The following is a 42,176-nucleotide window of genomic DNA, read 5'->3' on the forward strand; positions in this document are numbered from 1 at the left end:
TTCAAAGATTTTCGCGGATAAATCCGCGCCCACAACAGCGCGGCGCCTCCTGCAACACAGAGCCATGAAAAAGCCCCGCGGGCACAACCGGCGGGGCTTTTTTGCGACGCGGAATCAGGGCCGAGCTTCCGCCACGGCCTTGAGTTGCGCCAACCCCCGCTCGAAATCGCCGCCGCATAACGTGTCCATGTCCATCACCAGGTGCACGGCCTTGCTGATGAAGGTGTTGCGCCCGCTCATGCTCCAGCTCACCCGCGTATCGGCGCCTTCGGCGATAAAACGAAACAGCACGTCGTTGTTGGCCTTGAAGGGTCTGAGGAACGTCAACTGAAAGCGGATCTGCTCATGCGCCTGGCTGTCGACGATGCTCAGGCTGCCCTCGCCGACCTCTTTGTTGCCGGCCCACCGATAGAGCGCACCGACGCCCGCGGGCGGCCCCTCGTAAACCTTGAGCATCTGCGGATCACGCTTGGCCCAAGGCGACCATTGCTCCCAGTTGTGCAGGTCGTTGACCTGGGCGAATAGCACATCGACCGGCGCCGCCACCTGGAGCGAGCGCTCGACGCGAAAGCTGTCCGGCTGCCGAGCGATCAGCAGCACGGCGACGACGATCAGCACCAGGCCGATCAAGATCAAACTGAGCATGCGGCGCACTCCTGTTGAGTGGTTGCGTTAACCGGTCGGATCAGGGTTTGAGGTCGAACAGCGCCTTGCCGCTGTCCATCTCGAACGGCGCGGAGAAGTGCTCGTGGACGATCAGCCACTGCCCGCCGAGCTTCTGCAAGCACTGGGTCACGCGCATCCACGAGCTTTGCAGCTCGCCTTGCTCATTGCTGCCGCCGCAGTGAAACAGGTAATGCACCACGCCCAGCTCGCCACTGAGCAGGAAGGTCGGCTGGTGGATCTCGAACAAACTTGGCCCCGCGCACATCGACATGCAGAACTGCCAGTGCGCCTTGTAGGCTTCGCGACCCTGGAAACGCAGCGGGCCAATCGCGTCGTAGGCGACGATATCTTCGGCGTAGTGGCTGACGATGCGCTCGACGTCCTTGTCCCGCGAGGCTTGCACCCAGCTGTCCAGCACGCGCTGCAACGGTGCCTGTTGTGCTGCCGTGGCAATGGTGGTGTTCATGGCGTTCTCCTGTTTGTCGTTGGGTTCCAACTGGCTGTCGGGTATCAGGCGCTCGGCACGTCCAGCTCGCGCACCGGCCGCACTTCGATGGAGCCCACCCGCGCCGGCGGAATTTTCCCGGCGATCTGGATGGCTTCGTTGAGGTCGCGGGCATCGATCAGGTAGAAGCCGGCGAGCTGTTCCTTGGTTTCGGCGAACGGGCCGTCGGTGATCGACAGCTGACCGCCGCGCAGGCGCACGGTGGTGGCGGTGCGTATCGGTTGCAGGGCTTCCCCGGCGACCATTCGGCCGCTGGCGGCCAGCGACGCGGCATAGGCGTGGCACTCCTCGTCACGCGGGCTGTCCGGCGAGTGGTGCAGGGCATGCTCGTCGCTGTAGACCAGGCATAGGTATTTCATAGCGTCCTCCAAAAACAGCAGTCGTCACCGTGGGTACTGAGTAGTCGCGCGGCCAACGCCGAATTCGACAAGCCCGCGAAAAAATTTTCGATTGAGTTATAGACCGCTGCGGGCGACCGCGTAGCAATGGCAGGTGAACTACGGGTACGTAGGGTGGACATGGCGCCGCCTTGTCCACCATTTGTGGTCTAGGCGCCTGTCGGACTTAACGCTGCTCTACTGCGGAAAAGCCTTTGGCATAAGGATGGGAAGCGATCGAACGAAAAAAGGGGCGCTTGTGGCGCCCGGTAAAGCTTTAAGGAGAGACGCCGCGGAGCTTGTGGCCCATGGCGGCGGATAAGCGCACCAGCGAGCGCTGGAACGCCTATACGGTGGCGCGGCTCAGAGCGGGGTGAGCAGTTCGCCTTGTTCGACAAACGCCTGCAAATTGGCCAGCAACAGCGCTTCCATCTGCAAGCGGGTTTCTTCACTGCCGCTGCCGATGTGCGGCAACAGCACCACGTTATTCAGCTCGCGCAGGGCCAGCGGTACCTGGGGTTCGGCCGCATATACATCCAGCCCGGCGCCACCGAGGGCGCCGCTGCGCAGGGCGGCGATCAGCGCGGGCTCGTCGACCACCGAACCACGCGCGACGTTGATCAGGATGCCGTCCGGGCCCAGGGCTTCGAGCACCTCGCGGCCGATCAGCTGCTGGGTGGCGGCGCCGCCCGGACAGGTCAGCACGAGAAAATCCGCCCAGCGTGCCAGTTCGACCAGGCTCGCCTCGTAACCATGCGGGCAATCGGCGAGCGGCGTGCGGTTGTGGTAACGCACGGCCATGGCGAAGCCGCTGGCGCGCTGCACCACGGCCGCGCCGATGCGCCCGAGGCCGACGATACCCAGGCGCTTGCCGCTGACCTTGCGCGCCAGCGGAAACGCCGCACTCGGCCAGCTCCCGGCGCGCACGAAGCGGTCGCCCTCGGACAGGCGCCGCGCCGTGTCGATGATCAGGCCCATGGCCAGATCGGCGACGCACTCGTTGAGCACATCCGGGGTGGTGCTGACCGCGATACCGCGTTCACGCAACAACTCCAGCGGATAGGGATCGTAGCCCACGCCGAAGCTGCAGATCGCCCGCAGGTTTGGCAGGCATGCCAGCTGCTCAACGCTGCAACCAAAACGCGCCGAAGAGACCAGCAACTCGAACTGCTCGCCCTGCTCACGCAGAAAAGCCTGCGGGTCGGCTTGCAGCCAGAGCGGCGTGACCGCGTAACGGGCAGCCAGGTTGGCGTTGAAACGTGCGGTCAGCGGGCCGATTTGCAGAATGTGCGGGCGGCTCATGGCAATCCTCGATCAATGACGGGTGGCGATGTTCCGTTCGGTGGAGTCGCGGCTAAAGCCCCTGCCACGGTAGGCGGGGCCTTTAGCGCGGAATGCCTCCCTCAGGTAATCGGTGCCGGGTTGAACAGCACAATGTCGTTGTGCAGCTGGTGCCGTTCGGCCCAGGTCTGCTGGCGGCCGCTGGCCACGTCCAGGTAATAGTGGAACAGCTGCCAGCCGAGCTCCTCGATGCTCGCCCGGCCGGTGGCAATGCGCCCGGCATCGATATCGATCAGGTCCGGCCAGCGCTCGGCCAGTTCGGTACGCGTGGCCACTTTGACCACCGGCGCCATGGCCAGGCCGTAGGGCGTGCCACGCCCGGTGGTGAACACGTGCAGGTTCATCCCGGCGGCCAGTTGCAGGGTGCCGCAGACAAAATCGCTGGCCGGCGTGGCGCAGTAGATCAGGCCCTTGCGCGAGACCCGCTCGCCAGGGCCGACCACTGCGTTGATCGCGCTGCTGCCGGATTTGACGATGGAGCCCAGGGATTTTTCGACGATATTCGACAGCCCGCCCTTCTTGTTGCCCGGCGTGGTGTTGGCGCTGCGGTCGGCCTCGCCCTTGGCCAGGTAGCGGTCGTACCAGTCCATCTCGCGCACCAGGGCATCGGCCACTTCGGGGGTTTCGGCGCGGGCGGTGAGCATATAGATGGCGTCGCGCACCTCGGTGTTTTCCGAGAACATCACCGTGGCGCCGGCGCGGATCAGCAGGTCCGAGGCGAAACCCAGGGCCGGGTTGGCGGTGATACCGGAAAACGCATCGCTGCCGCCGCACTGCATGCCGAGAATCAGCTCGGAGGCCGGCACCGTCTCGCGGCGGCGCTGGTTCAACTTCTGCAAACGCGCGTCAGCCATGGCCATGATCTGTTCGATCATTTCGCCAAAGCCGCTTTGCGATTCCTGCAAGCGATACAGCCAGGGCTCGCGCAGGTCCACCGAGGCATCCCCCTCGTGCATCACCTGCTCGGCCTGCAATTTCTCGCAGCCAAGGCCGATCACCAGCGCCTCGCCACCCAGGTTGGGATTGCGCGCCAGGTTGCGCACGGTGCGGATCGGGATATAGGCGTCCTTCGCGGTAATCGCCACGCCGCAGCCGTAGCTATGGGTCAGCGCCACCACGCCATCGACATGCGGGTACTTGGGCAGCAGCTCGCTGCGGATGCGCGCCACCGCGTGATCGAGCACACCGGTGACGCACTGCACCGTGGTGCTGATGCCAAGGATATTGCGCGTACCCACGGTGCCGTCGGCATTGCGGTAGCCCTCAAAGGTGTAACCCTCCAGCGCCGGCAAAGCGGCCGGCACCGCATTGGCCATCGGCAGGCTGTCCAGCGCGGGGGCGGACGGCATCTGCAACAAGGTTTCCTTGACCCAGCTACCGCGTGCGATGGCCTGCAAGGCGTAGCCGATAATCTGCCCGTAACGCACCACCATGGCACCCTGGGCGATATCGACCAGCGCCACCTTATGGCTTTGCGGGATGCCTTCAAGGGCTTCCAGGCCGTCGGGAAAACGACTGCCGGCGGCGACGCCCTGATCGTTGACCACCACGGCGACATTGTCGGCCGGGTTGAGGCGGATATAGCGCGGCGAATCTTGGTGTTGAATCAGCTCCACGGTGTCACCTTTGCTGCGGGTTATAGACCCCGCTCTTGTTGATTGAACGGCAAGGCATTTGTTCGCGGCTAAAGCCCCTCCCACAGGCTCCGCGGTAGTCTGCAGGATCCGGCATACAGCAGATCATGTGGGAAGGGCCGGGTGGCGATCCGCTTTAGCCGCGATGCTTTTGATCTTTGCAGCTTGGTCGCGGCTAAAGCCCCTCCCACACTGGAGTCTGGCAGTACTAAAGCTGGCTAAAACCCACCACGCTCAGCGCACCATGCACGGCCGCTTGTTATCGAACTGCCAGCCGGAGATCAGGTACTGCATGGCCACCGCGTCGTTGCGCGCGCCGAGGCCCATGCCTTGGTACAGCTCGTGGGCCTTGGCCAGGGCATCCCAATCCAGCTCCACACCCAGGCCCGGGCTCGATGGCACCTGCACCAAACCGCCTTCGATCTGCAGTGGGTTGTGGGTCAGGTACTGGCCGTCCTGCCAGATCCAGTGGGTGTCGATGGCGGTGACTTTGCCCGGCGCGGCGGCGGCCACGTGGGTGAACATCGCCAGGGAAATGTCGAAGTGGTTGTTGGAATGCGAGCCCCAGGTCAGGCCCCACTCGTTGCACATCTGCGCCACGCGCACCGAACCCTGCATGGTCCAGAAGTGCGGGTCGGCCAGCGGGATGTCGACCGACTGCAACTGGATGCAGTGGCCCATCTGCCGCCAGTCGGTGGCGATCATATTGGTCGCGGTCGGCAGGCCGGTGGCGCGGCGGAACTCGGCCATCACCTCGCGGCCGGAATAACCGTTTTCCGCGCCGCAAGGGTCTTCGGCATAAGCCAGCACGCCATGCAGATCACGGCACAGGTGCACGGCTTCGGCCAGCGACCAGCCGCCGTTCGGATCGAGGGTCACCCGCGCCTCCGGGAAGCGCTCGGCCAAAGCGCGAATCGCCTCGACTTCCTCGGCGCCGCGCAGCACGCCGCCCTTCAGTTTGAAGTCGTTGAAGCCATAGCGCGCATGGGCTGCTTCGGCCTGGCGGACGATGGTTTCCGGGCTCAGCGCCTGCTCGTTGCGCACGCGGAACCAGGCGTCGTCGGCGTTGCGCTCGTCGCGGTAGCCGAGGTCGGTCTTGCCCTTGTCGGCGATGTAGAACAGGTAGCCAAGCATCTCCACCGCATCGCGCTGCTGGCCTTCGCCGAGCAGGGCGGCCACCGGCACGCCGAGGTGCTGACCGAGCAGGTCGAGCAGCGCCGCTTCCAGGGCAGTGACCGCATGAATGGTGATACGCAGGTCGAAGGTCTGTAGGCCACGGCCGCCCGAGTCACGGTCGGCGAAAGCCTGACGCACCTGGTTGAGCAGGCCGTTGTAGTTGCCGATGGACTGGCCGACCAGCAGCGCGCGGGCGTCTTCCAGGGTCTGGCGGATGGCTTCACCGCCGGGCACTTCGCCGACGCCGATGCGGCCGGCGTTGTCTTTGAGAATCAGGATGTTGCGGGTAAAGAATGGGCCGTGGGCGCCACTCAGGTTAAGCAGCATGCTGTCATGGCCGGCAACCGGCACGACCTGTAGCTCGGTGATGATCGGGGCACCTGAAAAGGCGCCTTGCTTGGATTCTGTTTTCATAGCTCTTGCCCTGTTGTTGTTATCCGGGTCTGAACGTTTGCCAATACACCGCGCCGTCGGCGCGTTCACGCGGTTGTGGGAGGGGCTTTAGCCGCGAAAGGCCGCGACAGCTGAACAGCTGTCGCGGCTAAAGCCCCTCCCACAAAAAAACGATTACAGCCGTAGGGTGGATGACGTTTTTTCATCCACCGTAACGACGCCAGGGTGGATCGGTGAAGCGTGATCCACCCTGCGGGCACTAGCCGATATAGGTGGTTTTCACCGTGGTATAGAACTCCTGGGCGTATTTGCCCTGCTCGCGGCTGCCGTAGGACGAGCCTTTGCGGCCGCCGAACGGCACATGGTAATCGACCCCGGCCGTCGGCAGGTTGACCATGACCATGCCGGCCTGGGCATGCCGTTTGAAGTGGTTGGCGTGTTTCAGCGAGGTGGTGCAGATACCCGCAGACAGGCCGAACTCGGTGTCATTGGCCATGGCCAGTGCCGCCTCGTAATCGGCGACTTTGACGATATTCGCCACCGGGCCGAAGATCTCTTCGCGGCTGATGCGCATAGCGGCGGTGCTGTCGGCAAACAGCGTCGGCGCCAGGTAATAGCCGTCCTGCGCGCAGGAAACCCGCTCGCCACCGCAGACCAGGCGTGCGCCTTCCTGCTTGCCGATCTCGATGTAACGCAGGTCCTGTTCCAGCTGCGCCTGGGACACCACCGGGCCGATGTCCACGCCTTTTTCCAAAGCATTGCCGACCTTGATCGACTTCATCCGCTCGGCCATGGCCGCGACGAACTGGTCGTAGATACCGGCGGTGACGATCAGGCGGCTGGAGGCGGTGCAACGCTGACCGGTGGAGTAGAAGGCGCTCTGCACCGACAGCTCGACAGCGGTTTTCAGGTCGGCGTCATCGAGGATCACCTGCGGGTTCTTGCCGCCCATTTCCAGCTGCACCTTGGCGCCACGCGCCACACAACTGGCGGCGATGCTGCGGCCGACGCCAACCGAACCGGTAAAGCTGACGCCATCGACCTCGGTGTTCTGCACGATGGCTTCACCGACCACTCGGCCGCTGCCCATCACCAGGTTGAACACCCCGGCCGGGAAGCCCGCACGGGAGATGATTTCGGCAATCGCCCAGGCGCAGCCCGGCACCAGATCGGCCGGTTTGAGCACCACGCAGTTGCCGTAGGCCAGCGCCGGAGCGACTTTCCAGGCGGGAATGGCGATGGGGAAGTTCCATGGGGTGATCAGGCCGATCACGCCCAGCGGCTCGCGGGTGACTTCCACCGAGACGCCAGGACGCACCGAGGCCAGCAGTTCGCCGGCCTGACGCAGGCATTCGCCGGCGAAGTACTTGAAGATATTGCCGGCGCGGCCGACTTCGCCGATGGCTTCGGGCAGGGTCTTGCCCTCTTCGCGTGCCAGCAGCGCACCGAGTTCCTCACGACGGGCGAGGATTTCGCTGCCGACCTTATCCAGCGCGTCGCTGCGTGCCTGGATACCCGAAGTCGACCAGGCCGGGAACGCGGCACGGGCGGCATCGATGGCCTGGTTGACCTGCTCGGCATCGGCCTGGGCGTACTCGCCAACCAAGTCGGACAGATCCGACGGGTTGATGTTGCTTGAGTAACGGGCAGCGGCGACCCATTGGCCGCCGATGTAGTTGTCGTAACGCGGTGGATTGGCCACGAATAGCCTCCTGTTGCGAAGCGGCGCGCCAGGCGCCGCTATGTAAATGACGGGGTTATTGCGCGCCCTGGGCTTCGATCAGCGCAGCGAGCATTTCGTACTCTTCCGGCAGCAGATCGGTCAGCGGGGTGCGCACCGGGCCGGCGTCATGCCCAACAATCTTGGCGCCCGCCTTGATGATGCTGACGCCATAACCGGCACAACGATTGCGGATGGCCAGGTACGGCAGGAAGAACTCGTCGATGATCTTGCCGACGGTGGCGTGATCGTCACGCGCCATGGCGTGGTAGAAATTCATCGCGGTTTTCGGGATGAAGTTGAACACCGCCGAGGAGTACACCGGCACGCCCAGCGCTTTATAAGCCGCGGCGTAGACTTCCGCCGTTTGCAGGCCACCGAGGTAGCTCAGGCGATCGCCCAGGCGACGGCGGATGGACACCATCAGCTCGATATCGCCGATGCCGTCCTTGTAGCCGATCAGGTTCGGGCAGCGATCCGCCACCTGCTCCAGCAGCGCCGCGTTCAGGCGGCAGACGCTGCGGTTGTACACCACCACGCCGATGTTCACCGATTTGCACACGGCTTCCACGTGCAGCGCGACGCCTTCCTGGCTGGCTTCGGTCAGGTAATGCGGCAGCAGCAGCAGGCCTTTGGCCCCCAGGCGCTCGGCTTCCTGCGCCATTTCGATGGCCTGACGGGTCGGCCCACCGACGCCCGCGAGGATCGGCACACTGCCGGCGCAGGTGTCGACGGCGGTCTTGATCACCGCCGAATACTCTTTGCCAGTCAGCGAGAAGAATTCACCGGTACCACCGGCGGCGAACAGCGCCGACGCACCGTAAGGCGCCAGCCATTCCAGGCGGCGGGCATAGGTATCGGCGCGGAAATCGCCGGCAGCATCGAAATCGGTCACGGGGAAAGACAGCAGACCGGAAGAGAGGATGGACTTCAGTTCTTGTGGATTCATTGTGCGAACACCCTGTAAAGCAGTTGTGAGGGAAAGCGTCAGCCGCAGCTGTAGAGTTACGTTATCGTACAACTAAAAACAAAACCATATCTTTTTCATGCCCCGCACATGCCATCGGTCACTCCCAACAACGCCCCTTTACAGCCCCGCCGCCCATGGCAATAGGTCCCTTCAGATTTTCACGCGCGCTCTATGCCGGCAAACATACTGTTTAATTGCGGCACTCAACAACCGCCGGTGCACCGTCGAAACCCAGACACCAGCGTTGACAACACGATAAAAGGCTGCCGATAATCGAGAAAAGTCGTACGACAACGTATGACAAATCATAACAATAAACAGCGTTGCAGGCCCTGCCATGATCCCGCTATCACAGGCCACATTGCCGCCATTGCACACCGGCCTCGCCACGGCGACGCCCCCTCATGCCGGTGCGCGCCTTTCGCCTGGCCTGAGCCGATCATGCGCAACGACTCGCCCCGCACCCCGCCATTTCTCCCCCGTCACGCTTGCCGCAAGCGGCCCTCTGCCAGGTACGGCCATGCATGCAGCGGCAAGGGCGCGTAGCGCACGGCGTCACCCACAATCGACCACCGGCCGCATCACTGGAGCGACATCGTAATGGCTGAACACACGCACACCGCGACACCGACAGTAGTGGATATGCAGGTCATCCCGGTGGCGGGCCACGACAGCATGCTGCTCAACCTGTGCGGTGCCCACGCGCCCTTCTTCACGCGCAACCTGGTGCTGCTCAAAGACAGCGCTGGGCGCACCGGGATGGGCGAGGTGCCAGGCGGCGAAGGTATTCGCCAGGCACTGGCGCGCACCCGCAGCCTGGTCATCGGCCAACCGCTCGGCCGCTATAACCGCACGCTGAATAACCTGCGCCAGGCCATTGCTGGACGCCAGGGCGACGGCCCGCAAGCCACGGTGCATCAGGTCACTTCGGCGTCGGAAGCGGCGGTGCTCAAACAGCCCCATGAAATCAACCTGCGCCTGGATAACGTGATAACCGCCGTGGAGGCCGCCCTCCTCGACCTGCTTGGCCAGCACCTCGAGGTGCCGGTGGCCGAGTTGCTCGGCAGCGGCCAGCAGCGCGCCAGCGTGCCGATGCTCGCGTACCTCTTCTATATAGGTGACCGCCGCCGCACGGACCTGCCTTATCTGCCAGGCCACAACGACAGTCATGCCTGGTATCAGGTGCGCCACCAGGAAGCCGTGACGCCAGCGGCTATCGTACGCCTGGCCGAAGCAGCCAATGCCCGCTACGGCTTCAAGGATTTCAAGCTCAAGGGCGGGGTGATGAGCGGCGCCGAGGAAATGCAGGCCGTCGCCGCAATCAAGGCGCGCTTTCCTGAGGCCCGCGTCACCCTCGACCCGAACGGCGCCTGGTCCCTGGCCGAAGCCATCGAGCTGTGCACAGGTCAAAGCCATGTCCTCGCCTATGCCGAAGACCCCTGCGGCCCGGAGAACGGTTTTTCCGGGCGCGAAATCATGGCCGAATTCAAACGCGCCACCGGCATCCCCACCGCGACCAACATGGTGGCGACCGACTGGCGGCAGATGGGCCATTCATTGCGCCTCGAAGCGGTCGACATCCCCTTGGCTGATCCGCACTTCTGGACCATGCAGGGCTCCGTGCGCCTGGCGCAGATGTGTGAAGAGTTCGGCCTGACCTGGGGCTCGCACTCGAACAACCACTTCGATATTTCCCTGGCCATGTTCACCCACGCCGCCGCCGCAGCACCTGGCCGCATCACCGCCATCGACACCCACTGGATCTGGCAGGAAGGCCAGGAACGCCTCACGCGCGAGCCGTTGCAGATCGTCGACGGCCAGGTTCGGGTGCCGCAGAAACCGGGCCTGGGCATTGAGCCGGACCTGGAGCGGATCATGGCCGCCCATGAGCTCTACAAGAAAGTTGCCGGCACTGCCCGCGACGACGCCATGGCCATGCAATACCTGGTGCCTGGCTGGCAGTACGACCCCAAGCAACCGAGCCTCGGTCGCCAGCCGGCTTGATTGATCAACCCCCTCACCGCACCGCACGCCACCAACCACCGGAGACTTAACAATGAAAAAAACCCTCTGTGCTTCTCTGATGTCCGCATTGATGACCTTTACTGCCGGCAGCGCACTCGCTGCAGACGCCCCCAACTGGCCGACCCGCCCGGTACAGGTGGTGGTCATCGCCAACGCCGGCGGTGACACCGACTTCAACGCGCGGATGATGGCCAAGTACTTCAACCAGATCACCGGCAAGAACATGGTCGTGACCAATATGGCCGGTGGCGGTGGCACCCTGGCCGCCGAGCAGGTCAAAGGCGCCGCGCCGGATGGCAACACCATCCTGTTCACCCACACAGGCCAGTTGATCGTCAACGAAGTCGCCGGCCTGTCCGAAGACAGCTTCGAGGCCTTCGACATCGCCTGCATCGCCGGCGTGGACAAGGGCGCCATCTTCGTCGCCAGCCAGGATGCGGGGGTTAACAGCCTGCAACAGCTGATCGACAAAGCCAAAGCCAACCCCAACAGCGTCAGCTATGGCACCGAGATGGGCAGCTTCTCGCACATCCAGGGCCTGATGTTTGAACAACTGGCCGGGGTGAAGCTGAAAATGGTCGATGCCGGCACCGTTTCCGAGAAGGTCGTTGCGCTGCTGGGCGGCCGTATCGACCTGGGTGCGATCAGCTACGGCTCCGTACAGGACTACGTCACCGGCGGGCAGATGGCCGCGCTGGGCCAGCCGAACCAAGAGCGTAACGCGCTGCTGGGCGAGGTGCAGACCTTCAAAGAGCAAGGCGTCGACTTCACCATCGACAAGCCCTACGTAGTGGCCTTCCCGAAAGGCACCGACCCGGCAATCGTCGAGAAGATGGCCGGCATCATGAAGCAGATCACCGAACTGCCTGAATACGCCGATGAGCTGAAGAAATCCTTCAAGCAGCCGGTTGCCTACTACGGCAGCGAGGAAGCGGTTGCCGTGCTGAGCAAAACCCGCGACGACTTCATGCAATACCAAGGTGCCCTGCGCCAGTCCAACTAACGCCAACACCAGCCGGCCCACCACAGCCGGCTACGCCTTCGTCCATCCCGCGAGGTTCCCTGATGGCTACCCGTAATACAAAGGAACTGCTGATCGGCGTCGCCATGCTTGGCGTCGGCCTCGGCTACCTGCTCATGACCAGCCAACTGCCCCGGCATGCCGGCATCGACGTGGCCTTCGTGCCCTATCTGCTTTCGGCAATGCTCTGCCTGCTTGGCGCCATACAACTGGTCAGCGCATTTGCCGCGCCCAAGGCGACTGAGCAGGGGCTCGACGAGGAGGCGCAGACAACGCTCGGCAGCATCGACGTCAAGACCGTGATCAAGACCCTGGCGCTGATCACCGGCTACATCGCGCTGTTGAAAACGGTGGGTTTCCCGATCATGACCGCGGTCTACCTGTACCTGCAGTTTTGCGTCCTTACCCCAGTCGGGCAGAAGGCCAACCACCTCGTCTACGGCCTGATCGCGCTGATCAGTTCGGCGACGATCTACCTGCTGTTCCGTGAGGCTTTCGATCTGATGCTGCCATCCGGGTTACTCGGCCTTTAGGAGAATCGACCATGCTCGAATTACTGCAGCAAGGCTTCGGTGCCGTGTTTTCGTTGAACATCCTGTTGCTGATGGTGATCGGCGTGGCCGTGGGCATTGTCTTCGGCGCCGTGCCCGGCCTGTCGGCGACCATGGCGGTGGCCCTGTGCCTACCGCTGACGTTCACCATGGGGCCGCAAGCCGGTCTGTCGCTGCTGGTGGCGCTGTTTATCGGCGCCACCTCGGGCGGACTGATTTCCGCCATTTTGCTGAAAATCCCCGGCACGCCCTCCTCCATCGCCACGGTATTCGACGGCGGTCCGCTGATGGAGCAAGGCCATGGGGTCAAGGCCCTCGGCGTCGGCATCGTGTTCTCCTTCCTGGGCACCATTTTTAGTATCGCGGCATTGATGTTCATCGCCCCGCAACTGGCCAAGGTCGCCCTGCGCTTCGGCCCCCATGAATACTTCGCCATCGCGGTGTTCTCCCTGACCCTGATCGCCACCCTGTCCGCCGGCTCCATGGCCAAAGGCCTGTTCGCCGGTGCCCTGGGCTTCGCGGTCTCCACCGTGGGCATCGCGCCCGTGGAAGCGGTGCGCCGCTTCACGTTCGGCATCACCGAACTGAATGGCGGTTTCGCCATGCTCACGGTGATGATCGGCATGTTCGCTGTCGCCGAGATCATCAAGGTGGCCGAGCGCGGCCGCACGGCGAGCCAGGGCAAGGCGCAGTCGGTGAGCATGAAGAACATCAAGGGCTTCGGCTTCTCGCTCAAAGAGTTTCGCGAGCAGATTCCCAACGCCTCGCGCTCCGGCCTGATCGGCCTGGCCATTGGCATCCTGCCAGGTATCGGCGCCGGCACCTCGAACCTGGTGGCGTACATCATTTCGAAGAAGCGCGCGAAAAACCCGGAAACCTACGGCAAAGGCAATATTGGCGGCGTGGTCGCCAGTGAGACGGCCAACAACGCCGGTATCGGCGGCGCCATGCTGCCGCTGATGACTCTGGGCATTCCCGGCGACACGGTCACCGCGATTCTGCTCGGCGGCTTCCTGATCCACGGCATCCAGCCCGGGCCGCTGCTGTTCATCAGCCAGGCGCCGTTGGTGTACACCATCTTCGCGGCACTGATCGTGTCCACCGTCCTGATGCTCTTCATGGAGTTCTACGGCCTGCGCCTGTTCATCAAGCTGCTCGACGTGCCCAAGCACATCCTCCTGCCGATCATCCTGGTGCTCTGCGTGGTGGGGGCCTTCGGCCTGTCCAGCCGCCTGTTCGACGTCTGGTCGATCCTGATCTTCGGCCTGCTGGGTTACGTCTTCGTCAAAGCCGGGATGCCGGCAGCGCCCTTTATCATCGGCTTCATTCTCGGGCCGATGGCGGAAACCAATCTGCGTCGCGGTTTGATGCTGTCGGATGGCAACTTCGGTGCATTCCTCAGCAACCCGATCGCGGCGTCGTTCCTGGGGCTGGCCCTGGCGTTCGTGATCTGGCAAATCGTCAGCTCGCTGCGCACCAAGAAAAGCCCCATGAATGAAATCCTCCGCACCTGAGCCCAGCCTCAGCCTGAGCAGGCCGGCAACCAGTGCCGGCCTCGCGCGCTCAAGCGCGCGTGCCGCAGGTCCAACTCGCCAGCGTCCAGGCCTCGACTTGCTCACTCAGGGTCAAACCCAGGCCTGGCCGCTGCGGGACCAGCATCAGGCCGTCGCGGATGTCCAGCCGTTCGTTGAACGCCGGCTCCAGCCACTCGAAATGCTCAACCCAGACCTGATGCTCGTAGGCCGCAGCCAGGTGCAGATGGATTTCCATGACGAAATGCGGCGCCATGATCATGCCGCGACTCTCCGCCAGACTCGCCACTTTGAGAAACGGGGTGATCCCACCGATGCGCGGGGCATCGTGCATGATCACATCGACCGCCCCGCTCTCCACATAGGCCGCCACATCGGCCGCGCTGGTGAGCATCTCGCCCGTCCCTATCGGCGTGTCCAGTTGCGCGGCCAGCGCCGCATGGCCTGCCAGGTCATGGGCAGCCAGCGGTTCTTCGATCCACTCCAACCGATACTGCTCCAGGGCTCGGCCCATGCGCAGTGCCGTGCTGCGATCCCACTGCTGGTTGACATCGACCATCAGCGGCACCTGCTCGCCAAAATGCTTGCGCAGCGCCTCGACACGTCGCAGATCGAGCTGACGATCTGGCTGGCCAACCTTGATCTTCAGCCCGCCGATCCCTCGGGCGCGGGACTGCTCGGCCCTGTCGATAACCTCTTCGATCGATGCCTGCAAGTAGCCACCCGAGGTGTTGTAACAAGGCACGCTATCGCGCTGGGCACCGAGCAATTTGGCTAAAGGCAACTTAGCGCGACGCGCCTTGATATCCCACAGCGCAGTATCCAGCGCGGCAATCGCCTGCACCGCGACCCCACTGCGACCGACCGAAGCGCCAGCCCACGCCAGCTTGCTCCAGAGCCGAGCAATATCATTGGGATCTTCGCCGATAAGCAACGGCGCGACCTCCATCGCGTGGGCGTATTGCGCGGGACCGCCAGTACGCAGGGTATAGGTGAAACCCAGCCCCGCATGCCCTTGCTCGGTCTCGATTTCAGCGAACAACAGGCTCACCGCGTCGAGGGCTGGCTGCCGACCGGTGAGCACCTTGGCATCGCTCACCGCGTGCTGTAGCGGCAGCCTCACCGAGCGCAGCTTTATCCAACGGATACGGTCGCCGACGAGGCCGGCATTGCGGTTTTCCATAACGTTATCCCTCGCGGTGCTCACCGCTGATCATGTACCGCACCGCGCAGTACTGGTGCCTCATCATGGACGGCGAGATTCACCAAGGTCTAATCTAATCAGGTACCGTATTGATACCCGGATTGAATCAATGTTCGAGCTGTCCCAACTCCGCTGCTTTACCACCGTGGCCACCGAGCTGAACTTTCGCCGCGCAGCCGAACGCCTGAACATGACCCAACCACCGCTGAGCAGGCAGATTCAGTTGCTGGAGCACAGCCTGGGGGTCAGCCTGTTCAACCGCAGCACGCGCTCGGTCACGCTGACGGCGGCGGGCCGTGCGTTTTTCATCGAGGCCCAAGCCGTGCTTGAGCACGCGCAGAATGCCGCCAGTGCGGCACTTCGCATTGCCCAGGGAGACCTGGGCTCGGTGACCATCGGCTTCGTCGCCAGCGCGGTGTACGACTTTCTCCCGCATGTGGTGGCGCAGGCCCGCAGCGAACGCCCGGGGATCAATATTGCGCTGCACGAGATGAACACCGTCGATCAACTCGAAGCCTTGCGCGCACGACGGATCGACGTGGGAATTGTGCGCGCGCCGATGCACCAGCACGGCTTCAACAGCGAGTGCCTGGTGCGTGAACCCTTTGTGCTCGCCCTGCCCAGCCACCATATGCTGGGCCAGCAAACCACCCTGGACATCTCGGCGCTGGATGGGCAGCCATTCATCATGTACGCCCACGCCGCCTGGCAACCGTTCAATGAGTTGCTGACCGGCATGTTCCGCTCCGCACGGGTAACCCCCGACTACGTGCAGTTTCTCGGCTCCACGCTGACCATCCTGGCCCTGGTGAATGCCGGCATGGGCCTGGCCCTGGTGCCACGCAGCGCCAGCATGGTGCAGTTCGAGGGGGTGCGGTATCGCCCAATCGGATTGCCGTCAGGCATTCAAAGCGAGCTGCACCTGGTCTGCCGCGATGACAACGACAACCCGGCAGTCCTGTTGCTGCGCGACGCCATTCGTCATGCGGCGGGCAACGCGCAGCCGATGGATTGACGCTCTGTCAGCACGCAATGTTGTCGTACAACTAAACCGTTCATCACATGCCGATTGCGGCACTCGCGTCGCCCCTCACCACGGGCGACTCCGCGAACCGCGTTGACACACCGACAAACCCTCGATATAGAGCCTTGGCACGCGCTAAAAAGCACGCCACGGCAGGGTTTTTCGCATGCCCACAAGCCGCTATAACCGCGTAGCGGCGGCACAAAAAACTGCAATAGTCGCGTTGACAAAAGCAAACGAGGCTGATGATAATCGCTGCAAGTCATACGACAACAGATGACACTTCCAATAACAACAAGCAGAGAAGCAGACCCCTGCCATGACCACGACCTCCAACGCCCCAGCTCCCTTCAATCGCCTGCTGCTCACCGGTGCCGCAGGCGGTCTGGGCAAGGTCCTGCGGGAAAGCCTGCGGCCCTATGCCAATGTCCTGCGCGTCTCCGATATTGCCGCCATGAGCCCCGCCACGGGCGCCCATGAAGAAGTCCAGGTCTGCGACCTCGCCGACAAAGCCGCCGTGCACCAGCTGGTCGAAGGCGTGGATGCGATCCTGCACTTCGGTGGCGTATCGGTGGAGCGGCCCTTCGAGGAAATCCTCGGCGCCAACATCTGCGGGGTGTTCCATATTTATGAAGCCGCGCGCCGGCATGGCGTGAAGCGGGTGATCTTCGCCAGCTCCAACCATGTCATCGGTTTCTATAAGCAAGATGAAACCATCGACGCCAACTGCCCACGTCGCCCGGACAGCTACTACGGCTTGTCCAAGTCCTACGGCGAAGACATGGCCAGTTTCTACTTCGACCGCTACGGCATCGAGACCGTGAGCATCCGCATCGGCTCCTCCTTCCCCGAGCCGCACAACCGCCGAATGATGAGCACCTGGCTGAGCTACCGCGACCTGACACAGCTGCTCGAGCGCGCGCTGTACACGCCGAACGTCGGCCACACCGTGGTCTACGGCATGTCCGATAACCAGAACGTCTGGTGGGACAACCACCTGGCCACGCACCTCGGTTATCAACCCCAGGACAACTCCGAAGTGTTCCGCGCGCAGATCGACGCGCAACCGCTGCCGGCCGCCGATGACCCGGCGATGGTCTACCAGGGTGGCGCCTTCGTCGCCGCCGGCCCGTTCGGCGACGCCTGAACACCGCTCAGCCCAATCAGAGAACCGAGCTGCCATGCACGCTGAATTGATTCTCGACGCCCGCAATGCCACCGGCGAAAGCCCGGTGTGGAGCGCGGCCGAACAGGCGCTGTACTGGGTCGATATCCCGGCCAAGCGCCTGCACCGCTGGAGCGCCGCCAACGGCCAGACGCAGAGTTGGGCCGCGCCGCAGATGCTCGCCTGCATCGCCCGTTGCCGTGACGGCGGCTGGATCGCCGGCATGCAGAGCGGCCTGTTCCACCTGCAGACCCAGGCCGATGGTCAGCTCAGCAGCCGCTTGCTGGCCGGCGTAGAACACGCCCGCCCCGATATGCGTTTCAATGACGGCCGCTGCGACCGCCAGGGCCGCTTCTGGGCCGGCAGCATGCTGCTCGACATGAGCGCGGCAGCGCCAGTCGGTGCCCTGTACCGCTACGGCGCCGACCAAGCCGAGCCGCTCAGCGCGCAACTCAATGACTTTATCGTGCCCAACGGCCTGGCGTTCAGCCCGGACGGCCGCACGCTGTACCTGTCCGACTCGCACCCGTCCGTGCAGGCGATCTGGGCGTTCGACTACGACATCGACAGCGGCACGCCGCATAACCGCCGGCTGTTCGTCGATATGCAGGCCCATCCCGGCCGCCCGGATGGCGCAGCAGTGGATGCCGACGGCTGCTACTGGATCTGCGGCAACGATGCCGGGCTGATCCATCGCTTCACCCCGCAGGGTCGCCTCGACCGCTCCCTCGCCGTACCGGTGAAGAAGCCCGCCATGTGTGCCTTCGGCGGTCGCAACCTGGACACCCTTTATGTCACCTCGATCCGCCCGGATGGCGTCGACCTCGCCGACCAGCCATTGGCCGGCGGCGTGTTTGCCCTCAACCCCGGCGTCACGGGCCTGGAGGAACCTTATTTCAACGGCTGAGACGCGCTTGCTTCGTCGTCGCCTTAGCTCTCGCAACGCTGCACTCCCAACAACAACAAAAGACTGGAGCTTCACCATGAACTTCAAACGCAAGTTGCTCATCGCCGCCCTGCCCTTCGCCTTCTGCCTCTCGGGCCTGGCCCAGGCGGCCGTTACCCTGAAGATCGCCGAAATCCACCCGGCCGGTTACCCAACCGTGGTGGCCATGGAAAACCTCGGTAAGAAACTCGATGCCGCGACCAACGGCGAAATCAGCTACCGCATGTACGCCGGCGGCGTGCTCGGCTCGGAGAAGGAAGTGGTCGAACAGACCCAGATCGGCGCTGTGCAACTGACCCGCGTCAGCCTCGGCACGGTCGGCCCGGTAGTGCCAGACGTCAACGTGTTCAATATGCCATTCATCTTCCGCGACCATGCGCACATGCGTGCGGTGATCGACGGCGACGTCGGCCAGGAAATTCTCGACAAGATCACCGAATCGGAATTCAACATGGTCGGCCTGGCGTGGATGGATGGCGGCACCCGCAACATCTACACCAAGAAGCCGGTCCGCACCCTCGAAGACCTCAAGGGCATGAAAATCCGCGTGATGGGCAACCCGCTGTTCATCGACACCCTCAACGCCATGGGCGCCAACGGCATCGCCATGGACACCGGCGAAATCTTCAGCGCCCTGCAAACCGGGGTGATCGATGGCGCGGAGAACAACCCGCCGACCATGCTCGAGCATAACCACTACCGCAACGCCAACTACTACAGCCTCACCGGTCACCTGATCCTGCCCGAGCCGCTGATGATGTCGAAAACCACCTGGGAAAAACTGACCCCGGAGCAGCAAGCCCTGGTGAAGAAGTTCGCCCGTGAAGCGCAGATGGAAGAACGCGTGCTGTGGGATGCGAAGAGCGCCAGCAGCGAAGCCAAGCTCAAGGAAGCCGGCGTCGAGTTCATCGAAGTCGACAAGAAGCCCTTCTACGATGCCACCGCCCCGGTACGCGAGAAATACGGCGCGCCTTATGCCGAGCTGATCAAACGTATCGAAGCCGTGCAGTAATCCGCTCTCTCTGAATAACGTCGTGGCAACGGCTTAACCGTTGCCACGTGCGTGGTGAAGCCTCATGAAAAACACGCTGTTACGCATCAACGACGTGATCTACCTGGCCTGTATCTGGCTCGCTGGCCTCGCGGTCGTGACCATGGCGCTGATCATTCCCTGGGGCATCTTCGCCCGTTACATACTGGGCAGCGGGGCCGGCTGGCCGGAACCGGTGGCCATTCTGCTGATGGTGGTGTTCACCTTTATCGGTGCCGCCGCCAGCTACCGGGCCGGTGCACACATGGCGGTGACCACGCTGACCGACCGCATGCCAGATAACTGGCAGCCCATCATTACCCTGTTCGTGCAGGTACTCATGGCGGTGATCTGCCTGTTTATGACGATCTGGGGCACCAAGCTGTGCATCGCTACCTGGAACCAATTCATGAGCACCCTGCCGACCTTGCGTGTAGGCGTCAGCTACGCACCCATCCCGATCGGCGGTGCAATAACCCTGATCTTTATTCTCGAACGCCTGTTTTTCGGCGACCAAAGCCACAGACGCGCGGTCAACTTCGAGCTGCTCGAAGACAGTAAGGAGGCCGTGTAATGGATGCGCTGATTCTGCTGGGCAGCTTTCTCGTCCTGATCCTGCTGCGCGTGCCGGTAGCCTACTCGCTGGGCCTTTCCGCCCTGGCCGGGGCCTGGTACATCGATATTCCGTTCCACGCCATCATGATTCAGATCAGCGGCGGCGTGAGCAAATTCTCCCTGCTGGCCATTCCGTTCTTCGTCCTCGCCGGTGCGATCATGGCCGAAGGCGGCATGTCGCGGCGCCTGGTCAACTTCGCCAACGTGCTGGTGGGTTTCGTGCGTGGCGGGCTGTCGCTGGTCAACATCCTCGCCTCGACCTTCTTCGGCGCGATCTCCGGCTCGTCCCTGGCCGATACCGCCTCGGTCGGCTCGGTGTTGATTCCGGAAATGGAAAAAAAGGGCTACCCGCGTGAGTACTCCACCGCCGTCACCGTCAGCGGCTCGGTACAAGCGCTGCTGACCCCGCCTAGCCACAACTCGGTGCTGTATTCGCTGGCGGCTGGTGGCACGGTATCGATCGCCTCGCTGTTTATCGCCGGCATCGGTCCGGGCCTGCTGCTCAGCGCGGTGATGATGTGCATGTGTCTGTACTTTGCACGCAAGCGCAACTATCCCAAGGGTGAGGTGATTCCGCTCAAGCAGGCGCTGAAAATCTGCGTCGATGCACTGTGGGGGCTGATGACCATGGTGATCATCCTCGGCGGCATCCTCTCGGGCGTGTTTACCGCCACCGAGTCGGCAGCCATCGCCGTGGTGTGGGCGTTCTTCGTCACCATGTTCATCTACCGCGACTACAAGTGGCGCGAGCTGCCCAAGCTGATGCACCGCACGGTGCGCACCCTGTCGATCGTGATGATCCTGATCGCCTTCGCCGCCAGCTTCGGCTACATCATGACCCTGATGCAGATTCCGTCGAAGATTACCGCGCTGTTCCTGACCCTGTCGGACAACCGCTACGTGATCCTGATGTGCATCAACTTCATGCTGCTGGCCCTCGGCACGCTGATGGACATGGCCCCGCTGATCCTGATCCTCACCCCAATCCTGCTGCCGGTGGTGGTGGATATTGGTGTCGACCCGGTGCATTTCGGCATGATCATGCTGGTCAACCTGGGCATCGGCCTGATCACCCCGCCGGTGGGCGCGGTGCTGTTCGTCGGTGCGGCCATCGGCAAAGTGACCATCGAGAACACCGTCAAGGCGCTGCTGCCGTTCTACGCTGCGCTGTTTATGGTGCTGATGGCGGTGACCTACATTCCGGCAATCTCGCTGTGGCTGCCGAGCGTGGTGCTGTAACGCTCAGAACGCGTCACGATCCCCTGGAGCCGCCGACCTGGCGGCTCCTTGCTTTATAAGGACATAGCATGTCTGCCGCGCCCTTCCCCCGGCACATCGCCGTGCTGATTCTGGCCACCCTGGCCTGTTCGTTCGCCGGCGGGCATATCGCCGCCCGTATCGCCTTCGACCACGACACCGGCCTGCTGCTGGCGATGCTCTGCCGCTCGGGCGTGACCATGCTGGCGCTGATCGCGCTGGTGCTGTGGCGCAGCGAATCACTGCGGCTAAAACCGCAAACCTGGGGTTGGCAACTGCTGCTGGGGCTGCTGATCGCGGTGCAGAGCTTCTGCATCTACTCGGCGGTGGCGAGGATTCCGGTGGCCCTGGCGCTGCTGGTGGTCAACCTCGCGCCGATCCTTCTGGCACTGCTGACCTGGGCCCTCGGCGGGCCACGCCCAACCGCGCGGGCGGCGCTGCTGATGGGGCTGATTCTGTTCGGCCTGGTGCTGGTGCTGGACCTGCCGGCGCGGCTGTCCGGCGAGACGCAGATCGATGCCAGCTGGATCGAGGGCGTGCTGTTCGGTTTGACCGCGGCGGCCGTTTTTGCCTGCGCGCTGTGGGTGACCGAGCATCGCCTGAGCGCGATGCCGGGTACGGTGCGCAGCATGCTGACCATGCTGGTGGTGTTCGTCGCCTCGGCCCTGGCCGGTGCCGGCGGCTTGCTGCCCGGCGGCATGGGCCTGCCGTCGGCTGGCGTCGGCTGGGTCGCCCTGGCCTGCCTGGTGCTGCTTTACGGCACGGCGTTTTCTACCCTGTTTATCTTCGTCACCCGGCTGAACATCGCACGCAATGCCCCGGTGATGAACATGGAGCCAGTGGCCGGACTGCTATTTGGCTGGCTGATTCTGGATCAGCTGCTCGGCGGCATGCAGATTATCGGCGGGCTGATCGTGGTCAGCGGCATTGTGCTGCTGACCTACCGCCGGCCGGCCTGAAGCATGCCTAGCCGGCGCGGGTCAGGCCTGCTGAGCTTGCGCTTCGGCGGCTTCGTGGGCCTGACGCAGACGCTCGCGGCTGTTGGTCAGGTGCAGGCGCATGGCGGCGCGCGCCGCATCGGAATCCTGGCGGGCGATGGCTTCGAAAATCTGCTCATGCTCGCGGCTCAGGCGCGCCTGGTAATGCGCCTGATCGTCGTGGGCGATGCGTGCGGAATTCAGCCGGGTACGCGGAATGATGCTGGTGCCCAGGTGACTCATGATGTCGGTGAAGTAGCGGTTGCCGGTGGCCTCGGCAATCAGCAGGTGGAACTGGAAATCCGAGGCCACCGCATCGCCGGAATGCGCCGCGTCGTAGCCCAAGGCGTCCAGAGCTTCACGCATGGCCGTCAGTTGCTCGGTGCTGCGCCGCTGCGCCGCCAAGCCAGCCGACTCAACCTCCAGGCTGATGCGCAGTTCAAGAATCGCCAATACATCGCGCAAGGTGACGATGGTCGCCGGGTCGATGCGAAAACCGCTGGGGCTCGGCGTATCCAGCACGAAGGTGCCGATGCCATGGCGCGTCTCCACCAAGCCGGAAGCCTGCAAGCGCGACAAGGCTTCGCGCACCACGGTGCGACTGACGCCCTGCTCTTCCATGATCGCCGACTCGGTCGGCAACTTGTCGCCCCGTTTGATCACCCCATCACGAATACGCTGGGAAAGCTCGGTCACCAGCTCCTGGGCAAGGCTGCGGTGCTTCCTACGGGCGCGCGGCGGGGTGTTCTGGTTATCCATATCGGCGGTCTTTCTCGGCTAACGGCTAAGCCGCCATCATAGCCCAGGCGGTTGTACGATGACACATCCCATAACGCATAAGCGATTTGCACCGAAGACTCTGGAGCCCTGCACATGACCCCAACCCTGCTGACCCTGGAAGATTCGTTGACCCGTCTGACACTGGCGCCGGAGCTGGGCGGTAGCATTGCCAACTGGACGGTACGCGCCAGCGGCCAGCCGTTGCTGCGCCCTAGCGATGCGCACGCGCTCAACGCCGCCACCGCCCGCCGGCTGGCGTGCTACCCGTTGGTGCCATGGTCCAACCGGATTGCCCAAGGCGGCTTCGCCGTGCCGCATGGCTGGCTCGCGCTGCCGGCCAATACCGCAAGCGATCCCTTGCCGATCCATGGCAGCGCCTGGCAGCAGCCCTGGCAGGTGATCGAACACAGCGCCACGGACATCCGCCTGCAGTTGGACAGCCAACTGCCCTTCGCTTACCGCGCCCAACAGCACATCCACCTCAGCGCAGGAAAGCTGCGCATCGGCCTGCACGTCACGCACTTGGCGCCGCATGCCGCCTGGCACGGGCTGGGGCTGCATCCGTACTTCCCACGTACCGCGCAGACCCAACTGTGCGCCGCCGCGCAACAGGTCTGGCAATCCGATGCCGCGCGCCTGTCCACTCACCTGAGCGAACTGCCGGAAGCCTGGAACTTCCAGCAGCCACGGCCGCTGCCTGAGGACCAGATTGATAACGCCTTCAGCGGCTGGGACGGCCGGTGCCGGATCATTCAAGCCGATGCCGGCTACCAACTCGATTGCCAGGCTGGTGGCAGCGCTTACTACCTGGTCTATTGCCCAAGCGGGCAGGACTTCTTCTGCTTCGAGCCGGTCAGTCATCCGGTCAATGCACACCACCTGCCCGGCCGCCCAGGCCTGCGTCTGTTGCACCCGGGGCAATCCATCGACATGCACTTCAGCCTGCATTACCAGCCGCTGCGTTAATACCTGGGGTGAATACGCCGTGTAGCACAGCCGCTTTATTTAGGCGCTGTACCCGCTATATGGTGAAACGTGAGGTCGGCTAGACAATGCCTGGAGCGCGGTAATGCGTAGGGTGAGTTCGGCGCATGACCGCGGACTCTCGGCCGCTGCATCGCCCGTTACGCCGTAACCCACCAGAGGGGCTAGGCCGATTAGCGCTTGGTGGGTTACGTGGCGCTCTATTGCGCAGTCGCTTTGCCAGCCCGCCTCAGCGCCACTAACCCACCCTACAGAATCTGCGTACGCACAGTTAACAGGAACATAGCCTTTATTTATCCGTAATCACTACGCTATGTGCAGCGGCACGCTAAACACGCGGTTAATCGGCGCTAGACTTTTATCGAGGGTTCGCCATAATCGGTGCGCGTTGTTATCCGCAACGTCGTTTAAAAGCCGTTACGCATACAATAAGTAACTGTTTTTAATCGGGGGATTATCTTCAAGCATGATGCTTCGCCAGCCAATCCCCACACTATAAAGCGGCTCAGGCTGCATATTAATCGGTAACCGTAGCAGTAAGGCCGGGCGCCTTACGTTGTCGCCGACGCATTTTTAAGACCATGGGTAATCACGTGACGAAAGACGAACTGCGCGCCGAACTCGAGCGCCAGGCGCAGCGTTACAAGGATGTATACGGCGGGGAAGTCATCACCTACGCCGCTCAACCGGATCCCGAGCGCAAGCCGTGGCGCAAGAAGGCCAGCCTTCTCGACCAAGCGTTTGAGAAAGAAATCGAAAAGATTGAAAAAGACCTGCAAAGCAAAACCGATGGAACCACCGACTAACGCCTCAAGGCCGCACTCTCCTCTGTAGGAATAGCGCGGTCACTGTATTAATCCTGGCGCGTTAATACGTCGGAAGTTTCTTCGCGCGTCTGCTTAGATCTGGGCAATTGCCACGCACGACACGCTCACTGGCCTGGCTAACTAAATAGCAAGGCCAGTGCAGAGTGAAGTAGCGGGCCGTTGAAAAACGCTACGGCGTTAACCACGGCGCTATTAGCGTCGTTTGCTGCCCAGTAACGAGCCCAGCAACCCCCGCACCAACTGCCGACCGATCTGGTTAGCGGCTTGGCGCACCGCCGTTTTCATTACTTGCCCGGCCAGGCTGCCCAGCAAATCGCCCGCCATGCCGCCAATGCCGGCTTCGGCTTTGCCGGCCTTGCTGGCTGTCACCTCATCAACCTGCTCGGCGGCGTCGGCACTGGCTTTGGCCGCACGGGCGGTGAGCAGCTCGTAGGCCGACTCACGATCCAGCGGTTTGTCGTAGCGCCCGAGCAGCGGCGACTGGCGAATCAGTGCCGCCCGTTCGCTGTCGCTGAGCGGGCCAATGCGCGATTGCGGCGGCGCGATGGCCACGCGCTGCACCATGGCCGGCGTGCCCTTGTCTTCCAGGGTGCCGACCAGCGCTTCGCCGATCCCCAGTTCAGTCAGCACCGCAAGCGTGTCGAAGGCCGGATTGGGACGGAAACCATCGGCTACCGCACGCAGGGATTTCTGCTCCTTGGCGGTGAAGGCGCGCAAGCCGTGTTGAATACGCAGGCCCAGCTGAGCCAGCACGTCATCCGGCAAATCGCCAGGCGACTGAGTGACGAAATACACCCCCACACCTTTCGAGCGAATCAGTCGCACCACCTGTTCCAGGCGCTCCTGCAAGGCTTTCGGGGTGTCGGCGAAGAGCAGATGCGCCTCATCGAAAAACAGCGCCAACAGCGGCTTGTCGGCATCGCCACGCTCCGGCAGTTGCTCGAACAACTCGGCCAGCAGCCATAGCAGGAAAGTCGCGTAGACCTTCGGCGCTTCGTGCACCAGGCGGCTGGCATCGAGCAGGTGAATCCGCCCACGGCCGTCACGGTCGGGCTGGAGAATGTCTTGCAGTTGCAGCGCCGGCTCGCCGAACAAGGCTTCGGCGCCCTGTTGCTCGAGGCTCGATAGCCGCCGCAGCAGCGCCTGCGACGAGGTATTGGTGAACAGCGCACTGTCCTCACCGAGCACCTCGGGGTGGTCTTTGAGGTGCGTCAGCAGCGCTTTCAAGTCCTTCAGGTCGAGCAGCAGCAAGCCTTCGCGGTCTGCCACCTTGAAGGCGGCATACAGCGCGGCTTGCTGGCTGTCGGTCAACTCCAGCAACGCACCGAGCAACAACGGGCCCATTTCACTGAGCGTGGTGCGCAGCGGGTGGCCGCTTTGGCCATGAATGTCCCACAGCGTCACCGGGTAGGCGGTCGGCTGATGAGCGAGCCAGGGCATGCTGGCGATTCGTTCGGCGACCTTGCCCTGCGGCGCACCCGCAGCGCCAAGACCACACAGGTCACCCTTCACATCGGCGGCAAACACCGCCACGCCGGCATCGCTGAACGTCTCGACAAGACGTTGCAGCGTCACCGTCTTGCCGGTCCCGGTAGCGCCCGCCACCAGACCATGCCGATTGGCCAACCGCAGCGCCTGGCCGACTGGCTGACCGGAAAGGTCAGCGCCCAAAACAAACTGATTCGATACAGGCATCTTTGCCATCCCCTGGGTTAGCAGGCCGTTGAAAAATGTAGCGAGCGAAGACTAGGCAAGGCGAAATCAGGCGAAAAAGCGCAGTGTACGAGTTGTACATGAGCATTTTGACTGGGCTCGCATTCGAGGCTGAGTTCAACGCGGCATAGTCGAGCGCAGTAGTTTTTCAACGGCCTGTTAAAGCTTTACTGCTGATATGCCGACATATCGAGCATCGCCGACTCACAGGCGCAAACTGTGCCCGACACCAGCCTAAGACTGGTGCCAGACCTCACCGGACGCAAGAAACCATGACCAATAACCTGAAGTTCAGCCACAAGATTTTGCTCGCGGCCTCTCTGGTGGTGATCGCCGCCTTCTCGTTATTCACCTTGTACAACGATTATTTGCAACGCAATGCGATCCGCGCTGACCTGGAAAGCTACCTGCACGAGATGGGCAACGTGACGGCGGGCAACATCCAGAACTGGCTGTCCGGGCGCATTCTGCTGGTCGAAAGTGCCGCGCAATCGATCGCCAGGAACGCCGACGCCGATCAAGTGGTCGGTCTGCTGGAACAGAGAGCCCTGACCTCGACCTTCGCCTTCACCTACCTGGGCAGCGCAGACGGCGCCTTCACCATGCGCCCGGACAGTGCCATGCCGGACGGCTACGACCCGCGCAGCCGCCCCTGGTACAAGGATGCCGTCGCCGCTGGCGGCACCACCCTCACCGAACCCTATGTGGATGCCGCCACCAGCGAGCTGATCATCACCATCGCCACCCCGGCACAACCGGCCGGCGTGGTGGGTGGCGACCTCAGCCTGCAAACCCTGGTGACGATCATCAACTCGCTGGATTTCGACGGCCTCGGTTATGCGTTCCTGGTCAGCGCCGACGGCAAGATTCTGGTGCACCCGGAAAAAGACCTGGTGATGAAGTCGCTCACGGATGTGTACCCGACCAATACACCGCGCATCGGCAGCGACTTCAGCGAAGCCGAATCGAATGGCGACACGCGCATTCTCACCTTCGCCCCGGTCAAGGGCCTACCGTCGGTCGACTGGTACGTCGGCCTGTCGATCGACAAGGCCAAGGCCTACTCCATGCTCAGCGAGTTCCGCGCCTCGGCGATCGTCGCGACCGTGATTGCGGTGGTGTTGATCATCCTGCTGCTGAGCATGCTGATTCGCGTGCTGATGCAGCCGCTGAACGTGATGGGTAAAACCATGCAGGACATCGCCCAGGGCGAAGGCGACCTGACCAAGCGCCTGGCGATCCAGTCCAACGACGAATTCGGCGAACTGGCCAAGGCCTTCAACCGCTTCGTCGAGCGGATTCACGGCTCGATCCGCGAAGTATCCTCGGCCACCAGCCAGGTCAACGAAGTGGCGAAACTGGTGGTCAACGCCTCCAACTCGTCGATGCTCAACTCCGACGAACAGGCCAGTCGCACCAACAGCGTGGCGGCAGCGATCAACGAATTGGGCGCTGCCGCCCAGGAAATCGCGCGCAACGCCGCGGATGCCTCGACCCACGCCTCGGATGCACGCCAGCAAGCCGAAGATGGCCGTCAGGTGGTGGAAAAAACCATCCATGCGATGAACGACCTGTCCGGCAAGATCCGTGCGTCCTGCAGCCATATCGAAACGCTGAACGGCAAGACGGTGAATATCGGGCAGATTCTCGAAGTGATCAAAAGCATCTCCCAGCAAACCAACCTGCTGGCGCTCAACGCGGCGATCGAAGCAGCACGGGCCGGGGAAGCGGGTCGCGGTTTTGCCGTGGTCGCCGACGAGGTGCGCAACCTGGCGCACCGCACCCAGGAGTCGGCGCAGGAAATCGAGAAGATGATCGAAGAGCTGCAAATCGGCTCGCGTGAGTCGGTCACCACCATGACCGAAAGCCAGCGCTACAGCGAAGAAAGCGTGGAAATTGCCAACCAGGCGGGCGAGCGACTGGGCAGCGTGACCCAGCGCATCGGCGAGATCGACGGCATGAACCAGTCGGTGGCCACCGCCACCGAAGAGCAGACCTCGGTGATCGAATCGCTGAACATGGACATCATCGAAATCAACACCCTCAACCAGGAAGGCGTGGAAAACCTCCAGGCCACCCTGCGCGCCTGCGGCGACCTGGAGCAGCAGGCGTCGCGACTCAAGCTACTGGTGGACAGCTTCCGCATCTAAGACGCGGGCCGGTGCAGTCGGGTGGGTCGGATGGCGGCCCACCCGACTCGTCTATTTCTCCGGCGGACTTTCCGGCTTATCGCCAGTCGTCCGTTGCAGTTGCTGCCACAACTCGGCGGCACCGGGAAACTCGGTGCCATTCTCCGGGCTCAGAGCATCCGGGTCGTAGCGCCTGACACAGCCCTCACCCAAGGTCGGCGGTGGAGTCGAGGTGACGCGGTCGAGTGGATCACTCATCAAACACTCCTCTTGCTGGCAATGCCGCGGCCTTCAATCACTCGCGCCCGCCGCTCAATTGACTGCCAAGTGGCCCTGTTCATGCTGGGCGAATTCCTTGACGGCTCGCAGCACATCGCTGCGGCTGATCTGGCCGATCAAGCGGCCCTCCTCGATCACCGGCATACGCCGCCGGCGGCCACGCAAAAACCGCTCGGACACCTCGATGATGTCGGTCTCGGGCGAGATGGTTTCGACTTCCGTGGTCATGTACATGCTGACATTGCCACCAATGGCCTCGTAGTAGGCCCCGGAGAGTATCCCGCGCAGGCAGTCGCCTTCGGAAAGCAGGCCGATCAGATGACCTTGGGCGTCGACCACCGGAGCGCCGGAAATCCGGTGCTCCAACAGCCGATTGATGGCGGTGAACAGATCCGTATCAGCGCGGAAGGTCACCAGGTGGCGGGTCATGTAGTCCCGTACTTTGATTGACTTGAGCATGAGTGAACTCCTGTGTCGTGCACCAGGCCGGAACACGACAAGGCGATCAGTCGAACACCACCGTCTTGTTGTCGTGCACCAGCACGCGGTCTTCCAAGTGATAGCGTAGCCCACGCGAGAGCACCATCTTCTCCACGTCCTTACCCAGGCGCACCATTTCCTCGATGCTGTCGCGGTGGCTGACGCGCACCACGTCCTGCTCGATGATCGGCCCGGCGTCCAACTCCTCGGTGACGTAGTGCGAAGTCGCGCCGATCAGCTTGACGCCACGCAGCGAGGCCTGGTGATAGGGCTTGGCGCCGACGAAAGACGGCAGGAAGCTATGGTGGATATTGATCACCCGCTGAGCGAAATCACGGCATAGCTGCGGCGGCAGGATCTGCATATAACGCGCAAGGACAATCACATCGGCCTGGTGGCTTGCGATCAGCCGCGCCACTTCATCGAAGGCCGGCTGCTTGTTCAGCGGATCGACCGGCACGTGGAAATAAGGAATACCGTGCCACTCGACCATGCTGCGCAGGTCGTTATGGTTGGAAATCACGCAGGGAATATCGCAATCCAGTTCATCGCTGTGCCAGCGGTGCAGCAAGTCCGCCAGGCAATGCGATTCGCGGCTGGCCATCAACACCACACGCTTTTTCTGCGCCGAATCGGTGATTCGCCACTCCATGGAAAACTCGCGCGCGATCGGCGCGAACGCCTGGCGAAAGCCGTCCAGATCAAATGGCAAGGAGTCGGCGCGAATTTCGTGGCGCATAAAGAACCAACCACTTTGATTATCCGAGTGATGACTCGCCTCGGTAATCCAGCCGTTATAGGTGGCCAGAAAGTTACTGACCTTGGCCACGATACCGACGCGGTCTGGACAGGCTATGACCAGCCGAAAAGTGCGCATGGGAAACTCCAGAAAATTCGCAAAGTCGGCCATTTTAGCCACAGCGCAGGAAAACTGCAGTATTCCTGCTGAGCCGCCCCGCGGCCTAAAGCCGCGGCCCCACAAATGGGTGCACAACCCGGCACTTGCCCGCGACGTTTTAGCCCACACGGGCAATGCGGTTTATTGACGATGCAAGGCCAATAGAAGACCTCTGAATTAATTCAATATTTACCCACAGCGCGGCATCCTGGAGTTAATTCGCGGCAGCCTGCACAACTTTAATTTGCCCAACCGTGGCAAATTCTTACAAAGCGGTTTACTTGTCAAAAGTGCCTGACTATTATTGCTAACACTTAGCCATCACCTCATCTGCAGATTAAGGTAAACCACATGTCGCTGATCAATGAATACCGCGCTACCGAAGAAGCCATCAAAGAACTGCAAGAGCGCCTGAAGAACCTGTCGCAAGACGACAAGCTGAAAAAAGAGCTGGAATTCGAAGGTAAACTGCGCACGCTGATGGGTGAATACCAGAAGTCCCTGCGTGACATCATCGCCATGCTTGACCCGGAAGCCAAAAGCAATAAGGCCCCGCGTGCCGCCAAAGTGACCGGCACCAAACGTGCCCGCAAAGTTAAGCAGTACAAAAACCCGAACACCGGTGAAGTGATCGAAACCAAAGGTGGCAATCACAAAACCCTGAAAGAGTGGAAAGCCAAGTGGGGCGCCGAGGTTGTAGAAGGCTGGGCCACCCTGCTGGGCTAAGCCCCGCCGCGTCGCCGCCACTCAGCGAATAAAAAACGCCAGCATTGCTGGCGTTTTTTTATGTGTTGCAGTTATGACAGCCCGCGGGCGAGGCAATGGACTGCAACCCAGCCCATGCCATGCGCCGCTGTTTATTCAGGCGCCACGGCATAGCGCTGACGCAAGCGCACAACATAGTCGCGCCACTCGGCCAATACCGCCTGCTGCGCCGGCGTTGCCGTGACGATTATTTCACCCAGGGCCGCCTCGAAACTCGCCACAGTATTCGGCGCACCATATGCCGGCAGCATTAAGCGTTGCTGACAGAATGCCCACCAACGCTGCTGCTCCTCGGGACTTAAGCTCGCCGGGAAGTTGCGCGCACGATAACGAAATAATAACTCCGGTAAGCGCCCATCATCGAATGGCCATACATCTTCGGCCAGGCGCGCCGGTTCGGCACGCCGCACTTGCTCGCATAAACGCCGGTCACGATCACCGATAAAACCGTCATACAACTGTTGTTCCGGATCTTCGCCAGGGGCGAACTCGTCTGCGCCATACACCTGGGCGAGTTTGTTCTGCCATAGCCCTTGCGCGGCAATCAAGCGATCTGCGCGCGCCTGATAATCCGTAGTATCCAATTGCAACCGCTGCATATCCTCGGCCCGTAATACCGTCAGCGGCGCTACCACCGGGCAGCGGTTGATATGCAGCAACTTCAAGGGCACGGGTAACTCGCCATCGGCCAGTTGCTCGCGGCGGGTATACAAGCGCTGACGCAACGTTTCGCCGTCTTCGTCGAGCAACGGCGTCGGGTCGGCATGCAGGTCGCAGACAATCAACGCGTTGCGATTGCGCGGGTGCCACGCCAGTGGCAGAACCAGCGCCAAGTAATGCCGCGAACCGGCGAAGCGCCCGGAGATATGTACCAGCGGCTGCAACAGTTTTATCTGATCGAGCACCCGCTGTTTGCTGCGCAATTGATAGAGGTAGTCGTACAGCTTGGGCTGCTTGCTGCGGATCAAGCGCGCCAGGGCGATGGTCGCGCGTACGTCGGACAGCGCGTCGTGGGCCTGGCCGTGTTCGATGCCGTTGGCGGCGGTCAGCCGTTCGAGCTTGAGGCTGACGCGACCGTCCTCCTCCGGCCAGACCATCCCTTGCGGGCGCAAGGCATAGGCGGTGCGCACCAGGTCGATCAGGTCCCAGCGGCTGTTGCCACTCTGCCACTCGCGGGCATAGGGATCGTAGAAATTGCGGTAAAGACTGTAGCGCGTGACTTCGTCGTCGAAGCGCAGGCTGTTGTAGCCCACCCCGCAGGTGCCTGGCTGAGCCAGTTCGGCATGCACCCGCGCCATGAACGCGGCTTCGCTCAGGCCCTGGGTCGCCAGCCGGCTCGGGGTGATGCCGGTGATCAGGCAGGCGGCCGGGTGCGGCAGGATGTCGTCGCTGGGCTGACAATAGATATTCAGCGGCTCGCCGATTTCGTTGAGGTCTTCATCGGTGCGAATCCCGGCGACCTGCACAGGGCGGTCGCGGCGCGGGTCGATACCGGTGGTTTCGTAGTCGTACCAGAACAGGCTGGAGGTCACGGCGGTTTCCTAAAAACAGAATACGACGCCAGTCTAGCACTGCCCAACCGAGCACCTGAGACGGCCCCCGTGTGGATCTAGCCGCAGATTGCCGCTAGTGGCCTGTACGGCTAGTTGGTTAACTCAAGTTCGGATGGCCGAGGCTCTGAGACAAGGCGCTGCGACGAGTCATAGCTGGCTATGGCGAGGAGCAGCAACGCAGTATCGAAGCCTCGGACGCCGAAATTGACTAATTGAACTAGCCACACAGGCCACCAGACGGGTTGCTTCGCCGCTGGCCGCTGGCTAGCATCGGGGTTTCCCCATCGCAGTATGCTGATGTCGCCTACCGCCACCCCGCCTCATCCACACGATCCTCGCGCACCGGCCACGCTGCTGGATACGCGCTATCAGGTGGAAACCCCTGAAGGGATCGACCTGATCCTGCGTCCTGCCGGCCTCGTGCCGCGGGCGCTAGCCTTTACCATCGATCTGCTGATTCGCGGCCTGTTGCTGCTGGCGCTGTATGTGGGCCTCGGGATGCTCGGGCAATTCGGCATGGGCCTGGCGACCATCCTGCTGTTCCTGGTCACCTGGTGGTACATGGTGCTGTTCGAAGTATTCAACCAGGGGCGCTCGCCGGGGAAACAACTGCTTGGCCTGCGCGTGGTGCACGATGACGGCACCCCAGTCGGCTGGGCGGCCTCGCTGACCCGCAACCTGCTGAGGTTCGTCGATATCCTGCCGTTCGCCTACACCCTGGGTATTCTCAGCTGCCTCAATCACAAGGCGTTCAAACGCCTGGGCGATATCGCCGCCGGAACGCTGGTGGTCTATAGTGACAGTCCGCCGCTACGCCCCAACCTGCCGGCAGCACCGGCCTTGCGCGCGCCGATGGCACTCAGCCTGCGCGAACAACGCGCACTGCTCGGTTTCGCCGAGCGCAGTGAAACGCTCTCCGCCGCACGTCGCGCCGAATTGGCGGGTATTCTTGCCGAACCCTTGCAGGTCGCGCCGGAACAGGCGGAGCAGCGCATCCACGGAATCGCCCGTGGGCTGCTGGGGCCGACATGAAACAGAGCCTGTTTGAAAGCCGCCACCAACGCGACTGGGAGAGCTTCGCTGCGCAACTCGATGCACTTGAGCGCGGCAAGGCCGACAGCCAACAGTGCACGGGCTTCGCCGCCGATTATCGGCGCCTGTGCCAGCAGTTGGCCCTGGCCGAAGCACGCGGCTACAGCAATCACTTGATCGAGCAACTGCAGCAGTTGGCTCTGCGCGGCCATCAGCAGTTCTATCGCCATCGCAGCCCGCTCGGCGCCCAGTTAATCGGCTTTGTGCTCAGCGGCTTTCCGCGTCTGGTGCGCACCGAATGGCGTTGCGTGCTGGCCGCCAGCCTGCTGTTTTTTGGCAGCTTGCTGGGCATGGGCGTACTGGTTTACCTGTTTCCCGAACTGATCTACAGCCTGGTCGACCCCGCTCAAGTGGCGAGCATGGAGCAGATGTACGACCCCGACGCGCGGCGTCTCGGACGCTTTGGCGAGCGCGACTCGGGCGACGACTGGATGATGTTCGGCTTCTACATCATGAACAACATCGGCATCGCCTTTCAGACCTTCGCCAGCGGCCTGCTGTTTGGCCTCGGCAGCCTATTCTTCCTGCTGTTCAACGGCCTGATGATCGGTGCGGTGGCCGGTTACCTGACGCAGATCGGCTACGGCGCAACCTTCTGGTCGTTCGTCGTCGGCCACGGCGCCTTCGAACTCACCGCCATTGCCCTGGCCGGCGGCGCCGGCTTCAAGCTCGGCTGGGCGCTGCTCGCCCCCGGTCGTCTGCCGCGCGGCGAGGCCTTACGCCTGGCCGCTGGACGCAGTGTGCGGTTGATCGGCGGGGTGATTCTGTTCCTGCTGCTGGCGGCCTTTATCGAGGCCTATTGGTCGTCGATGACCTTTGCCAGCCCAACCATCAAATATGTCGTCGGCGCGGGGTTGTGGTTGTTGGTACTGGCCTACCTGCTGCTCGCCGGACGAGGTGCGCATGCGCCTGACTGATGCCAGCGTGGCGATTCGCCCGCGCAGCGCCTGGGAGGCGCTGGACCTCGGCGTGCTGCTCGCCCGCCGGCATGCCGGTCTGCTGATGGCCAGCTGGGCATTGGTCACCCTGCCGATCTTCGCCCTGCTCTGCCTGCTGCTGTGGGAGTACCCCGGCTGGGCGGTCTTCGCCTTCTGGTGGCTGAAACCGGCCTACGAACGCCTGCCGCTGTATATCCTCTCGCGGGCGCTGTTCGGCGATACGCCCACCCTCAAGCAGGCGCTCAAGGCGCTGCCCGGGCTGCTCAAGCCGCAGCTGCTGGCCAGCCTGACCTGGCGCCGCCTGAGCCCGACGCGCAGTTTCGACCTACCGGTGCTGCAACTCGAAGGGTTGTCCGGCGAGGCGCGCAGCCAGCGCCTGGTGGTGCTCGGTCAACGCGATGCCGGCGGCGCCACCTGGCTGACCCTGGTCGGCGTGCACCTGGAAATGGCCCTGTGGCTGGGCCTCGCCAGCCTGTTTTATCTGCTCTTGCCACAACAGATAGAACTGGATTGGAGCTGGCAAAGCCTGGTCAATGCGGCAACTGGCGACTGGCTGTGGTTGGAGCATCTGTCCAACCTGCTGTATGTCCTGGCGTTGATCGTCTGGGAACCGGTGTATGTCGCGTGTGGCTTCACCCTCTACCTGAACCGACGCACCGCCCTGGAGGCCTGGGATATCGAATTGGTGTTCCGCCAGCTGCGCCAACGCCTGAGCGGCGTGGCCTATGCGCTGCTGCTCGGCTGCGGCCTGTTGTTGCTGCAAGCGCCGACGCCGGCCATGGCCGCTGCGGCGGTAGGCACCAGCAGTTGCCCGCTTCCCGTCGAAGACCCACTTGGGCCGCAGGCCGCCCGCTTGCTCCAGCAACCGCTGAACAGTCAGGCCGCACAGCAGAGCATCGGCCAACTGCTCGATCAAGCGCCATTCGAAAACCGTGAAACCGTGACCCGCTGGCGCTTAGGCGACGCAACGCCGACCGAAGAGCTGAGCGAAGACGAGCTCAAGAGCCTGCTCGAACTGATCGAGAAATTCTTCACGCTGGCCCAGTTCTGGAAGAGCATCGACGGCGTCGCGCTGTTTTTCGAGGCGCTGCTCTGGGCTGCCGTGCTCGGGCTGGCGGGCTTACTGATCTGGCGCTACCGCGACTGGCTCGGCGCCTTCACCGGGCGCCTGGGGTTGCCGGCGCGGCAGAAGCCCGTAGCGCCGCACCAGCTGTTCGGCCTTGAAGTCGCCCCGCAAAGCCTGCCCGATGACGTCGCCGGTGAAGTCGAGCGGTTATGGGCCGAACACCCGCGCGCGGCCCTCGGCCTGCTCTACCGCGCCCTGCTCAGCCGTTTGCTGCACGACTACCGACTGCCGCTGAGCAACGCCCACACCGAAGCCGAAGTGCTGAACCTGGTGCACAGCCTCGACCAGGAAGAACTGGCCCGCTTCACCCAGGTGCTGACCCGTCACTGGCAGAACCTCGCCTACGGCCATCGCCTGCCGCCGGAAAACCTCAAGCATGGCCTCTGCGAAGGTTGGCGGCGCCTGTCCGCGAACGGAGCACGCGGATGAGCCGGCGTATCCTCTTTATCGGTGCTGGCGCACTGTTGCTCGGCCTGGGGCTGCTCGGCGCCTACCTGCTGAGCCGCGCCGTGCCCTACCAAGAGACCGTCGAGCACGGGCCCGCTCCTGAGGTCCGCGCCAACCCGTACCTGGCCGCCGAACACTTCCTGCGTCAGCAAGGCCTGCCGGTGCAGCGCGCCGATGGCCTGGAGGTACTGCCCACTCTGCCCAGTGCCGGACAGACCCTATTGCTGCTCGGCGATCGGCAGCGCATGAGCCCACGGCAAACCGAACACCTGCTGGCCTGGGCCGCCAAGGGCGGGCACCTGCTGTTTGTCGCCGAACGCCTATGGGACGAGGACCAAGGCCAAAGCGGCGACCTGCTGCTCGACAGCCTGGGCATCCAGCAATACCAAAGCGACGACCTTGATGAAGCGGCGGCAGACACCGATATCGAAACACCGCCCGCAGAGGCTGCCGAGCCAGACGAAGCAACCACGGCCTACCCCGAACTGACCCAGCTCTACCTGGAAAACGAAGAGGCGCCGGCCTACTTCGGTTTCGACACCGACTTTCACCTTTACGACGCCAACAACCGCGCGCATGCCTGGGCCAACAGCGGCGCCGCCACGCACCTGCTGCAGCTCTATCACGGCGACGGCTTGATCAGCGTGCTGAGCGACAGCTGGATCTGGCAGAACGAGCGCATCGCCGAGCACGATAACGCCTGGCTGCTCTGGTACCTCAGTCAGGACAGCGCCGTGACTCTGCTCTACCGCGCCGAGCGCGACGATCTGTTCAGCCTGCTGCTGCGCCACTTCCCCGAAGCGCTGGCCGCCCTGGCCCTGCTGATCGGCCTGCTGCTGTGGTCCGTCGGCATGCGCCAGGGCCCGCTGCAAATGCCGGCCAGCCTAAGCCGCCGGCAGTTGCAGGAACACCTGCGCGGCAGCGCCGATTTTCTCTTGCGGCGCAGCGGCCAGCAGCCACTGCTGCAAGGCTTGCAGCAGGACATTCAACGCCGTGCGCGGCACCGTCACCCCGGTTTCGAACGGCTCGGCGTCGCCGAGCAGTGGCAGGTTTTGGGTCGCTTGACCCGTCTGCCCTCCAGCGCCATCAGCCAAGCCATGCGGCCGTTGCCCAAGCAGCGTCTGGCCGCCGCCGACTTCACCCGCCAGGTCGCCCACCTGCAAACCCTTAGGAATGCCCTATGAGCGAACACACGCCCGAACAGCCGAGCACGCCCATCGACGAGCCGACGACCGCCAGCTTGATCGCGCCGGCGCCAGCAGCCGCGCCGCCCGCCGCCAACCCCGCGGTACAACGCCAGCGCGCCAGCCAACTGGCCCAGGCCCTGCGTCTGGAGTTGCAAAAGGCGCTGATTGGCCAGAACGCGGTAATCGATGACGTGCTGACTGCGTTGATCGCCGGCGGCCATGTGCTGATCGAAGGCGTACCCGGCCTGGGCAAAACCCTGCTGGTACGCGCCCTCGCGCGCTGCTTCGGCGGCGAATTCGCACGCATCCAGTTCACCCCGGACCTGATGCCCAGCGACGTCACCGGCCACGCCGTGTACGACTTGCAGAGCGAACAATTCAAGCTGCGCAAAGGCCCGGTGTTCACCAACCTGCTGCTGGCCGACGAAATCAACCGCGCCCCGGCGAAAACCCAGGCGGCGTTGCTGGAAGTCATGCAAGAGCGCCAGGTCACCTTGGAAGGCCGCCCCCTGGCGGTGCCGCTGCCATTCATGGTGCTGGCCACACAGAACCCGATCGAACAGGAAGGCACCTACCCGCTGCCCGAGGCCGAGCTGGACCGCTTCATGCTCAAGCTGCGCATGGATTACCCCGCGCAGGATGAAGAGCTGAGCATGGTTCGCCAGGTCACCCGCTCAAGCAAAGCCGACATGCTCGACGTCGCGCCGCTACGCACCTTGTTGCAGGCCAAAGACATACTGGCCCTGCAAAAGATCGCCAGCGATTTGCCCCTCGACGAACAGGTACTCGACTACGCCGTGCGCCTGGCCCGCGCCACCCGCACCTGGCCGGGCCTGACCATTGGCGCCGGGCCGCGCGCCTCGATCGCCTTGGTGCGCGGCGGTCGCGCCCGCGCCCTGCTGCGCGGCGGCGACTTCGTCCTGCCCGACGACATCAAGGGTTGTGCCCTGGCCGTACTGCGTCATCGCGTACGCCTGGCGCCGGAGTTGGACATCGAAGGCCTGTCGGTCGATCAGGTGCTGCAACAACTGCTCGCACAGGTGCCGGCGCCGCGTTTATGAGCCCATCGATGCCCGCAGGTGCCGCATGAAACCGTCACGCGCGCTGCTCACCCTGCTCGCCGGCCTGCTCGGCCTGGCCATTCTGCTCGGCGCCCTGAGCGCCCTGGGCGTGCGTTTGCCGCCGGCGCTCCAGGCGTTCTGGTGGGGCCTGCTGCTGGCACTGCTGGGCGCCGCGCTGGTGGATGCCGGGCGCCTGCGCCAAGTGCCCACACCGCGCATCGAGCGCCAGTTGCCGGGCAACCTGCCGCTGGGGCGCTGGAGCGAGGTACGCCTGACCGTGCACCACGATTACCCGCGGCCGCTGCAACTGCAGGTATTCGACCACCTGCCCAGCGACATGGCCTTCGAGCATTTACCGCAGCGCGTCGAGCTGCATCCCGGCGAACAGACGCAATTCGCCTACCGCGTACGACCGCTGCTGCGCGGCCACTTCGTCTTCCCGCAGTGTGAAATCACCCTGCCCAGCCCGCTGCGCCTGTGGCGTGCCCGGCGTTACCTGGACCTGCCCCAGGCAACCCGGGTCTATCCGGACTTCGCCCGGCTGTACGGCGCGCAACTGATGGCGGTGGACGACTGGCTCAGCCAGCTCGGCGTGCGCCAGCGGCCGCGTCGCGGCCTGGGCCTGGAGTTTCACCAACTGCGCGAGTTCCGCGACGGCGACACCCTGCGGCAGATCGACTGGAAAGCCACCGCGCGCAAACGCATGCCGATTGCCCGTGAGTATCAGGACGAGCGCGATCAGCAGATCGTCTTCCTGCTCGACTGCGGCCGGCGCATGCGCAGCCAGGATGGCGAGCTATCGCACTTCGACCACGCCCTCAACGCCAGCCTGCTGCTCAGCTACGTGGCACTGCGCCAGGGCGATGCGGTCGGCCTGCTGACCTTTGCCGGCGAACACAGTCGCTTCCTGCCGCCGGTCAAAGGCCCGGCGCAGTTGAATGTGCTGCTCAACGCGGTGTACGACCTGCACAGCACCCAGCAACCCGCCGACTTCGCCGCAGCCGCCGATGCCCTGCTTAGCCGTCAGCGTCGCCGCGCCCTGGTGGTGCTGGTGAGCAACCTGCGCGACGAAGACGACGAGGAACTGCTCGCTGCGGTGAAACGCCTGGGCCGCCAGCACCGCGTGCTGGTCGCCAGCCTGCGCGAAGAAGTGCTCGACAATGTGCGCCAAGCCCCGGTGCAGGACTTTGAGTCGGCTTTGACCTACTGCGGCACCGTGGATTACCTGAACGCCCGGGCCAACCTGCACGAGCGCCTGAGCGCACACAATGTGCCGGTACTCGACGCGCGCCCCAGCGAACTCGGCCCGGAGCTGGTCAGCCGCTACCTGGCCTGGAAAAAGGCCGGAGCGCTGTAGGGTGGGTTAAGCGCACGCCGAAACGTCAGTCATGCCGCAGGGCTCAGCGCTGCGGTGTCTGTGCCGACGCCACGCCGGGTTACGCGGCGGTCGAAGACAGCGGTCCGCAGCTCAGCGGCAGGCGCCGCTAACCCAGCCTACAGAACGGCGTGACTCAATCAGCCGCGGGCGGCGTTGATCACGTCGATATAAAGCTCGGCCTGGCGCTGATCCTGGATCAGCGCAATGAAATCGTGGCCCTGGGCATCCTTGGCATCCAGGTCATAACCAGCGGCAACGAAAAAGCCGACAAAGCGCTCGAAGTCATCGATGCGCAGGCCGCGATAGGCCTTGATCAATTTGTGCAGCGACGGCGGCGTGGCGTCGGCCGGCTCGACGGCGAGGAACAGCTTGATCGGCTCGTCACCAATCTCTTCGCCAATCACCTGTTTCTTGTCTTTACGCATCGTTCACTCCAGCTAACCAAGCCACACGGGGCCGGCAGTGTAACTCCGGCGCGCCCCGGCGCTCAACGCATCCACCGCCGCCCCGGGGCAAGCAGCCGGACTTTTTAACACGCCGCCCGAGCGCGCCGACACCCGACTTAGGTCAAGACTGCCGCCACGACCCACGCCCTATACTCGGCCCAGCCATTACGGAGCCACCATGCCTTTGCCCCTCCCGCCGCTATTCGCTGCCTGGCGTCAGAGCCTGCGGGCCGGCTACGCCTGGAAAAGCCTGCGCGGCGACCTGAGCGCAGGCCTTACCGTCGGCATCATCGCCATTCCCCTGGCCATGGCCCTGGCGATTGCCGTCGGGGTGGCGCCGCAACACGGCCTGTACACGGTGCTGGTCGCCGCGCCGCTGATCGCCCTGTGCGGAGGTTCGCGCTTCAATGTGTCCGGGCCAACCGCCGCCTTCGTGGTGATCCTGCTGCCGATCACCCAGCAATTCGGCCTCGGCGGCCTGCTGCTGTGCACCCTGATGGCCGGGCTGATTCTGATCGCCCTCGGCCTGTTGCGCGCCGGGCGGCTGATCGAGTTCATTCCGTACCCGGTGACCCTGGGCTTCACCGCCGGTATCGGCATCGTCATTGCCACCCTGCAACTCAAGGACCTGTTTGGCTTGAGCCTCGCCGCGCAGCCGCACAATTATGTCGAGCAACTGAGCCTGCTGCTGCACTCGCTGCCCAGCCTGCAAGTGGGCGATAGCCTGGTGGCCGTGGTTTGTCTGGCGGTGCTGGTGCTGTGGCCGCGCTGGGTTCCACGGGTGCCGGGGCATCTGGCGGCACTGGCGGTCGGCGCCGGGCTGGCGCTGTTGCTGGAGCGCGCGGGCCTGCCGGTGGCCACCCTCGGCGAACGTTTCAGCTATCACCTGGACGGCATCGAATACCCGGGTATTCCGCCGTTTCTGCCGAGCCTCGCCTGGCCCTGGCAACTGTCGGGCGCGGACGGCCAGCCGCTGCAACTGTCTTTCGAACTGATCCGCCAACTACTCGCCCCGGCCTTTGCCATCGCCATGCTCGGCGCCATCGAATCGTTGCTCTGCGCCGTGGTGGCCGACGGCATGACCGGCAGCAAGCACGACCCCAACGGCGAGCTGATCGGCCAAGGCATCGGTAACCTGGTGGCACCGTTTTTCGGCGGCATCACCGCCACCGCGGCCATCGCCCGCAGCGCCGCCAACGTACGCGCCGGGGCCTGCTCGCCGTTGGCGGCGATTATCCACGCCGGCGTGGTGTTGATCGCCATCCTCTACCTCGCGCCGCTGTTCAGCTACTTGCCGATGGCGGCGCTGGCGGCACTGCTGCTGATCGTGGCGTGGAACATGAGCGAGGCGCGCCATGTGCAACACACCCTGCGCATCGCCCCGCGCAGCGATGTGCTGGTGCTGCTGACGTGCCTGATCCTCACCGTGCTGTTCGACATGGTGCTGGCGGTCGGCGTCGGCCTGTTGCTGGCCGCTGGCTTGTTCATCAAGCGCATGAGCGACCTGACCGACACCGCCGCCCTGCCTAAGCACTTTCACCACGCCTTGAGCGATCTGCCCGAGCATGTGCTGGTGTATGCGATTCGCGGCCCGTTGTTCTTTGGCGCGGCGGAGAAAGCCCTCAGCGTGCTACGCCGCTTGAGCCCCGGCGTGCAGGTGGTGATCGTCGACATCAGCGCCGTGCCGCTGCTCGACATGACCGCCCTGGCGGCACTCGCCAACGTGCTGCGCGACTACCGCGCGCAAGGCGTAGGGCTGGTGCTCAGCGGGCCCACCGCGCAGGTGCGTCTGCAACTACGCCGCGCCGGCATTCAGCGTGTCGACGGACAACTGGCCTATGTCCGCGACCTGCCACAAGCGCGGGTGAAAGCCCTGCGCTGGGCAGGCGGGAGCAAAACGTAGGGCGGACATGCCAACGGCTTGTCCGCCATTACTCACCCCTGGTGGACAAGGCTTCGCCATG

Annotated in this window: 38 protein-coding genes; 22 read left to right on the plus strand and 16 right to left on the minus strand. The window is 63.4% G+C overall.

The features are described from left to right. Positions 1–114 precede the first annotated feature (114 nt). The 8 genes from B3M58_RS16060 to kdgD all read right to left on the minus strand — a co-directional run bounded on the left by B3M58_RS16060 (position 115) and on the right by kdgD (position 8,761). The gene (locus B3M58_RS16060) at positions 115–645 is read right to left on the minus strand and encodes an SRPBCC family protein (protein WP_296220618.1); all 531 of its coding nucleotides are present in this window, start codon (positions 643–645) and stop codon (positions 115–117) included. 40 nt (positions 646–685) lie between these two features. Continuing rightward, complete coding sequence (locus tag B3M58_RS16065) at positions 686–1,132, minus strand: YybH family protein (protein WP_296220620.1); 447 nt, start codon at positions 1,130–1,132, stop codon at positions 686–688. A gap of 44 nt (positions 1,133–1,176) precedes the next feature. After that, positions 1,177–1,530, minus strand: a complete 354-nt coding sequence (locus B3M58_RS16070; protein ID WP_296220622.1) for a YciI family protein — start codon at positions 1,528–1,530, stop codon at positions 1,177–1,179. 381 nt (positions 1,531–1,911) lie between these two features. Further along, positions 1,912–2,850 (minus strand): 2-hydroxyacid dehydrogenase, encoded by a 939-nt coding sequence (locus B3M58_RS16075; RefSeq protein WP_296220624.1) that lies wholly within the window; start codon positions 2,848–2,850, stop codon positions 1,912–1,914. Between the two features lie 101 nt (positions 2,851–2,951). After that, on the minus strand, positions 2,952–4,505 hold the full coding sequence (gene garD / locus B3M58_RS16080) for a galactarate dehydratase (protein WP_296220625.1): 1,554 nt from the start codon (positions 4,503–4,505) through the stop codon (positions 2,952–2,954). Between the two features lie 252 nt (positions 4,506–4,757). Continuing rightward, the gene (gene gudD, locus B3M58_RS16085) at positions 4,758–6,113 is read right to left on the minus strand and encodes a glucarate dehydratase (protein WP_296220626.1); all 1,356 of its coding nucleotides are present in this window, start codon (positions 6,111–6,113) and stop codon (positions 4,758–4,760) included. A 238-nt stretch (positions 6,114–6,351) separates the two neighbouring features. After that, positions 6,352–7,794 (minus strand): aldehyde dehydrogenase family protein, encoded by a 1,443-nt coding sequence (locus tag B3M58_RS16090; protein ID WP_296220628.1) that lies wholly within the window; start codon positions 7,792–7,794, stop codon positions 6,352–6,354. A gap of 55 nt (positions 7,795–7,849) precedes the next feature. Further along, on the minus strand, positions 7,850–8,761 hold the full coding sequence (kdgD, locus tag B3M58_RS16095) for a 5-dehydro-4-deoxyglucarate dehydratase (RefSeq protein WP_296220630.1): 912 nt from the start codon (positions 8,759–8,761) through the stop codon (positions 7,850–7,852). 621 nt (positions 8,762–9,382) lie between these two features. Here kdgD and B3M58_RS16100 point away from each other — a divergent pair. The 4 genes from B3M58_RS16100 (at position 9,383) to B3M58_RS16115 (ending at position 13,893) form a co-directional block, all read left to right on the plus strand. Continuing rightward, the gene (locus B3M58_RS16100; RefSeq protein WP_296220632.1) at positions 9,383–10,786 is read left to right on the plus strand and encodes an enolase C-terminal domain-like protein; all 1,404 of its coding nucleotides are present in this window, start codon (positions 9,383–9,385) and stop codon (positions 10,784–10,786) included. A gap of 52 nt (positions 10,787–10,838) precedes the next feature. Next, positions 10,839–11,810: a tripartite tricarboxylate transporter substrate binding protein gene (locus B3M58_RS16105; RefSeq protein ID WP_296220634.1), complete on the plus strand. Its 972-nt coding sequence runs from the start codon at positions 10,839–10,841 to the stop codon at positions 11,808–11,810. A gap of 62 nt (positions 11,811–11,872) precedes the next feature. Continuing rightward, complete coding sequence (locus B3M58_RS16110) at positions 11,873–12,361, plus strand: tripartite tricarboxylate transporter TctB family protein (RefSeq protein WP_296220635.1); 489 nt, start codon at positions 11,873–11,875, stop codon at positions 12,359–12,361. Positions 12,362–12,372: 11 nt separating this feature from the next. Further along, positions 12,373–13,893 carry a tripartite tricarboxylate transporter permease gene (locus tag B3M58_RS16115; RefSeq protein WP_296220636.1) on the plus strand — a complete coding sequence of 507 codons (1,521 nt, stop codon included), beginning with the start codon at positions 12,373–12,375 and terminating at the stop codon, positions 13,891–13,893. A 49-nt stretch (positions 13,894–13,942) separates the two neighbouring features. Here B3M58_RS16115 and B3M58_RS16120 read toward each other — a convergent pair whose 3' ends face one another. Then, positions 13,943–15,094, minus strand: coding sequence for an L-talarate/galactarate dehydratase (locus B3M58_RS16120; RefSeq protein ID WP_296220637.1), 1,152 nt, complete (start codon positions 15,092–15,094; stop codon positions 13,943–13,945). Between the two features lie 130 nt (positions 15,095–15,224). On the opposite strand from B3M58_RS16120, the gene B3M58_RS16125 reads away from it, so the two are divergent. From B3M58_RS16125 to B3M58_RS16155, 7 genes are all read left to right on the plus strand, one after another. After that, complete coding sequence (locus B3M58_RS16125; RefSeq protein ID WP_296220639.1) at positions 15,225–16,130, plus strand: LysR family transcriptional regulator; 906 nt, start codon at positions 15,225–15,227, stop codon at positions 16,128–16,130. A gap of 328 nt (positions 16,131–16,458) precedes the next feature. Then, the gene (locus B3M58_RS16130; protein WP_296220641.1) at positions 16,459–17,286 is read left to right on the plus strand and encodes an NAD-dependent epimerase/dehydratase family protein; all 828 of its coding nucleotides are present in this window, start codon (positions 16,459–16,461) and stop codon (positions 17,284–17,286) included. Positions 17,287–17,320: 34 nt separating this feature from the next. Then, positions 17,321–18,211 carry a glucurono-1,5-lactonase gene (locus B3M58_RS16135; RefSeq protein WP_296220642.1) on the plus strand — a complete coding sequence of 297 codons (891 nt, stop codon included), beginning with the start codon at positions 17,321–17,323 and terminating at the stop codon, positions 18,209–18,211. Positions 18,212–18,287: 76 nt separating this feature from the next. After that, complete coding sequence (locus B3M58_RS16140) at positions 18,288–19,262, plus strand: TRAP transporter substrate-binding protein (RefSeq protein ID WP_296220644.1); 975 nt, start codon at positions 18,288–18,290, stop codon at positions 19,260–19,262. 64 nt (positions 19,263–19,326) lie between these two features. Continuing rightward, the gene (locus B3M58_RS16145; protein ID WP_296220645.1) at positions 19,327–19,854 is read left to right on the plus strand and encodes a TRAP transporter small permease; all 528 of its coding nucleotides are present in this window, start codon (positions 19,327–19,329) and stop codon (positions 19,852–19,854) included. Continuing rightward, entirely contained in the window at positions 19,854–21,134 is a 1,281-nt protein-coding gene (locus tag B3M58_RS16150) for a TRAP transporter large permease (protein ID WP_296220646.1), read from the plus strand. The genes B3M58_RS16145 and B3M58_RS16150 overlap by 1 nt, the downstream gene beginning before the upstream one ends. Positions 21,135–21,202: 68 nt before the next feature. Then, the gene (locus B3M58_RS16155; RefSeq protein ID WP_296220648.1) at positions 21,203–22,111 is read left to right on the plus strand and encodes an EamA family transporter; all 909 of its coding nucleotides are present in this window, start codon (positions 21,203–21,205) and stop codon (positions 22,109–22,111) included. Between the two features lie 21 nt (positions 22,112–22,132). Here the strand turns inward: B3M58_RS16155 and B3M58_RS16160 are convergent, their stop codons facing one another. Continuing rightward, positions 22,133–22,888, minus strand: coding sequence for a FadR/GntR family transcriptional regulator (locus B3M58_RS16160; RefSeq protein WP_296220649.1), 756 nt, complete (start codon positions 22,886–22,888; stop codon positions 22,133–22,135). Positions 22,889–23,002: 114 nt separating this feature from the next. Here B3M58_RS16160 and B3M58_RS16165 point away from each other — a divergent pair, with 114 nt between their 5' ends. Together B3M58_RS16165 and B3M58_RS16170 are read left to right on the plus strand one after the other, a co-directional pair. Further along, the gene (locus tag B3M58_RS16165) at positions 23,003–23,875 is read left to right on the plus strand and encodes an aldose 1-epimerase (RefSeq protein WP_296220651.1); all 873 of its coding nucleotides are present in this window, start codon (positions 23,003–23,005) and stop codon (positions 23,873–23,875) included. 611 nt (positions 23,876–24,486) lie between these two features. Next, positions 24,487–24,699, plus strand: a complete 213-nt coding sequence (locus B3M58_RS16170; RefSeq protein WP_296220652.1) for a hypothetical protein — start codon at positions 24,487–24,489, stop codon at positions 24,697–24,699. Between the two features lie 213 nt (positions 24,700–24,912). Here B3M58_RS16170 and B3M58_RS16175 read toward each other — a convergent pair whose 3' ends face one another. After that, positions 24,913–26,415, minus strand: coding sequence for a helicase HerA-like domain-containing protein (locus tag B3M58_RS16175; RefSeq protein ID WP_296220654.1), 1,503 nt, complete (start codon positions 26,413–26,415; stop codon positions 24,913–24,915). Between the two features lie 290 nt (positions 26,416–26,705). Here B3M58_RS16175 and B3M58_RS16180 point away from each other — a divergent pair, with 290 nt between their 5' ends. Then, complete coding sequence (locus B3M58_RS16180; protein WP_296220655.1) at positions 26,706–28,583, plus strand: methyl-accepting chemotaxis protein; 1,878 nt, start codon at positions 26,706–26,708, stop codon at positions 28,581–28,583. Positions 28,584–28,634: 51 nt separating this feature from the next. Here the strand turns inward: B3M58_RS16180 and B3M58_RS16185 are convergent, their stop codons facing one another. The 3 genes from B3M58_RS16185 to purU are packed head-to-tail and all read right to left on the minus strand — an operon-like array spanning position 28,635 to position 30,198. Continuing rightward, on the minus strand, positions 28,635–28,820 hold the full coding sequence (locus B3M58_RS16185; RefSeq protein ID WP_296220656.1) for a hypothetical protein: 186 nt from the start codon (positions 28,818–28,820) through the stop codon (positions 28,635–28,637). 54 nt (positions 28,821–28,874) lie between these two features. Then, positions 28,875–29,300, minus strand: coding sequence for a CBS domain-containing protein (locus B3M58_RS16190; protein WP_296220658.1), 426 nt, complete (start codon positions 29,298–29,300; stop codon positions 28,875–28,877). A gap of 46 nt (positions 29,301–29,346) precedes the next feature. Continuing rightward, complete coding sequence (gene purU, locus B3M58_RS16195; RefSeq protein WP_296220659.1) at positions 29,347–30,198, minus strand: formyltetrahydrofolate deformylase; 852 nt, start codon at positions 30,196–30,198, stop codon at positions 29,347–29,349. 372 nt (positions 30,199–30,570) lie between these two features. Between purU and mvaT the strand changes: the two genes are divergently transcribed. Beyond that, positions 30,571–30,945, plus strand: coding sequence for a histone-like nucleoid-structuring protein MvaT (gene mvaT, locus B3M58_RS16200; RefSeq protein WP_296220661.1), 375 nt, complete (start codon positions 30,571–30,573; stop codon positions 30,943–30,945). A gap of 131 nt (positions 30,946–31,076) precedes the next feature. Here mvaT and sbcB read toward each other — a convergent pair whose 3' ends face one another. Beyond that, positions 31,077–32,516, minus strand: coding sequence for an exodeoxyribonuclease I (gene sbcB, locus B3M58_RS16205; RefSeq protein WP_296220663.1), 1,440 nt, complete (start codon positions 32,514–32,516; stop codon positions 31,077–31,079). A gap of 318 nt (positions 32,517–32,834) precedes the next feature. Between sbcB and B3M58_RS16210 the strand changes: the two genes are divergently transcribed. From B3M58_RS16210 to B3M58_RS16235, 6 genes are read left to right on the plus strand one after another with little or no spacing between them, the layout of a single operon-like run. Beyond that, positions 32,835–33,569, plus strand: a complete 735-nt coding sequence (locus B3M58_RS16210) for an RDD family protein (RefSeq protein ID WP_296220664.1) — start codon at positions 32,835–32,837, stop codon at positions 33,567–33,569. Next, entirely contained in the window at positions 33,566–34,546 is a 981-nt protein-coding gene (locus B3M58_RS16215; RefSeq protein ID WP_296220666.1) for a stage II sporulation protein M, read from the plus strand. Before B3M58_RS16210 ends, B3M58_RS16215 begins: the two co-directional genes overlap by 4 nt. After that, positions 34,533–36,122 (plus strand): DUF4129 domain-containing protein, encoded by a 1,590-nt coding sequence (locus tag B3M58_RS16220; protein ID WP_296220668.1) that lies wholly within the window; start codon positions 34,533–34,535, stop codon positions 36,120–36,122. Before B3M58_RS16215 ends, B3M58_RS16220 begins: the two co-directional genes overlap by 14 nt. Beyond that, positions 36,119–37,324 (plus strand): DUF4350 domain-containing protein, encoded by a 1,206-nt coding sequence (locus B3M58_RS16225; RefSeq protein WP_296220669.1) that lies wholly within the window; start codon positions 36,119–36,121, stop codon positions 37,322–37,324. The genes B3M58_RS16220 and B3M58_RS16225 overlap by 4 nt, the downstream gene beginning before the upstream one ends. Further along, entirely contained in the window at positions 37,321–38,388 is a 1,068-nt protein-coding gene (locus B3M58_RS16230) for an AAA family ATPase (RefSeq protein WP_296220670.1), read from the plus strand. Before B3M58_RS16225 ends, B3M58_RS16230 begins: the two co-directional genes overlap by 4 nt. A 25-nt stretch (positions 38,389–38,413) precedes the next feature. Next, positions 38,414–39,745 (plus strand): DUF58 domain-containing protein, encoded by a 1,332-nt coding sequence (locus B3M58_RS16235; RefSeq protein WP_296220672.1) that lies wholly within the window; start codon positions 38,414–38,416, stop codon positions 39,743–39,745. Between the two features lie 158 nt (positions 39,746–39,903). On the opposite strand, the gene B3M58_RS16240 is transcribed toward B3M58_RS16235, so the two are convergent. Further along, a complete protein-coding gene (locus tag B3M58_RS16240; RefSeq protein ID WP_296220673.1) occupies positions 39,904–40,191 on the minus strand; it encodes a PA4642 family protein in 288 nt (95 codons plus the stop codon). 199 nt (positions 40,192–40,390) lie between these two features. On the opposite strand from B3M58_RS16240, the gene dauA reads away from it, so the two are divergent. After that, entirely contained in the window at positions 40,391–42,115 is a 1,725-nt protein-coding gene (dauA, locus tag B3M58_RS16245; RefSeq protein ID WP_414704100.1) for a C4-dicarboxylic acid transporter DauA, read from the plus strand. Positions 42,116–42,176 lie beyond the last annotated feature (61 nt).

Origin of the sequence: Pseudomonas sp. UBA2684, assembly GCA_002354655.1 — a bacterium.
In the GTDB taxonomy this organism is placed as follows: Bacteria; Pseudomonadota; Gammaproteobacteria; order Pseudomonadales; family Pseudomonadaceae; genus Aquipseudomonas.

Coding starts and splice junctions, on each gene's coding strand:
- B3M58_RS16060 (WP_296220618.1), bottom strand. CDS start 645: ATGCTCAGTTTGATCTTGATCGGCCTGGTGCTGATCGTCGTCGCCGTG.
- B3M58_RS16065 (WP_296220620.1), bottom strand. CDS start 1,132: ATGAACACCACCATTGCCACGGCAGCACAACAGGCACCGTTGCAGCGC.
- B3M58_RS16070 (WP_296220622.1), bottom strand. CDS start 1,530: ATGAAATACCTATGCCTGGTCTACAGCGACGAGCATGCCCTGCACCAC.
- B3M58_RS16075 (WP_296220624.1), bottom strand. CDS start 2,850: ATGAGCCGCCCGCACATTCTGCAAATCGGCCCGCTGACCGCACGTTTC.
- gudD (WP_296220626.1), bottom strand. CDS start 6,113: ATGAAAACAGAATCCAAGCAAGGCGCCTTTTCAGGTGCCCCGATCATC.
- kdgD (WP_296220630.1), bottom strand. CDS start 8,761: ATGAATCCACAAGAACTGAAGTCCATCCTCTCTTCCGGTCTGCTGTCT.
- B3M58_RS16100 (WP_296220632.1), top strand. CDS start 9,383: ATGGCTGAACACACGCACACCGCGACACCGACAGTAGTGGATATGCAG.
- B3M58_RS16105 (WP_296220634.1), top strand. CDS start 10,839: ATGAAAAAAACCCTCTGTGCTTCTCTGATGTCCGCATTGATGACCTTT.
- B3M58_RS16110 (WP_296220635.1), top strand. CDS start 11,873: ATGGCTACCCGTAATACAAAGGAACTGCTGATCGGCGTCGCCATGCTT.
- B3M58_RS16115 (WP_296220636.1), top strand. CDS start 12,373: ATGCTCGAATTACTGCAGCAAGGCTTCGGTGCCGTGTTTTCGTTGAAC.
- B3M58_RS16120 (WP_296220637.1), bottom strand. CDS start 15,094: ATGGAAAACCGCAATGCCGGCCTCGTCGGCGACCGTATCCGTTGGATA.
- B3M58_RS16125 (WP_296220639.1), top strand. CDS start 15,225: ATGTTCGAGCTGTCCCAACTCCGCTGCTTTACCACCGTGGCCACCGAG.
- B3M58_RS16130 (WP_296220641.1), top strand. CDS start 16,459: ATGACCACGACCTCCAACGCCCCAGCTCCCTTCAATCGCCTGCTGCTC.
- B3M58_RS16135 (WP_296220642.1), top strand. CDS start 17,321: ATGCACGCTGAATTGATTCTCGACGCCCGCAATGCCACCGGCGAAAGC.
- B3M58_RS16140 (WP_296220644.1), top strand. CDS start 18,288: ATGAACTTCAAACGCAAGTTGCTCATCGCCGCCCTGCCCTTCGCCTTC.
- B3M58_RS16145 (WP_296220645.1), top strand. CDS start 19,327: ATGAAAAACACGCTGTTACGCATCAACGACGTGATCTACCTGGCCTGT.
- B3M58_RS16150 (WP_296220646.1), top strand. CDS start 19,854: ATGGATGCGCTGATTCTGCTGGGCAGCTTTCTCGTCCTGATCCTGCTG.
- B3M58_RS16155 (WP_296220648.1), top strand. CDS start 21,203: ATGTCTGCCGCGCCCTTCCCCCGGCACATCGCCGTGCTGATTCTGGCC.
- B3M58_RS16160 (WP_296220649.1), bottom strand. CDS start 22,888: ATGGATAACCAGAACACCCCGCCGCGCGCCCGTAGGAAGCACCGCAGC.
- B3M58_RS16165 (WP_296220651.1), top strand. CDS start 23,003: ATGACCCCAACCCTGCTGACCCTGGAAGATTCGTTGACCCGTCTGACA.
- B3M58_RS16175 (WP_296220654.1), bottom strand. CDS start 26,415: ATGCCTGTATCGAATCAGTTTGTTTTGGGCGCTGACCTTTCCGGTCAG.
- B3M58_RS16180 (WP_296220655.1), top strand. CDS start 26,706: ATGACCAATAACCTGAAGTTCAGCCACAAGATTTTGCTCGCGGCCTCT.
- B3M58_RS16185 (WP_296220656.1), bottom strand. CDS start 28,820: ATGAGTGATCCACTCGACCGCGTCACCTCGACTCCACCGCCGACCTTG.
- B3M58_RS16190 (WP_296220658.1), bottom strand. CDS start 29,300: ATGCTCAAGTCAATCAAAGTACGGGACTACATGACCCGCCACCTGGTG.
- purU (WP_296220659.1), bottom strand. CDS start 30,198: ATGCGCACTTTTCGGCTGGTCATAGCCTGTCCAGACCGCGTCGGTATC.
- mvaT (WP_296220661.1), top strand. CDS start 30,571: ATGTCGCTGATCAATGAATACCGCGCTACCGAAGAAGCCATCAAAGAA.
- B3M58_RS16210 (WP_296220664.1), top strand. CDS start 32,835: ATGTCGCCTACCGCCACCCCGCCTCATCCACACGATCCTCGCGCACCG.
- B3M58_RS16215 (WP_296220666.1), top strand. CDS start 33,566: ATGAAACAGAGCCTGTTTGAAAGCCGCCACCAACGCGACTGGGAGAGC.
- B3M58_RS16220 (WP_296220668.1), top strand. CDS start 34,533: ATGCGCCTGACTGATGCCAGCGTGGCGATTCGCCCGCGCAGCGCCTGG.
- B3M58_RS16225 (WP_296220669.1), top strand. CDS start 36,119: ATGAGCCGGCGTATCCTCTTTATCGGTGCTGGCGCACTGTTGCTCGGC.
- B3M58_RS16230 (WP_296220670.1), top strand. CDS start 37,321: ATGAGCGAACACACGCCCGAACAGCCGAGCACGCCCATCGACGAGCCG.
- B3M58_RS16235 (WP_296220672.1), top strand. CDS start 38,414: ATGAAACCGTCACGCGCGCTGCTCACCCTGCTCGCCGGCCTGCTCGGC.
- B3M58_RS16240 (WP_296220673.1), bottom strand. CDS start 40,191: ATGCGTAAAGACAAGAAACAGGTGATTGGCGAAGAGATTGGTGACGAG.
- dauA (WP_414704100.1), top strand. CDS start 40,391: ATGCCTTTGCCCCTCCCGCCGCTATTCGCTGCCTGGCGTCAGAGCCTG.